The sequence below is a fragment of the Denitratimonas organivorans genome (assembly GCF_037478135.1).
Lineage (GTDB): Bacteria > Pseudomonadota > Gammaproteobacteria > Xanthomonadales > Xanthomonadaceae > Denitratimonas.
The window spans coordinates 1-55961 of sequence record NZ_JBBHDV010000007.1 but is presented as its reverse complement, the minus strand read 5'-3'; the positions used below and the strand labels follow the sequence as shown (position 1 = coordinate 55961).

Below are 55961 nucleotides of genomic sequence, written 5' to 3'. Positions count from 1 at the left end.
TTCATGCCCGCCAGCCTAACGCGAAGTGGCCGGTCGGGCATCGTGGAAGCGGGCTTGTTTGCAGGTTTTCCGCATCCGGCTATCCGGCGCGCGGGCAGGTGTGGTCGGCATGTTGCACGGGGCGGAGTCCGTGCCTTCCGGCGGCCGGTTCTTCCACGTCGGACATGCAAGCCCCGCCGCTGGATTCGACTTGCGCCCCGGCCTGCCTACGCCGCAGACTGCCCGCCCTGATGTCTGGAAACACCCTTTCGCGTTGAACATGACCGTGCCCCGCTTTCGCCCCGCCCGCCCCTTCGCCGACAGCGTGCTGCCGCTGCGATCCGGACGTGATGCGAGCGGCGGCATCGCGCCACGCAAAGCCCACCCTTCAGAACGCGACGCCACCGCGCGTAGCGGGGCCGGTTGAGCCATGCTCAGTGTCCCGGTCAGCTGGCGCACGCGCGATGGCAGCGGCACGCTCGATGGCGTGCTGGTGCTCGACGGCGCCAGCCTGCGCCTGCAATACCAGACGCTGGACTGGCATCAGGGCGCGCAACACCCCAACGCACGTGAACTGCGGCTGAGCCCGGAAGCGATCGTCCACGCCGAATTCCGCAAGGGGTTCCTGTGGATCGCGCCCAGCATCGAACTCCAGGCCTCGGATTTCGCCGCACTCGCCACGCTGGATGCCGACCAGTCCGGCCACCTCAGCCTGCGCATCCGCGGCAGCCACCGCCGCGCCGCAAAATCCCTCGTCGCCGAACTGCACTCGGCCCAGGCCGAAGCGCGCTACCGCCGCTGGACCCGCGACATGGACCGCATGGCATCCGCCGCCGGGACCAAAGAAGAAGGCGAACAGGGGCGATAACACGCTTGTTCTGACACCTCCACCCGGCTTGCTGCGTGGGTGTACAGGACGAATTACGTGGTGTTACCAGGAAACCAGTCTGTGCCGTGAGGTGGCTCTGGTTTTCAGTTATTGATCATCTTTGACTTTGATTGAAATCGAAAAGTCCCGGTTGATTTTGGCCTGCGCCCGCTGGAATTCTGAGGAATCAATAACGCGTTTCGATAGCGGAGTTGAGCTGCATATGAAAATCCCTGTCTCCCGATCTCGACCATAAGGTTGAAATCGTGGGAAGCACTTTTTCATTATCTTGTCAATTGTATTCCAGGTATCATCGGTGAGCTCTACAGCGCAGTAACTGCACGGCGCTCCGAGCGGAGAAGTGAAGTAGGGAGGCTCCACCGAGATACGGTCTGTCATGCCCAAGCTCAGCGTAAACGGGTGGGGAATCTCTTCGTCGTCCAACACTACTGAGAAGGAACCGGAGACCGCTGTCCAATCTATGTCGAATGACCTCAGTGTGACCACTTCCGGGGTTGGAAATGAAAGGACGTTTTCTTCAACCCAACGTTCCACCTCTTCCCCGTGATTCATTCGACGCTTCTCCAACTGGTTGATGAAGCGGAATCGTTACACGTAAGCGGACGGGCTACAAGGCACGGGGAGACAAAGCCGGTGAAGGGCTATGTTCGAGGCTTCGCCCGATGCGTGGCAGTGGCCGTCCACGGATCGTCGGGCCACGGGTGCTTCGGATAGCGGCCTTTCATTTCCTTTTTGACTTCGGGGTAGGTGCGTTCCCAGAAGCCTTTGAGGTCTTGCGTGACCTGCAGCGGGCGGCCGCCGGGGGAGAGCAGGTGCAGGGTGAGCGGCACACGGCCGGCGGCGATGCTGGGGGTGTCGGCCAACCCGAACAGCTCCTGGAGTTTCACCGCCAGTACCGGGGCTTCGCCGTGGCGGTAGTGGATCGGGCGTTCCAGACCTGACGGTACGAGTATCCGGGTCGGCGCGAGGCTGTCGATTTTTTGGCGGGCGGGCCAGTCGGTGTTGGATTTGAGCGCGTCGGCGAGTTCGGTTTCGCTGAGGGCGTCGAGGCGGCGTTTGCCGCGCAGCGCGGGTTTCAGCCAGTCATCCAGATTTTCGATCAGGGTTTCGTCGGACAGATCGGGCAGCGACTCGGTTTCATTCTCCGGCAGCCAGTCGCGCAGGCAGCGGACGCGCTCGCGCCATTGTTTGAGGGCGTCCGTCCACGGCAGGACGTCAAGGCCAAGGTGGCGTACGGCATCGACCAGCGCGTCGGCAAACTGCGCCGGGTCAGGTTGGGCGATGGGGCGCACGTCGAGGGTGATGCGGTCGAAGCGGCGTTCGCGCTGGGCCGCGATGCGGTGGGCGTTGGTGTCCCAGAACACGCGGTCTTCGGTTACGAAGCGTTGAGGGAAAGCGTGTTCCAGCGCGGTTTCATCGACCGGCGCGGCGCGCTGGATGCGGGCGTCGCGCTCGGCGTCGCGTAGTTCGGCGATGACGATCCACGCTTCGCCATAGAGCGCGCTGTCCGGCGCGAGTGTGGCGCTGCGGCCGTTGGCGAGCTGGTAACGGTGCGGATCGGACGGGTGCTGGTGCGCGATGCGGTCGGGGAAGGCGTGAATCAGCAGTTCGCCGAGGTGGTGGGCGCTGGCGGTGTCGTCGTGGTGCCCGTTCTCGCGGGTAGGCGCAGGTCGGACCAAGCCGCGAAGCGGTGGATCCGACGCCCGGATGTCGGATCCGCGCCCAGGGCGCTTGATCCGACCTGCGTTGATGTTCGGCGAGTCCGGGTTGAGGGTTGAAAGGCGGCGTTGCCATTGTCTGGCGGTCTGGTCGATGGCGGCCAGGGCGCTGCGGGAGGCATCCGGCGGGGTGCGGCCGTTGCGGAAGGCGGCCAGTGCCTGCCAGCGGGCGGCGATGTCGTCGCGGCGCGGGCCTTTGAGCGGGTCGCGGGCTTCGAGCAGGGCGGCGAGGTCGCAGGCCAGTGCGCTGCGTTCGAGTGTGTCAGCAGCCAGCAGCATCGCGGCCAGGCGCGGATGGGTGCCGAGTCTGAGCAGGCGTTTTCCGAATGGGGTGAGGCGGCCGTTTTCCAGCGCACCTAGACGCGTCAGCAGATCACGCCCGGCGGCGAGTGCGCCTTGTGGTGGGGAATCGAAAAAGCGCAGTTCGTCACTGCCCCAGGTGGCCAGTTCCAGCGCCAGGCCGGTGAGTTCGGTCAGGGTGATTTCCGCGCGGCGCGACGGTTCCAGACGCTGCGATTGCGGCCATAGGCGATAGCACCAGCCTTCGGCAACGCGGCCGGCGCGGCCAGCACGCTGATCGGCGGAGGATTGCGGGATCGTCACCACATCCAGACGCGGGAAGCCGGAGTTGGGATCAAAACGCGGTTCGCGCGCCAGGCCCGAATCGATCACCACGCGCACGCCGGGCAGGGTGACCGAGGATTCGGCCACGTTGGTCGCCAGCACGATGCGGCGACGGCCATCGTGCGAGGGTTGCAGCACAGCGCTCTGCGCTTCGATGGACAGTTCGCCATGCAGCGCGAGCACCTCCGCATTCAGACCGGCCGATTCCAGCGCACGCGAGGCGTCGCCGATTTCGCGTTGGCCGGGCAGGAACACCAATATGTCGCCGGGATGCGCGGCGAAGGCGGCTTCCACCGTGCGCCGCACCTGTGCGGCCAGCGGTTCGTCGCGGCGTGCGGGCGGGTGCGAGATCGTGACCGGGAAGCTGCGGCCTTCGGAGGTCAGGCGCGGGGCATCGAGGAAGCGCGCGAGTTTTTCGCCATCCAGCGTGGCGCTCATCACCACGATGCGCAGGTCCTCGCGCAGCTGTGCCTGCACATCCAGCGCCAGCGCCAAGCCAAGGTCGCCGGCCAGATGGCGTTCGTGGAATTCGTCGAACAGAATCGCGCCGATGCCGTCGAGCATCGGGTCGTCCTGGATCATGCGGGTGAGGATGCCTTCGGTGACGACTTCGATGCGGGTCGAGGCGCTGGTGCGGTTCTCGAAGCGGATGCGGTAGCCGACCGTTTGCGCCACGTCTTCCCCGAGGCTCCGCGCCATGAAGCCGGCGGCGGCGCGGGCGGCGACACGGCGCGGTTCCAGCATCACGATGCGTTGTCCGGCCAGCCACGGTGCATCCAGCAAGGCCAGCGGCACGCGCGTGGTCTTGCCGGCGCCGGGCGGAGCTTCCAGCACCAGACGCGGATGCGCGGCCAGTGATTCGCGGATCGCGGGCAGCAGGGGATCGATCGGAAAGGCGGTGCTCATGCGGCGGCAAGGGTAGCCGATCAACGTGCCCGGGCCGGATGGTGGCCATGAAAAAGGAGGCCGGAGCCTCCTTTTTCCGACTGGCGCAGTGTAGTGCTCAGTCTGCCTGCAGACGGGCTTCGAGTTGGCGGATCACTGGCAGCAATGCGGTGCGGTCAAAGCGCGATGCGATCTTGGTCTTGGATGGCGCTGGCAGCGTTGCACCCTGCGCCACCAGCTGCGCGCTCAGGCCGAGGCGTGCCGGGGAATCCTGGGCGCTCTTGGCCGGCCCGCTGCCTTCCTGCACGAAGGTGCGGCTGGCACTGCGGAAGGCACGGGCTGGATAGGCGGGCTGGTGGTCCGGGTTGGTGCCGCCCATGTAGGCGGTCAGTTCGCCGGAGCCGTCATTGGTGCCCATTTTCATGACGTACAGCACGTAGTATTGGCGCCCGTACTGGTCGACACCATCCTTGACCACGGTGACATGCAGGCCGGTTGGCGCTTCGAAATAGCCGACGGCTTCGAAGTGCGTCAGTGCGTAGTCGCTGCAACCGCCGACCTGTGCATCGTCCGGGCGACAGCCCTCGTAGTACCAGATGCCATCGCTGCCACGGCTGTAGAGATCCAGCACCAGCACATCGGCCATGAAGGGGTAGTCGGCATTCGGGAAGCTCGAGATATCGGCGGTGATCTGCCATTCGCCGAGCATCTTTGTGGTGTCAACGCTGATGCTGTTCGGATCTTCGCCACTCCGCCAGAAATAGAACTCCTGGCGCTGGATCGGAATGCTGCGGCCATTGGGCCAGGTCAGCGTGGCGCGGCGGCTGTCGTCCGGGTCGAAGACGATCTTCAGCTTGCCGTAGCCCGGTTCGAGCACCGGACGTCCCGGATAGGGTTTGCCGATCGGCTGGACGTGATCGAAACCGAGCAGGTCGGCTTCGAAATAGGCGTTGCCATCGAGCCGTCCGGTGGAGGTGTACCACTTGGCGAAGCCGTTCTGGTCGCCGCCATAGATGGTCACGGCCATCATGTCGTCCTGCACCTCGATGGCATAGCCGGTGCCGGATTCGGCCGGGTTCCACCAGATGCCGGATTCCGGTTCGTAGGCGTGGACAGAGGTTGCGGCAAGGCCTGCGGCGGCAAGAAGGGTGAGAAGGATGCGTCGCATGGCGGAGCCCTCGGCGGAAGTGACCGGTTACGCTACCAGCCTGCACTTAATCGCCATTGAATCCAGCCGCGCGTTGCGTGACCGGGATCACCGCCCGGCGCCGTGTGCGGCCGATGTGGCCGAGCCGTCAGCGCCCATTGCGGCGCACCTGCTTGAGCCAGCGTAGCAGCGGTTCCCAGTCACCCTGGTGGTCGCGCACGTTGCCGGAGTTGTAGTCGTAAATGCATTTACCCAGGCTGGCCAGCAGCACATAGGCCTGGGTGTCGCGCAGTTGCGCCACCAGTTCCACCGGCCACTGGGAAAGTTGTTCGGTCACTTGTTGCGAAGCGTGCGTCCAGGGCTTGAGGCGGTTGGCGATCAGCCCGACCGGCAGTTCGCCACGCGCCACGCGCGGTACTTCGGCCAGCGGGTTCAGGAAGCGCACCGTGGCTTCCATGTCCAGCACCGAGGGCAGTACCGGCACCAGCAGCGCGTCGGCGAATTCCAGGTGTTTCTCCAGATCATCCGGCATCGCGCCGGCCGGCGCATCGATGACCACGCGCTGGGCCTTGTCCGGAATCTGCTGGCGCCATTGCCGCCGGGTGCCGTCCAGCGCCAGCACCGGCGCCGCACCGGCGGCTTCGCGCTTGCCGCACCAGATCCGCGCCGAGGCCTGCGGATCGGCATCCAGCAGCACGGTGCGTTTGCCTTTCAACGCGAAATGTCCGGCCAGCGTGGTGGAGATCGTGGTCTTGCCGACGCCTCCCTTGGCGCTGGCGACGAGGATGCGGAACATGGTGGACTCCGGCGCAGACGATGCCGAACTGTACCGCGCCGGCCGGTTGGCTGCCGCCAGCGCACATTACAATGGCCCGATGACTTCTATCTGCAATATCGCCGCCGCGCTGCCGGCCATGGCCGAGCGCCAGCCCGACACCATTGCGATCCGCTGCCCGAACGGAGTCGGCGAGGATGGCCGGGTGCGTTACGACATTGAACTTTCCTACCGCGAGCTGGAAACGCGCAGCAACGCGATCGCCGCCGCCCTGGCGCGCGCCGGCATCGTGCGCGGCACCCGCACCGCGCTGATGGTGCGGCCTTCGCCGGAACTGTTCCTGCTGATGTTCGCGCTGTTCAAGGCCGGTGCGGTGCCGGTACTGATCGATCCGGGCATCGACAAACGCGCCTTGCGCCAGTGCCTGGACGAGGCCGCGCCGGAGGCGTTCATCGGCATCCCGTTGGCGCACGCGGCACGGGTGTTGCTGGGCTGGGCGCGCAAAAGCTGCACGATCAAGGTCACTGTTGGGCGACGCTGGTTCTGGGGCGGACACACGCTCGACGGCCTGCTGGCGCAAAGCCGTGGCGATGGTTTCACGATGGCCGCCACCGCGCCCGATGACATGGCTGCGATCCTGTTCACCTCCGGCTCTACCGGAGTGCCCAAGGGCGTGGTGTACCGGCATCGGCATTTTGTGGCGCAGGTGGAAATGCTGGGTGCGGCGCTGGGTATCGAGGCTGGCGGCGTTGATCTGCCGACCTTCCCGCCGTTCGCGTTGTTCGATCCAGCGCTGGGCCTGACCAGCGTGGTCCCGGACATGGACCCGACGCGCCCGGCCAAGGCCGATCCGCGCAAGCTGATCGACGCGATCCAGCGCTTCGGTGTCACACAGATGTTCGGTTCGCCGGCGCTGCTGGATACGCTGAGCCGCTTCGGCGCGGCGCATTCGGTCAAGCTGCCGACGCTGCGGCGGGTAATGTCGGCCGGTGCGCCGGTGCCGCCGGCGGTGATCGAACGCATGGCCGCGATGCTGCCCGACGATGCCGCGATCTTCACTCCGTATGGCGCCACCGAGTGCCTGCCGGTGGCGATCATCGAAGGCCGTGAACTGCGCGACACCCGTGCCGCGACCGAAGCCGGCGCCGGCACCTGTATCGGCAAGCCGGTGCCGCCGAACGAAGTGCGCCTGATCGCGATCACCGATGAGCCGATCCCCGAATGGCGCGAGGAGTTGCAGGTGCCTCCCGGCCAAGTTGGCGAAATCGTTGTCGCCGGCCCGACCGTCACCGATGAATATTTCGCCCGCCCGCAGGCCAACGCAGTCGCCAAGATCCGCGAAACGCTGGCCGATGGCAGTTCCCGCACCCTGCACCGCATGGGCGATCTGGGCTGGCGCGATGAAGCCGGCCGGCTGTGGTTCTGCGGCCGCAAGAGCCAGCGCGTGGAAGCCGCCGACGGCCCGCTCTATACCGAGCAGGTGGAACCGGTTTTCAACACCCACCCGCAAGTACGCCGCAGCGCGCTGGTCGGCGTCGGGGAAAAGGGCGCGCAGTTGCCAGTGCTGTGCGTGGAGCTGGAACCTGGTGTGGCCGCAGGCGAGCGCGAACGGATCGAAGCCGAACTGCTCAACCTGGGCCAACGACATGCCCACACCGCGCGCATCCAACACCTGCTGTTCCACCCCGGATTCCCGGTCGACATCCGCCACAACGCCAAGATCGGGCGCGAGGCGCTGGCGCGCTGGGCGACTGAGCAGCGCGCAGCCAGATAAACCCAACCTCGACCCCGCCCATGCCCATGCCAATGTAGGAGCGCACCCGCAGGGGGCGCGAAATCCCGGTGGCAGACCTTGGCCGCGACAGGGCTTTATCTTCAAACCCCAACCATCTGATCGCGGGCAAGCCCGCTCCCACAGAAGCGTCGCTCCTGCCATCACGGTGGTGTCCGGGTCTTGGGAATCGCTCCGGGCGCCCCGATAATGCGCGGCATGAACATTCCCACCGACAACCTGCCCAGCGGCGTCAGCAGCGACAACCCCGAGCACGGCTTCCAGTTCCCCGGCGTCTTCGAGCTGTCCGCGATGGGCACCGCCGAGGCCGGGCTCGAAAAGTCGCTGCCGGTGCTGCTCGAAGCCAATGGCGTGAGCGTGCGTCATGAAACCGTGACGGTGCGTGCTTCCAGCGCCGGGCGCTATGTCTCGGTGCGCATCGCGTTCGAGGCGCACAGCCGCGAGCAGTACGTCGCCGCGCACGCCCTGCTGCGTTCGCATCCGGACGTGAAGTGGACGGTCTGATCGCCGAATCGCCTGATCCTGCGCCCGGCGGCAGCGTGCTGGTGCGCGAACTCGGGCGCCAGCCCTATGAAAAGGTCTGGCACGCGATGCAGGCCTTCACCGATGCACGCGGGCCGGACACCGACGACGAGATCTGGCTGGTCGAACACGATCCGGTGTTCACCCAGGGCCAGGCCGGCAAGGCCGAACACCTGCTGGCGCCCGGCGACATCCCGGTGGTGCCGGTGGATCGTGGCGGCCAGGTCACCTATCACGGGCCGGGCCAGATCGTGGCCTATCCGATGGTTGATCTGCGGCGTCTGGGCATCGGCGTGCGCGAGCTGGTCTGCCGCATCGAGCAGGCCATCATCGACACGCTGGACGAATTCGGCATCAGCGCCGAACGCCGGGAAGGCGCGCCCGGGGTCTATGTGGACGGCGCCAAGATCGCCGCGCTCGGGCTGCGGGTGCGGCGTGGATGCAGTTTCCACGGCCTAGCCTTCAATATCGCGATGGATCTTTCCCCGTACCAGCGCATCAATCCCTGCGGCTATCAGGGGCTGGCCATTACCCAGGTGGTAGACTTGGGCGGGCCTTCGCAGCCGGCCATCGTCGCGCCGGTACTGGTGCGCGAGCTGTGTCGTCAGCTTCGTCTCGTGCCGGTTTCCGTTTCCGCGCCTCCCTTGTAGGAGCGCACCCAAAGGGGGCGCGATGGCGCTTTCGATGCAGCCGATCCGCATCCCTTCCCCTGCGAATGCGCTCCTACAATGACCCTTCCGACCCCGCCTCCAGAGAGTCCGCACATGTCCGCCGTCCCCGCTCCCGAGAAGTCGATCCCGCTGCTGGTGGTCGGTGAAAAGCAACAGGGTGAGGACAAGATCGCCCGCAGCCCGGTGTCGTTCGATACCAATGCCCCGGCGCTGCGCAAGCCGTCCTGGATCCGGGTCCGCATTCCCAGCGGCAACGCGGTGCAGCAGCTCAAGGCCAAGCTGCGCGCCAACTCGCTGGTGACCGTCTGCGAAGAAGCCTCGTGCCCCAACATCCACGAGTGCTTCAGCCACGGTACCGCCACTTTCATGATCCTGGGCGAGGTGTGCACCCGGCGTTGTTCATTCTGCGACGTGGCGCATGGCCGCCCGGCACCGCCCGACCCGGCCGAACCGCTGCGTCTGGCGCAGACGGTCAAGGACATGGGCCTGAAATACGTCGTCGTCACCTCGGTCGACCGCGACGATCTGCGTGACGGTGGCGCGGCGCATTTCGTTGACAGCATCAAGGCGATCCGCGAATTCAGCCCCGGCACCCGGATCGAGATCCTGACCCCGGATTTCCGCGGCAAGGGCCGCATGGAGCGCGCGCTGGAAATCCTCGCGCACGCCCCGCCGGACGTGTTCAACCACAATCTGGAAACCGTCCCCAGCCGCTACCGCGACGTGCGCCCCGGCGCCGATTACGAATGGTCGCTGCGGCTGCTGAAGAACTTCAAGGCGCAGCATCCGGAGATCCCGACCAAGTCCGGCATCATGCTGGGCCTGGGCGAAACGCTGGAAGAAGTGATCCAGACCCTGCGCGACCTCCGCGCGCACGACGTGGACATGATCACCATTGGCCAATATCTCCAGCCCAGCGCCCACCACCACCCGGTGCTGCGCTACTGGACGCCGGAGGAATACGCCGAACTGGAACGCATCGGCCTGGACATCGGCTTCTCCCACGTCGCCTCCGGCGCGATGGTGCGCTCCAGCTACCACGCTGATCGGCAGGCGATGGAAGCGGGTGTGGTCAGCACGCCATAGGCTGAAGTCCGATTCGCCTTCGAGCTCCCTCTCCCCTGCTTGCGGGGGAGAGGGCTGGGGTGAGGGGGATTTCGCGACAGAGCGGGTAGCCCGGACAAGCGGCACGCATTCGGGCTCGGCCGTTCCCATGTTTTGTCAGTACCGCCCCTGCGCGCAGCTGCGTCTTGCCGGCTACCGGGCTGTCAGAGTTTGGGTGGGAGTCTGGGCTTGGTCATGTGCCAAGCCACTCCTTGTCACGCCGCGACAGGCGGCACGGACGGGCTGTTGGGGCTGTCGTCAGGGTGCTCGTTGTCGTTGGCCGGTGCATCGCGCCAGCGCCAGTCGGCCGGGGTCAGGGCCGGCATGCCGTGTGCGATGCGTGAGCGGTCGCATTGCGAGCTGGCGCGGCCGAACTCCCAGGAAGCCTCCACTTCACGGCAGACCGAGGGCCGGCGCGGGTGAATGGTGCAGCGCGAGTATTCGCCGATGCGCGCATCCAGTGCCACGCAGCGCACCGGTTCGGAGTAGGTGCCACGCATGCATAGGCGGTGCGGGTCGAGGGTTTCGGTCAGTTCATCCGGAACCCCGTCGGGGTTGACTGCGTCCGATTCCATCCAGTGGAAGGCGACGCGGAACTGGGTACAGCAGGCGCCACAGCGGAGGCAGGGATGCATCGGGGCGGGAATGCCGGGAAGGGCACGCATTTTTTTCCGTCGCGCGTCGCTGCGCAAGCGGTTTTTCATTTCCGGGCCGAAGCGGCCGTGGGCCGGGTTCAGCCTTCGCCCAGGCGCAGCGGCAAGCGCACGGTCACCTCGATGCCTTCGTCGGTGCGGCGGCTGCTCAAACCGTAGTTGGGGCCGTAAAGCTGCGCAATGCGGGCGGTGGCGTTGGTGACGCCGACGCTGTGCGGTGACTGATCATCGCAATGGCTGTGGTCGCGGATACGGATCACCAGGCTGTCATCCTCGGCGCGCACCGTGACGCGCGCGGCCACCAGCGTCATGGCTGGATCGTCACCGTGGCGCAGCGCGTTTTCGACCAGCGGTTGCAGCAGGAAGCGCGGCACCCGCGCGCGCGCCAGTTCGGGCGGCGAATCGACCTGCACGAACAGGCGTTCGGCATAGCGCAGCCGCATGATTTCCAGATACAGCTCCAGCAGCCGCAGCTCGTCGGCCAGCGTGGTTTCGGGGGTCTGTTCGCTGGTGAAGGAGTGCCGCAGCAGCGCGGTCATGCGCGCGATCATTTCCTCGGCCGCCTTGGGGTTGGCGTAGACCAGCTGGGCGATCGACTTGAGCGTGTTGAACAGGAAATGCGGTTCGAGCTGGCGTTGCAATACCAGCAGTTGCGCCTGGCTGAGCTGGGCACGCAATTCGACCGCTTCCAGTTCGCGGTTGCGCACGCCGCGGTAGCGGTCCACGACCAGGGTCAGCGCCACCACGACGGCATAGACGATGGCCTCGGCCGGCAATGCCAACAGGTAACGGTGCAGGCTCAGGCTGTAGTCGCCGGCGCCATCCAGCCCCGGCCACGTGATCAGCAGCTGGCGCAGCAGGCCGGTGGCGGTGGTGTGGGTGAAACCGACCGCGAGCACGATCAGCCCGTGCAACGGCAGATGGCGCGGCCAGCGTGGCCCGAATGGTGGCCAGCGCCGGGTGGCGTAGACCATCACCGGCACCAGCAGCGCCGCGACATAGGTGCCGGTGGCTTCCTCCAGCAGGATGCGCAGCCATTCGATCGAACGGTCCGAGGCCAGCCGGTCCAGATAGCGGTCCAGGAACAACAGCAACGCCACCGCCGTGGCCATCGCCAGCAGTCCGCCCCAGAGCTGGGTCGGAGTGAAGCGGCGCGACTTCATCGTTGGCGTTGGGCTGGACGACACGCGGAACACCAGGACAGGAGCGCAGGCATTGTAGAGGTCCGCGCCGTGCTTGCCAGTGCGGACGGTCCGGTCACGGCGTGGCCGGGGTCTTTTCGCCGGCTTCGATCAAGATGCGCAGACGGTTTTCCGGCGGCGCGGTGGGGCAGACCACATGCCCGTTGAGCGCGCAGGGCGGGTTGTAGGCGCGGTTGAAGTCCAGCACCACGCGGCCATTCTGCGGCGCGTCGGCATACAGGAAGCGGCCACCGCCGTAGGTGCTGCGGCCGGAACTGCGGTCGGCGAAGACGAAGAACAGCCGGCCCTCACCGGCATCCATCGGCCACAGCACCTGGCGCTGGCCGTCGTGTTCGAACACGGCCTGGCCGGACACCGTGCCGGATTCGGGCGTGCCCAGCACGGTCAGGTATTCCAGCGTGCGCGGCGGATCGAACGGCTCCCATTCGGCTTCGATCCGCCAGTTCCGGTCGACCGGAAAATGCGGGATGCCATCGAACTGCGCGCGCAGCGGCGAATCCAGATCGCGCAGGCGCCAGCCGACCAGATCGCCGGTGCGCACCACGTAGAACCAGGCGCTGTCGAAATCGATGCGGGTCGGGCCGCCTTCGTCCAGCTGGGTTTTCAGCGCCACGTCGTCGAAGGTGGCACCGTCGATGCGTCCGGCGCCATCGGGCGCGGAACGGAAGTGCGTCTTGCCGTTGCTGTCCAGTCGCAGCGTACCCAGCCAGGCCGGGCCCTTGGGCAGCACGATGTCGCTGTCCGGCGCCGAGCCGACGCGGCTTTCACCTTCGTGCACCAGCCCGGAACCGATGAAGCCCAGATAGCCGTCTGGCCGCTTCAACGCTTCGTAGCGCGCGCTGCGCCAGGCTTCGGTCGCGGCCAGATGGTCGTCATCCACGGACGTGGCCTCCCCGGCCGGCAGTGGCAACGCAATCAGCAGCAACAGCAGGGACAGCACGGAACGCAGGATCATCGGTGTGGCCGGCAGGGAAAGTGGCCAGCTTACCTGCTGACGGCGAACGACATCAGCGCGCGCCGATGGATTCCGGCGCGCGCGCAGGCTTCATTCCACCGTCACGCTCTTGGCCAGATTGCGCGGTTTGTCGACATCGGTGCCGCGGGCCAGCGCGACGTGGTAGGCCAGCAGCTGTACCGGAATGGTGTGCACGATCGGGCTCAGCACGCCGACATGGCGCGCGGTGCGGATCACGTGTACGCCTTCGGATTCGCTGAAATTGCTGTCGGCATCGGTGAACACGAACAGCTCGCCACCGCGCGCGCGCACCTCCTGCATGTTCGACTTCACCTTCTCCAGCAGGCTGTCGTTGGGCGCGATCACCACCACCGGCATGTCCTCGTCCACCAGCGCCAGCGGGCCGTGCTTGAGCTCGCCGGCGGGGTAGGCCTCGGCGTGGATGTAGGAGATTTCCTTGAGCTTGAGCGCGCCTTCCAGCGCGATCGGGTAGTGCACGCCGCGGCCGAGGAACAGTGCGTGCTGTTTCGGCGTGAAGTGCGCGGCCCAGCCGATGATCTGCGGCTCCAGGTTGAGCGCGTGCTGCACGCTGCCGGGCAGGTGGCGCAGTGCTTCGATGTACTCGGCTTCCTGGGCTTCCGGCAGGCGGCCGTTGAGCTTGGCCAGCGTCGCGGCCAGTGCAAACAGGCCGACCAGCTGGGTGGTGAAGGCCTTGGTCGAGGCCACGCCGATTTCGGCCCCGGCGCGGGTGTAGAACACCAGTTTGCTGGCGCGCGGGATGGCGCTTTCCGGCACGTTGCAGATTGACAGCGTGTGTTCGTGCCCGAGCGATCTGGCGTATTTGAGCGCCTCCATCGTGTCCAGCGTTTCGCCGGACTGGGAGATCGTCACCACCAGATGCTTCGGGTTCGCGACGGCGGTGCGGTAGCGGTATTCGCTGGCGATTTCGACGCTGCACGGCAGGCCGCTGATCGCCTCGATCCAGTAGCGCGCCACCGAGCCGGCGTAATAGCTGGTGCCGCAGGCCAGGATCTGCACGCCTTCGACCTGGCCCAGCACGGCGGCGGCATCCTTGCCGAACAAGGTCGGCTCGAAGCTGCCGGCGTCGATGATCGCTTCCATCGTGTCGCCCAGCGCGCGCGGCTGCTCGTGGATTTCCTTCTGCATGAAATGGCGGTACGGGCCCAGTTCCAGCGAGGCCAGCGAGACGTCGGAGAGGTGTTGCTCGCGCTGCACCGGCGCGTCATCGCCATCGAACATGGTGACGCCGGCGCGGGTGATTTCGGCGGTGTCGCCTTCTTCCAGGAAGATCACCCGGCGCGTGGCCTGCAGGATCGCCGAGACGTCCGAAGCGACGAAGTTCTCGCCTTCGCCCAGGCCGATCAGCAGCGGGCAACCCATGCGCGCCACCACCATCCGCTCCGGCTCGCGGCAGCTGACCACGGCCAGCGCGTAGGCGCCGTGCAGCTCCTTGACCGCACGTTGCAGCGCACCGAGCAGGCCACGCGCCGGGCCTGATCCGGGCGTGTCGTCGTCTTTCAGGTAGTGGTGGATCAGGTGCGCGATGACCTCGGTATCGGTCTGCGATTCGAATTGGTAGCCCAGCCCGATCAGGCGTTCGCGCTGCTGTTCGTGGTTCTCGATGATGCCGTTGTGCACCAGCGCCACACCGTGGCTGACGTGCGGGTGGGCATTGGATTCGGTGACGCCGCCGTGCGTGGCCCAGCGCGTGTGGCCGATGCCCAGCGTGGCGGAGAAACCCTCGGCGCCGGCCGCGCCTTCCATTTCGGCCACGCGCCCGGTGCGGCGTACGCGGCGGATGTTGGCCACGTCCACGATCGCGATGCCGGCCGAATCGTAGCCACGATATTCAAGCCGCTTCAGACCTTCGATGAGAACCGGAACCACATCGCGATCGGCGATCGCGCCAACGATGCCACACATGTAGATGCTCGCACTTGGGGAAGGGCGGCAAGTATCGCATGCGACCGTCCGGCGGCTGGGGCGAACGTCCGGCCGGACGTGGCGGACAGCGGGCGCAGCTGAGGCGAATCCATGGCAATCAATAGTTTGCGTCGGGTTTCAGGCTGGCACGCTCCATGCATCCTTCAAACGGAACAATGCCACCGGACACGGCCGTACCCATGATTCCCGACACTTCCGCCCAGGACCAGCGCCTGACTCCCGACCGCCGCGTGCCGCGGCAATGGCTGCTTGCTGGTGCTGGACTTGTGCTGCTGGTGCTGGCCCTGGTCTGGATCGCGGCACGCTGGTCCGGGGCGAGCCAGTCCTTCGATGCCTCGCGTCTGCGCATCGCGCAGGTGACGCGCGGTGATCTGGTGCGCGATATCGCCGCCGATGGCCGCGTCATCACCGCCAACAGCCCGACGCTGTACGCGATTGCCGGCGGCACCGTGAGCCTGAAGGTGGTGGCCGGCGATGCGGTGACGCGTGGGCAGGAACTGGCCAGCATCGACAGCCCGGAACTGCGCAGCCGGCTGGTGCAGGAAGCCGCCACCCTGGCCAGCCTGCAAGGCGAATCGCGGCGCGCCGGACTGGATGCACAGCTGGCCCGCTTCGAGGCGCAGAAACTGCTGGATCAGGCCCGCATCGAACACACCGCAGCGCAGCGCGAACTGGAGCGCAGCGAGCGCGCCTTCGAACGCGGCGCGGTGCCGCGCAACGATCTGGACCGCTCGCGCGACAACCTGCGCAAGGCCGAAGTGGGGCTGGAAGCGGCACGCCAGAGCCAGACGCTGCAAAGCCAGGGCGCGAACATCGATGCGCAGAACAAGCTCCTGATGGCCGAGCGCCAGCAGGCCGTGGTCGATGAACTGCAACGTCAAGTCGATGCACTGACGCTGCGTGCCCCGTTCGATGGCCAGGTTGGCCAGGTGCAGATGGCCCAAGGCAGCAATGTCGCGGTCAACGCGCCGGTGCTGACGGTGGTGGATCTGTCCGAATTCGAAGTGGAAATCCGCGTGCCGGAAAGTTTCGCGCGTGATCTGGCGATCGGCGTGCCGGCGCAGATCCGCAGCAGCGGCAGCGACTACGCGGCACAGGTGGCGGCAGTCTCGCCGGAAGTGGTCAACGGCGAAGTCACCGCGCGGCTGCGTTTCGGCGATGGCCAGCAACCGCCCGGCCTGCGCCAGAACCAGCGCCTGTCCGCACGCATCGTGCTGGACCGGCGCGACGACGTGCTGATGGTCGAACGTGGCCCGTTCCTGGAACAAGGCGGCGGCCGTTTCGCCTGGGTGGTGCATGACGGCGTCGCCGAACGCCGCCCGATCCAGGCCGGCGCCAGCAGCCTCAACGCGGTCGAAATCGTCTCCGGCCTGGCCGTCGGAGAGCAGGTCATCGTGTCCGGCGCCGACGGTTTCGGCGATGCGCAGCGCGTGAGAGTACGAGGGATTCGGGATTAGGGATTGGAGATTCGCAAGAGCGAAAAAGCCAAACCCACCCGTCGTCCCGCTTTACCAGTCCCCAATCCCTAATTTCCAATCCCGAGGTTTTTTATGCTGGACATGCGTCAGGTCACCAAGGTCTACCGCACCGAACTGGTCGAAACCCATGCGCTGCGCTCGCTCGATCTGCGCGTGGCCGAAGGCGAGTTCGTCGCCGTCACCGGCCCGTCCGGCTCGGGCAAGACCACCTTCCTCAACATCGCCGGCCTTCTGGAGACCTTCACGCGAGGCGAGTACGTGCTGGATGGCGTCGATGTCAAAGGGCTGAACGACAACGCCCGCTCGCGTCTGCGCAACGAGAAGATCGGCTTCATCTTCCAGAGCTTCAATCTGATCCCCGACCTCAACCTGTTCGACAACTGCGACGTGCCGCTGCGCTACCGCCGCATGCCGGCCGCCGAACGTCGCCAGCGCATCGAGGCCGCTTTGACCCGCGTGGGCCTGGGTTCGCGCATGAAGCACTACCCGGCCGAACTGTCCGGCGGCCAGCAGCAGCGTGCCGCGATCGCGCGCGCGCTGGCCGGTTCGCCGCGCCTGCTGCTGGCCGACGAACCCACCGGCAACCTGGATTCGCAGATGGCGCGCAGCGTCATGGAGCTGCTGGAAGAGATCAACGCGCAGGGCACCACCATCGTCATGGTCACGCACGATCCGGAACTGGCGGCGCGGGCGCAGCGCAATGTGCACATCGTGGACGGCATCGCGACCGATCTTTCCACCGGGCCGGCGCTCGGGCGCGTTCCGCGTCCGGGCCACGGTGCCGCGGCGGCCGGTGTCTGAGGGCCGCGCCATGTTCGGTTATTACCTCAACCTCGCCCTGCGCAGCTTCCGCCGCAACAAGGCGCTCACCGCATTGATGGTGCTGGCGATCGCGCTGGGCATTGGCGCATGCATGACCACGCTCACCGTGTTCCGCGTGCTTTCCGGCGATCCCATTCCGGAAAAGAGCGATCGGCTGTTCTACGTACAGCTCGACCCACAGCCCCTGCGCGGCATGCTGCCCGGCGAGGAGCCGGAGGATCAGGTCACCCGCCTGGATGCCGAAACCCTGCTGCGCGAAAAGCGCGGCCTGCACCAGGCCATGATGACCGGCGGCTCGGTGACAGTGACGCCCGAACGCGGCGACATTGCGCCGTTCTACACCGACGCACGCTATACCAGCGCCGATTTCTTCCCGATGTTCGCCACCCCGTTTCTGCATGGCACCGGCTGGCGCGCCGAGGACGACGACGCCAATGCGCGCGTGGCGGTGATCTCCAGGGAGCTCAACGAGCGGGTATTCGGCGGCCAGGACAGCGTCGGCAAGACCCTGGCGATCGGCGATACGCCATTGCGCATCGTCGGTGTGCTCGGCAACTGGCAACCCACGCCCAAGTTCTACGACATGAACCAGAGCCGCTTCGGCACGGTGGAGGACGTGTTCGTCCCGTTCTCCACCTCGCGCGACCTGAAACTGGGTCGCAGCGGCAAAATGAACTGCTGGGGAGATACGGGCGGTGACGAGACCGGGCTCAATGCACCGTGCGTGTGGATGCAGTACTGGGTGGAACTGGAACACTCGGGGCAGGCGGCCGATTACAAGGCGTATCTGGACAACTACTCCGCCCAGCAGAAAGCCGCCGGCCGTTTCGAGCGCGAGCCTAACACGCGCCTGCGCAACGTCATGGCATGGCTGGACTACAACCGCATCGTGCCCAACGACGTGGTAATGCAGCTGTGGCTGGGTTTCGGTTTCCTGCTGGTGTGCCTGCTCAACACCGTGGGCCTGCTGTTGGCCAAGTTCCTGCGCCGCAGCGGGGAAATCGGCGTGCGACGCGCGCTGGGCGCCTCGCGGCTGGAAGTTTTCAAGCAATGCCTGGTCGAGGCCGGCACGGTGGGCCTGGCCGGCGGCACGATCGGGCTGGGGCTGGCCTTGCTGGGGCTGTGGGCGGTGCGGCAGCAGCCGACCAGCTACGCCCGGCTCGCCCACCTGGACGGCACGATGCTGTTGACCACCTTTCTCATTGCCGTTGTCGCCAGCCTGCTTGCCGGCCTGCTGCCCGCATGGCGCGCGATGCAGGTGACGCCGGCCATCCAGCTCAAGTCCCAATAATCGCCTGAGGCCCGAACCATGGAAATTCGCCCCATTCTTTCCACCCTGCGGCGCCACAAGACGGCAGCGGCCTTGATCGTTCTCCAGATCGCCCTGACCTGCGCCATCATCTGCAATGCGCTGTTCATGGTCGGCCAGCGCATTGCGGAGATGCGCGAAGTCAGCGGCATCGCCGTCGACGAACTGCTGCGCATCCAGATCATTCCCATCGGCGAGGAAGCCAATGCGCAGGCGCAAACCCGCTCCGACCTGGCGCTGCTGCGCAACCTGCCCGGCGTCGTCGCCGCCACCACCAGCAACCAGGTACCGTTCGTCAATTCGTCCTGGAACAGCAGCGTCAACCTGCAACCGGAGCAGGAACGGCCAACGCTCAACGCGACCAACTACATGGGCGAGGAGCAATTCATGGACACCTTCGGCCTGAAGCTGGTGGCCGGGCGCAACTTCGAGGCCGGCGAATACCTCACGCTGGAGGAGCTGAACGCGCCGGATCGCACTACCGGCTATCCCAGCGTCATCGTCACCCGGACGATGGCCGAACGCCTGTTCCCCGGCGAGGACGCGGTGGGCAAGTCGATCTACCTCGGCAGCAGCACGCCCACGCGCATCGTCGGCGTGATCGAGCACCTGGTGCGCCCGAGCCGGCAGGGCGGCCCATCGGCGCGCGAGTACACGATGATCCTGCCGATCCGCGCCACCTACGATCTTGGCGCCCAGTACATCGTGCGCACCTCGCCCGAGCGGCGGCAGGAGGTGCTCGCGGCGGCGATCGCGGCGCTGCGCGGCAACGGCCCGGTGCGCATCGTCATCGATGAAAACACCAAGCCCTTCTCCGAACTGCGCAGCGAGTTCTACCAGCAACAGCGCGGCATGGCCTGGCTGCTGGGCATCGTCTGCGCCGCCCTGCTGCTGGTGACGGCGCTGGGCATCGTAGGTCTGGCCAGTTTCTGGGTGCAGCAGCGCACCAAGCAGATCGGCGTGCGGCGCGCCCTGGGTGCAACCCGCGGCCAGATCCTGCGCTACTTCCAGGTGGAGAACTTCATCCTTGCCGGCATCGGCATCGTGCTCGGCATGCTGGCGGCGTTCGGCATCAACCAGTGGCTGATGAGCCAGTACGAGATGTTCCGGCTCCCACTCGTCTACCTGCCCATCGGCGCCGTGGCGCTGTGGCTGCTCGGCCAGATCGCCGTGTTCGGGCCGGCCCGGCGTGCCGCTGCCGTGCCGCCGGCCATCGCCACGCGCACCGCGTGATGCGTGTCAGCGAGCGATGCCGCGTTGCGTGAGCCAGTACACCGCAAAACTCGCCAGCCAGTGGCTGCCGGCGTAATGGGCGTCGCTGACGCCCGCTGCGCCGGCCTCGCCATGCGCCTTCGCGGCGACGTGCAGCGCGGCACGGCGAGCATCGCTTTCCGGCAGGCCGGCGGCGATGCCTTCCAGCATCCAGGCACGGCTGAGGTTGAGGCCGTCGATGTGGGCGAGCTTGCCGTCGGCGCGATCGCTGACTTCGCCCACGGGCAACCACTCCGGTTGGCCGATGCTGGGCAGGAAGGCCGAAAGCCATTCGGCAAAGCGTTCCGGCGGCAGCAACCGGCGCATGAAATCGGCTTCGGCCAGGCAGGGCGAAAGGAAATCGTGGCCGGAGGGTTCGTAGGCCAGCGGGCAGTCGCGATCGGCGCTGTAGAAGCGCTGCCCGGCATCGGCCAGCAGGGCACGCAGCGTGCTGTTTTCGACTTGCACGGCGTAGTCGTGGATCAGGCCGAAGGCGAAGGCGGTCTGGTAGTGCTCGCCGCCACGGATGGGGTAGCGCAGTTTCGGCAGCCAGTCGGACAGGCGATGCACGGTGACTTCCTCCAGCGGCCGCAGCCACTGCCGCCAGTGGCGTGCATCGGCGTCGTCCCATTGCTCCAGTTCGGCCACCAGTTGCAGCAGCCAGGCGTGGCCGTAGGGGCGCTCGAATCCGGCCCGCTCCGGGTGCGCCATATAGGCTGCTTCCTGCAGCAGCCGGCTCTGCGTCAGGTTGCGCGCCAGTGCGGCTTTCGCGTCGGCCGCAAAGCCGGCCTCCGGATGCAGTCGCGCCAGCCGCACCAGCAGCCAGTGGCCATGCACCGAGGAGTGCCAGTCGAAGCAGCCGTAGAACGCCGGGGTCAGCCGGCTGGGCCGGTCCACGTCCTGCGCATCGGCCATCACGTGGTGCACGATGTTGGGGAATTCCTTTTCCACGCAGGCCAGCGCCAGCGCCGCGAAACGCCCGGCCCGGGCTTCGTCCAGCGGCTGGGCGTCGGCCGGTGCCAGCCAGACAAGGCCGAGAAGAAGTACGGCGAGGATGCGGTGTCGGCAGGGCATGGGCAGGTTCCGGTGACGGGTTCGCGGCGATGGTACCGCGACGCCGGAACAGCCGGCGCGCGCGCCTGCCGCAGCACAGGTACGCTTGCCGGCCGGGTTGCTTCACCGATGGTTTCCTGAAGGTTTTCCGCATGTCCACCGTTCTTGTCATCGATGACAACCACGCAGTGATCACCGCGCTGGAGACGTTGTTCTCGCTGCACGACATCCGCACGCTCGGTGCCGATTCGCCCGAGGCCGGGCTGGAAGTGCTGGAAAGCGGCGGCATCGATCTGGTGATTTCGGACATGAACTTCCGCGCCGATACCACGTCCGGCGAAGAAGGCGTGGCGCTGTTCCGGCAGATCCGCGCATGCAATCCGGACATGCCGGTGATCCTTTTGACCGCGTGGACGCATCTGGAAGCGGCAGTGGAACTGGTCAAGGCCGGTGCCGCCGATTATCTGGGCAAGCCCTGGGACGACCAGAAGCTGCTGACCTGCGTCAACAACCTGCTGGAACTGGCGCAGACCCGCCAGGCATTGACCGAACACCGCGCCGGTGAGCGCAACCGGCACGCCGCACTGGCCACACAGCACGATCTGCGCGGTCTGGTCTGGGCCGATCCGGCCAGCGAGGCGCTGCTGCGGCTGGCCTTGCAGGTGGCGCGCTCGGATCTGCCGGTGCTGATCACCGGCGCCAATGGCAGCGGCAAGGAAAAGTATGCCGAGATCGTGCATTTCAATTCGCCGGTGCGGGGCGGGCCGTTCATCGCGGTCAACTGCGGCGCGCTGCCGCAGGATCTGATCGAGGCTGAACTGTTCGGTGCCGAGCCCGGTGCGTTCACCGGCGCCGGCAACAAGCCGCGTGCCGGCAAGTTCGAGGCGGCCGATGGTGGCACTCTGTTCCTGGATGAAATCGGTACGATGCCGCTGGCCGGTCAGGTCAAGCTGCTGCGGGTGCTGGAGACCGGCCGTTTCCAGCGCCTGGGCAGCAACAGCGAGCGTCAGGTGACGGTGCGCGTGGTCAGCGCCACCAATGCCGATCTTGCCGCGATGATCGCCGAAGGCCGCTTCCGCGAGGATCTCTACTACCGCCTCAACGGCATCGAATTGCAGCTGCCGCCGCTGGCGCAGCGCCCGCGCGACATCCTGCCGCTGGCACGGCATTTCCTGCCTGAAGGCGCGCGCTTTTCCGACAGTGCGCAGCAGGCCCTGCTGGCCCACCCCTGGCCGGGCAATGTGCGTGAACTGCGCAATGCGGTGCAGCGCGCCGCACTGCTCTCCGGTAAACACATCGAGGCGGCGGCGCTGGGCCTGCCGCCAGCGGCCAGCACTACACCGGTGAATGCGGGGAACGAACCGGACCGGGCCGCGATCGAGGCGGCGATGCAGCGCGCCGGTGGCGTGCTGGCGCAGGCCGCCGCCGAACTGGGCCTGTCGCGTCAGGCGCTGTACCGGCGCCTCGAACGCTTCGGCATCGGGCGCGAATAGGCCGGGCCGGACACGATGCGCTCCCTTCGCGCGCTGCCGTTGGCGGTCTGGATGCTGGCGCTGATGCTGCTGGGCATCGTGCTGGCGGCGGCGGGCGTGGTGCTGTTCTCGCACTGGTTGCCGCCGTGGCTTGCCGCGCTGTTGTCTGTGGCGGTGACGGGTGTAGTGATGGCGTTGTTGGTCTGGCGCGCGCTGGTGCCGCTGCGGGCGCTGTTCCGTGCGCTGGCCGGCACCGTGGCCGGCTATCGCGATGGTGATTTCAGCTTCGGCATCCGCTGGGATGGCCATGCCGATGTGCGCGAACTGGTCGATGCCCACAACGCCCTCGGCCAGGCCCTGCGCGAGCAGCGCGTGAACCTGGTGCAGCGCGAACTGCTGCTGGACACGGTGGTGCAGAACACGCCGGTGGCGATGCTGCTGCTGGATCCGTTGCAGCACGTGGTGCTGGGCAATCTCGCCGCGCGCCGCCTGTTCGGCGAAGGCCGCAAACTGGAGGGCCGCCACTTCGACAAGCTGCTGACGCAGCTGCCGGACACCATGCGCGATGCATTGGCACGTGGCGGCGACAGCATGTTCAGCGCTGGTGAAGAGCAGGACATCTTCCAGCTGACCCGGCGGGTATTCCGCCTCAACGGCCGCCCGCACGAACTGCTGCTGTTGCGCCAGGTCACGGCCGAACTGCGTCGTCAGGAAGTGCGTACCTGGAAGAAGGTGATCCGCGTCATCAGCCACGAGCTGAACAACTCGCTGGCACCGATCGCCTCGCTGGCGCATTCGGGCCGGGAGCTGCTGAAGCGCGGCAAGCTGGAAAAACTGCCGCTGGCGCTGGACACCATCGAGGAGCGTGCGCGCCATCTGGAGCGTTTCCTGCGCGATTACGCCCATTTCGCCAAGCTGCCGGCGCCGCGCATCGAGGAAGTGGATTTGCGCAGCTTCATCGAGCGCCTCGGTACGCAGGTGGAATTCGTGCTGCACGGGCCGCTGCCACAGAGGCGGGTGCTGTTCGATCCGGCCCAGATCGAACAGGCCTTGCTGAACCTGCTCAAGAACGCGCACGAAGCTGGCGGCGATCCGGCCCAGGTCCGGCTCGGCTGGCAGCTTCATGCCCGGGGATGGCGGATCGAAGTGAGTGACCGGGGCGCCGGCATGAATCCGGCCGCGCTGGAACATGCACTGCTGCCGTTCTATTCGACCAAGCGCAGCGGCACCGGTCTGGGTCTGGCGCTGGCACGCGAAATCGCGGAAGCCCATGGCGGCCATCTGGGTCTGGCCAACCGTGAGGACGGCGGTTTGCGGGTTTGGCTGGTGCTGGCGGCCGATGCGCCCGCGATGAGCTGATCGCATTGACGGCATGGTTCGCTACGATGGAAGTGTGCTGCACCGCAACATGGTTGCCCCCCGATTCTCACAGCTGTTATGATTCACAGGCTTAGCAGGACGTTCCTCCGCAGCAGCATGCGGGCGCCGTCCCGAATCCGGAAGTCAATCGTGCTCAATTCCGTGGCCCATGGCCGACAGCAGGCCCGCAAGGTTCTGATCGTCCAGCTGGCCGCAGTGGTTGCGTCCGCGCTTCTGCTCTGGTTCGTCAGCCCGGCGCATGCGCTGGCGGCGGCCCTCGGAGGTGGAGCGCTGGTGCTGGGTTCGGGCGTGGCGGCATGGCTTGCCCTGTCGGGACAGGCGCCGGCAGCAGCCGGGCTGGCGCTGGGGCGGTTGCTTGCGGGCATGGTGTTCAAGTGGCTGGTGCTGATTCTTGCGCTGGCACTGGGCGCCGCAGTGTTGAAGCTGCCGCCCATCGGCCTTGCCGCCGGTGTTGCAGCAGCGCTGGTGGCACAGGTCGTGGCATTGCTGCGGCATTGATATCCAACAACTTTCCGGGGTTCAGGACACATGGCGGGCGAGGCGGAACTCACTCCGACAACGTACATCCAGCATCACCTTCAGAATTTGGTGATGCCGGTGGGCGAAGGTACTTTCTGGACGCTGCATCTGGACACCCTGATCACTTCGGTGCTGATGGGCCTGCTGATCGTGTTCGCGTTCTGGATGGCCACACGCAAGGCCACCGCCGGGGTGCCGGGCAAATGGCAGGCCTTCGTCGAGATCCTGCTCGAGTTCGTCGATCGCCAGGCGCGTGACACCTACCACGGGACCAGCAAGCTGGTGACGCCGATCGCGATCACGCTGTTCTTCTGGATCCTGCTGATGAACATGATGAAGTTCATCCCGGCCGATTTCATCGCCAAGCCGCTGGAGCTGCTTGGTGTGCCGTACTGGAAGCCGGTGCCGACCGCCGACGTCAACGCCACACTGGGCATGTCGATCAGTGTGTTCTTCCTGATGCTGTTTTTCGCGCTGCGCTCCAAGGGCCTGTTCGGCTTCGGCAAGGAGTTCCTGACCGCGCCGTTCGGCAAGTGGATGATGCCGTTCAACCTGATCCTCAACATCGTCGAGTGGATCTCCAAGCCGATCTCGCTGGCGATGCGTCTGTTCGGCAACATGTTCGGTGGCGAAATCGTGTTCCTGCTGATCTGGGTGCTCGGCGGTGCCGGGCTGCTGGGTCTGCTGGGTGGTGCCGTGTTCGGCCTGGGCTGGATGATCTTCCACATCCTGGTCGTGCCGCTGCAGGCCTTCATCTTCATGATGCTGTCGATCGTGTACCTCAGCCTGTCCGAAGACAGTCACTGATCCTTTCCGTTTCACCTTTGTCTTTCAACCCTAGATATCCGTTCCGGAGAAAACCATGGAAACTTTGTCCGCCCTCGCTTCCGTCCAGGCCTCGACCGTTCTGGCCATCGGCATCATGATCGGCCTGGCCGCGCTTGGCGCAGGTCTGGGTCTGGCCATCATGGCCGGCAAGTTCCTCGAATCCGCCGCCCGCCAGCCTGAGCTGATCCCGGTGCTGCAGGTCCGCATGTTCATCACCGCCGGCCTGATCGACGCCGCGTTCATCATCAGTGTCGCCGTCGGCCTGCTGTTCGCCTTCGCCAGCCCGTTCCTGGTCGGCGGACTGGCACCGTAAGGTTCCGGAACGAACCCGACGGGCCTGTCGCCCGCCCACGAGGCAGCGGCAGGTTGATTGGGAAGCCTGAAGGCGTTCGCGCCGAAGGCTTCCCGAGCACAGGCAGAGCGCAACCATGAATCTCAATCTGACCCTGATCGCCCAGGCACTGGCTTTCGCCACGCTGATCTGGCTGATCGCCACCCTGATCTGGCCGCCCTTGCTCAAGGCGATCGAAGAGCGCCAGAAGAAGATCGCCGAAGGCCTGGCCGCCGCCGACAAGAGCCAGGAAAGCCTGGCCAAGGCCGAGGAGCAGGTCGCCGAGCTGCTGCGCGAGGCCCGCACCAAGGCCAACCAGATCATCGATCAGGCCAATGTCCGCGCCAACCAGCTGGTCGAGCAGGCCAAGCAGGAAGCCGTGGCCGAAGCCGAACAGCAGAAGGCGTTGGCCCAGGCCGAAATCGAATCAGCCACCTTCCGTGCCAAGGAAGAACTGCGTCGACAAGTGGCCGATCTGGCCGTGGCCGGCGCCGAGAAGCTGATCAACCGCCAGATCGACAGCACTGCCCAGAAGGCGCTGCTGGACGAGTTGGCCGGCCAGCTTTGATCCGGAGCCTGCGATGAGCACCGCCCTCACCCTTGCACGCCCCTACGCCCGTGCTGCGGTTTCGCTGGCCAGGGAACAGGGCCGCCTGAGCATCTGGTCCGACGCGCTGGGCTTTGCCGCGATGATTGCCGCCGATGAATCGGTGGCCTCGCTGCTGAACAGCCCATCGATGAGTGCCGATGCGGCGATCACGCTGCTTTCGCCCGAAGGTGAAGTGGATGCCGATTTCCTGCAGTTTTTGCGCGTGCTGTCGGCCAATGGCCGCCTGCCGCTGCTGCCGGAAATCGCCACGCTGTTCGAACAGGCCCGGGCCGAAGCGGAAAAGATCGTCAACGTCCGCGTCACCTCGGCCAGCGCGATGGATGCCGCCCAGGTCGAAACGATCAGCACCGCGCTGCGGCGCCGCTTCGGCAGCGAGATCGCATTGACCCAAGCGGTGGATCCGGACCTGATCGGTGGCGCCATCATCGACGCCGGCGACGTGGTGATCGACGGCTCGGTGCGCGGCAAACTGGACCGCCTGCGCACCACGCTCGCCCAATGACGCTTTCCTCTTGAACCTCCTCCGGCGCAGGCGCCGGATATCAGGGACACACCCATGCAAACCCAGCTCAACCCGTCTGAAATCAGTGAACTGATCAAGCACCGCATCGAGAAGGCCCAGCTTTCTGCGGAAGCGCGCAACGAAGGCACCGTGACCTCGGTCGCCGACGGCATCGTGCGCATCTACGGCCTGGCCGATGCGATGCAGGGCGAGATGATCGAACTGCCCGCCGCCGCCAATGGTTCGGCCACCTACGCGCTGGCACTGAACCTGGAGCGCGACTCGGTCGGCGCCGTGGTGCTGGGCGATTACGAACACCTGCGCGAAGGCGATGTGGCCAAGACCACCGGCCGCATCCTGGAAGTGCCGGTCGGCCCGGAACTGCTGGGCCGCGTGGTCAATGCCCTGGGCGAGCCGATTGACGGCAAGGGTCCGATCGCCGCTTCGCTGAGCGCACCCGTGGAGCGCGTCGCCCCCGGCGTGATCTGGCGCAAGTCGGTCGACCAGCCGGTGCAGACCGGTTACAAGTCGGTCGACTCGATGATCCCGATCGGTCGCGGCCAGCGCGAGCTGGTCATTGGCGACCGCCAGACCGGCAAAACCGCGCTGGCCATCGACGCGGTGATCAACCAGAAGAACACCGGCATCAAGTGCGTCTACGTCGCGATTGGGCAGAAGGCCTCGACCGTGGCCAACATCGTGCGCAAGCTGGAAGAAAACGGCGCCCTGGCGCACACCATCGTGGTCGCCGCCACCGCGTCCGAATCGGCTGCGATGCAGTACATCAGCGCCTACTCGGGCTGCACCATGGGCGAGTACTTCATGGACCGCGGCCAGGACGCGCTGATCGTCTACGACGACCTGTCCAAGCAAGCCGTCGCCTACCGTCAGATCTCGCTGTTGCTGCGCCGCCCGCCGGGCCGCGAAGCCTATCCGGGCGACGTGTTCTACCTGCACTCCCGCCTGCTGGAGCGCGCCGCGCGCGTGTCCGAGGAGTATGTGGAGAAGTTCACCAACGGCGAAGTGAAGGGCAAGACCGGCTCGCTGACCGCACTGCCGATCATCGAAACCCAGGCTGGCGACGTCTCCGCGTTCGTGCCGACCAACGTGATCTCGATCACCGACGGCCAGATCTTCCTGGAAACCGACCTGTTCAACGCCGGCATCCGCCCGGCCGTGAACGCCGGCATCTCGGTGTCGCGCGTGGGTGGTGCGGCCCAGACCAAGATCATCAAGAAGCTGTCGGGCGGCATCCGCATCGCGCTGGCCCAGTACCGTGAGCTGGCCGCGTTCGCGCAGTTCGCTTCCGACCTGGACGAGGCCACCCGCAAGCAGCTGGAGCGCGGTCAGCGCGTCACCGAGCTGATGAAGCAGAAGCAGTACGCGCCGATGTCGATCGCGCAGCAGGCGCTGTCGATCTACGCCGTCAACGAGGGTTACCTCGATGACGTGCCGGTCGCCAAGATCCTGGCGTTCGAAGCCGGCCTGCACGCGCATTTCGCGAACACTGCCGGCGAACTGATCGACCAGATCAACACCAGCGGCAACTGGAACGACGATATCGAAGCCGCTTTCAAGAAGGGCATCGAGGAGTTCAAGGCTACCGGCTCTTTCTGAGTCGGTGGGATTGGAGATTAGGGATTAGGGATTCGTAAAAGCAGGGTTCGGCACACGGAAGCGCAACGCGTTTTTCCAATCCCGAATCCCCAATCCCGAATCCCGGCGAGCGGAGCGAGCAATGGCCGGCGGCAGAGAAATCAAGACCAAGATCAAGAGCGTGCAGAACACCCGCAAGGTGACGCGTGCGCTGGAAATGGTCTCGGCATCGAAAATCCGCAAGGCGCAGGAGCGGATGAAAGCATCGCGCCCATATGCGCGTGCGATGAAGCAGGTGATCGGTCACCTGGCCCTGGCCAATACCGATTACGTGCATCCTTTCTTGGCTGAGCGCAAGGACGTCAAGCGCGTCGGCTACATCGTGATCTCCTCCGATCGCGGTCTGGCCGGCGGCCTGAACAACAACCTGTTCCGCAAGATCCTGGGCGAGCTGCGTGGCTGGCACGACAAGGGTGTCGAAGCCGACATGGTCACCATCGGACAGAAGGCGTCGGTGTTCTTCCGCCGGGTCAAGGTCAACATGGTGGGCAGCGTCAGCCACCTGGGCGACGAGCCGCGCCTGGAAGCCCTGATCGGCGTGATCAAGGTGATGCTGGACGCCTATACCGAAGGCAAGCTGGATCGCGTCTACATCGTCTACAACGATTTCGTGAACACGATGGTGCAGCGCGCCGCGTTCGATCAGCTGCTGCCGCTGCCGGCCGCTGAGCAAAGCAGTGTCAAGCACGACTGGGATTACCTGTACGAGCCGGATCCGGCCACCGTGCTGGACCATGTCATCAACCGTTACATCGAATCGCTGGTCTATCACGCGGTGCTGGAGAACGTCGCTTCCGAGCACGCCGCCCGCATGGTCGCGATGAAGGCGGCCAGCGACAACGCCAACAAGCTGATCGATACGCTGAACCTGGTCTACAACAAGGCCCGCCAGGCGGCGATCACGCAGGAAATCTCGGAAATCGTCGGCGGCGCGGCGGCGGTCTGACCCGCATCCGCACCTACTCCCGCACCCGTGTGCGGACCTCCAACATACGCATTGCATATTCAGAGCTTGAGGAAACCATCATGAGTCAGGGCAAGATCGTTCAGATCATCGGCGCGGTCGTCGACGTCGAATTCCCGCGCGACAACGTGCCGAAGGTGTACGACGCGCTCAAGGTCGATGGCACCTCGATCACGCTTGAAGTCCAGCAGCAGCTGGGTGACGGCGTGGTCCGCACCATCGCGCTGGGTTCCACCGACGGCCTGAAGCGCAACCTTGTGGCCACCAACACCGGCAGCGCGATCTCGGTGCCGGTCGGTACCGGCACCCTGGGCCGCATCATGGACGTGCTTGGCAACGCGATCGACGAAGCCGGCCCGGTCAAGGCCGATGCGCATTGGGAAATCCACCGCGCCGCGCCGTCCTACGAGGATCAGTCCTCGGCCAACGAACTGCTGGAAACCGGCATCAAGGTGATTGACCTGATGTGCCCGTTCGCCAAGGGCGGCAAGGTTGGCCTGTTCGGCGGCGCCGGCGTCGGCAAGACCGTCAACATGATGGAACTGATCAACAACATCGCCAAGGCGCACTCGGGTCTGTCCGTGTTCGCCGGCGTCGGTGAGCGTACCCGCGAGGGCAACGACTTCTACCACGAGATGATCGAGTCGGGCGTGGTCAATCAGGAAAAGCCCGAGGAGTCCAAGGTCGCGATGGTCTACGGCCAGATGAACGAGCCGCCCGGCAACCGCCTGCGCGTGGCGCTGACCGGCCTGACCATGGCCGAGTACTTCCGCGACGACAAGGACGAGAAGACCGGCAAGGGCAAGGACGTGCTGCTGTTCGTCGACAACATCTACCGCTACACCCTGGCCGGTACCGAAGTGTCGGCGCTGCTGGGCCGCATGCCGTCGGCGGTGGGCTACCAGCCGACGCTGGCCGAGGAAATGGGCGTGCTGCAGGAGCGCATCACCTCGACCAAGACCGGTTCGATCACCTCGATCCAGGCCGTCTACGTGCCGGCCGACGACCTGACCGACCCCTCGCCCGCCACCACCTTCGCCCACCTTGACGCCACCGTGGTGTTGAGCCGTCAGATCGCCTCGCTGGGCATCTACCCGGCCGTGGACCCGCTGGACTCGACCAGCCGCCAGCTGGATCCGAACGTGATCGGCAGCGAGCACTACGAGACTGCGCGCAAGGTCCAGGCCACGCTGCAGAAGTACAAGGAGCTCAAGGACATCATCGCGATCCTGGGCATGGACGAGCTGTCCGAAGACGACAAGCTGGCCGTGGCCCGCGCACGCAAGATCGAGCGCTTCTTCAGCCAGCCGTTCCACGTCGCCGAGGTGTTCACCGGCTCGCCCGGCAAGTACGTCTCGCTGAAGGACACGATCCGCGGCTTCAAGGGCATCGTCGACGGCGAATACGACCACCTGCCCGAGCAGGCGTTCTACATGGTCGGCACCATCGAGGAAGCCGTCGAGAAGGCGCAGAAGATCGCGGCTTGAAGCCGGGATTCGGGAATAGGGAATAGGGATTCGTAGAAGCGGGTTATCGCGGCGATTCGGGATGATGGTGTGGGCGGGAGCAATGCGCTCTTGCCAACCCCGAGCCCCGATTTCCCAATCCCGTTCCGAGCAAAGCGAGGAACCACAGCATGACCACCTTCCGTTGCGACATCGTCAGCGCCGAGAACGAAATCTTCCAGGGTGAGGCCACGCTCGTGGTCGCCACCGGCGAGGTCGGCGAGCTCGGCATTGCCGCACGCCATGCACCGCTGATCACCCGGCTCAAGCCCGGCAAGGTCGTGGTGACGCTGCCGCAGGGCGAACAGCTGGACTTCGCGATTTCCGGCGGCATCCTTGAAGTGCAGCCGGACGTGGTCACGGTGCTGGCCGATACCGCGATCCGCGCCGACGAGATCGACGAAGCCGCTGTCCGCAAGGCCAAGGAAGAAGCCGAGCGCGTGCTGGCCGGCCGCGGCGAGGCGATGGACCTGGCCGAGGCCCAGGCCAAGCTGTCCGAAACGCTGGCCCAGCTCCAGGCGCTGGAGCGCCTGCGCAAGAACCTCAAGCACTGAGTACAGTGCCCGGCCGCAGTCCGTACCGGGCTGCGTGCCGATGCCACGATCGCATTGGATGATCGTGCGCGCCAGGCGGCAACGCCGCCAGACAACCCAACAGGCAAACCCTGCGTGAAGCCCGGGTGGATCGCCGGGCGGCAACGCCGTGTTCGATGGCGTGACGACGTTGCTCCCTGCCGCGATGGCGGGCAGACACGGCTCGTCGTACAGGTCGCTTTCGACCCGTCGTCGGCTTTGTCTGATAATCCCGTTTTGCCCGCTGTTGCCGGGTGTCAGGAAACCTGCGCATGACTCCTTCCGATCCGATCCCTTCGTCGCTGCCGCTGCATGTGGTGATCCTTGCCGCAGGTGAAGGCAAGCGGATGCGTTCGGAGCTGCCCAAGGTGCTGCAACCGCTGGCCGGTCGGCCGATGCTGGCGCATGTGCTGGAGGCGGCGTGCGCATTGCGGCCGGCGCGCATCCATGTCGTGGTCGGCCACGGCGGCGACGCGGTGCGGGCGGCGTTTGCGCAGCAAGCGGATCTGCTGTTCGTGGAACAGACGCAGCGCCTGGGCACCGGCCATGCCTTGCAACAGGCGATGCCCGCCATTCCCGATGCGGCGCGGGTGCTGGTGCTCTATGGCGATGTGCCGCTGATCCTGCCCGACACCCTGGCGCAGGTGGTGGCCGCGCCGCGTTCCCTCGCAGTGCTGGTGACCGAACCGGCCGATCCTTCCGGCTACGGCCGCATCGTGCATGACGCCCACGGCCATGTCGCGGCGATCGTCGAGCACCGTGATGCCACGCCGGAGCAACGCGCCATCGGGTGCATCAATACCGGCATCCTGGCCGCTGATGCTGCGCCGTTGCGGCGCTGGCTGGCGGCGCTGGACTGCAACAACACCCAGCGCGAGTACTACCTGACCGACGTGTTCGGCCATGCCGCAGCAGAAGATTCGGCCGCGGCCAGCGTGCCCTGCGCCGATCCGCTGGAAGTGGAAGGCGCCAACGATCCCTGGCAGTTGGCACAGCTGGAGCGTGCCTTCCAGCAGCGCGCCGCGCGTGCGCTGTGCCTGGCCGGCGCGCGCCTGGCCGACCCGGCACGGATCGACATCCGCGGCAACGTTAGCGTCGGGCGCGATGTGCAGATCGACGTCGACGTGATCCTGGAAGGCGAGGTGGAACTGGGCGATGGCGTACACATCGGTCCCTTCACCCGCATCCGCGATGCGCGGCTGGCCGCAGGCACCCGGGTGGCGGCGCATTGTGATATCGAAGGCGCGCAGGTCGGTGAAGACAGCCGCATCGGCCCGTTCGCACGCCTGCGCCCGGGCACGGAGCTTGCGCAGGGCGTGCACATCGGCAACTTCGTGGAAACCAAGCAGATCCGGATGGGCCCGGGCAGCAAGGCCAATCACCTGAGCTATCTGGGTGATGCCGTGGTCGGGGCGCGGGTCAACATCGGCGCCGGCACCATCACCTGCAACTACGACGGCGCCAACAAGTCCACCACCACCATCGGCGATGACGCCTTCATCGGCTCCAACAGTGCGCTGGTGGCGCCGGTCAGCGTCGGAGAAGGCGCCACGCTGGGAGCCGGCACCGTGCTGACGCGCCATGCGCCTGATGGCCAGTTGACCCTGTCGCGTACCCCGCAGACCAGCATCCCGGCCTGGAAACGGCCGCTGAAAAAGACCTGAGAAACCTCAAGTCCGGACGTCGCTGTGCCGCTGCCGGACCCGGTCTGCGTGATGGCGTAGACGCCTTTGCCGTGTCTGCATCTGTTGTCTGCGCACCACAGGCACGTAAGTCATTGACGGGGATTTCTGCCGCTGCGGCTTCGTGACCGGAGTCACGTTGCCCTGCCGCGCTGCACAAAGCCAATGGCCATGCGGCCTGCACGCTGCCGTGACCCCCAAATTGGGTAGGCAACCACAACATCTTGTGTTTGACCCGGGGGGATTCCCCGGATAACTTGTGTTCCCGGTCGCAGCATCAAGCGATGCCGCGACCGGGTTTCGGCGCCACCCGGGGGGAGGGAGGAGTCGGTCCGGGAGCCGCGCGATCCAGCCCAGGTCGACGCCGCCGGCCGTCTTGTCTTTCCACCATCCGGCATGGCCGAACGACCCGCGGCAGGGCAGCAGCGCATCAGAGGACGCTGGCCCGGGGGAATGCCGCATGGTGATCCTCGTTGGATGTTTTCCGGAGAACCTGAGCTCATGCCGACCACCCAGTCCCAGCCGTCCGCCGTGTCCACGGCCGCCCAGCCGCCGCGCGACAACTTCTCGCTGACCCCGCCGCATTCCAGCGGCACGATGACCGTGACCAAGCGCAACGGCCAGCGTGAGCCGGTGGATCTGAACAAGATCGTGCGCGCCATCCAGCGCTGCAGCGATGGTCTTTACGCGATCGACCCGATGCGCGTGGCCACGCGCACGATTTCCGGGCTGTACGACGGTGCCACCACGCGCGAGCTGGACGAATTGTCGATCCGCACCTCGGCGATGCTGACCACCGAGGAACCCGAATACAGCCGCCTGGCAGCGCGCCTGCTGGCTGGCTACATCGCCAAGGAAGTCGCCGGCCAGGAGATCCACGCGTTCTCCCAGTCGGTCGCGCGCGGGCACGAGGTCGGGCTGATCAACGACCGCCTGCTGAACTTCGTGCAGACCAATGCGCGCAAGCTCAATGACGCGCTGGATGTTTCGCTCGACCTGCGCTTCGACTACTTCGGCCTGCGCACGCTGTACGACCGCTACCTGCTGCGCCACCCGCACACCCGCCAGGTGATCGAAACCCCGCAGCAGTTCTTCCTGCGTATTGCCTGCGCGCTGTCCGAGGACGTCAACGAGGCGCTGGCGCTGTACCAGCGCATGGGCAATCTGGATTACCTGCCCAGCTCGCCGACGCTGTTCAACGCCGGTACCACGCACGAGCAGCTGTCTTCGTGCTTCCTGCTGGATTCGCCGCAGGATTCGCTCGAATCGATCTACCAGAAGTATGGTGATATCGCGCAGCTGTCCAAGTTCTCCGGCGGCATCGGCGTGGCCTACACCCGGGTGCGTTCGCGCGGCTCGCTGATCAAGTCCACCAATGGCCATTCCAACGGCATCGTGCCGTGGCTCAAGACCCTGGACTCCTCGGTCGCGGCGGTCAACCAGGGCGGCAAGCGCAAGGGCGCGGCCTGTGTATATCTGGAAACCTGGCACGCGGACATCGAGGACTTCCTCGAACTGCGTGACAACGCCGGCGACGATGCACGCCGCACCCACAACCTCAATATCGCCAACTGGGTTCCCGACCTTTTCATGCGCCGGGTCGAAGCCGACGCCGAATGGTCGCTGTTCGATCCGCGCGTGGTGCCGCAGTTCACTGATCTGTACGGTGAAGCGTTCGAGCGCGCCTACGAGCAGGCTGAAGCGCAGGGCAAGGCGGTGCGCAAGGTATCGGCGCGCAAGCTCTACGCGCGCATGATGCGCACCCTGGCCGAGACCGGCAACGGCTGGATGACCTTCAAGGACAAGTGCAACCGCTCCAGCAACCAGACCGCCAAGGCCGGCAACGTCATCCATCTTTCCAACCTGTGCACCGAGATCCTGGAAGTGACCTCGGCCGAGGAAACCGCGGTCTGCAACCTGGGTTCGATCAATCTGGCGCACCACTTCAACGAGCACGGCGAGTTCGACTACGAAAAGCTGGCCGAGACCGTGCAGCTGGCGGTGCGCCAGCTGGACCGCGTCATCGACCTGAACTTCTACCCGATCGAATCGGCGCGTCGCGGCAACCTGCGCTGGCGTCCCGTCGGGCTGGGTTGCATGGGCCTGCAGGACGTGTTCTTCAAAATGCGCCTGGCCTTCGACAGCGATGCGGCGCGCGTGATCTCGAAGAAGATCGCCGCCACGATCTACTTCCATGCGCTGGAAACCTCCTGCGAGCTGGCACGCGAACGTGGCCGCCATCCTTCGTTCAGCGATACCCGCGCCGCCAATGGCGAATTGCAGTTCGACGCCTGGGGCGTGACGCCGGATGACGCCGAACGCTGGGACGGCCTGCGCGAGCGGATCAAGGAACACGGTCTGCGCAATTCGCTGCTGATCGCGATCGCGCCGACCGCGACCATCGCCTCGATCGCCGGCTGCTACGAGTGCATCGAGCCGCAGGTGTCGAACCTGTTCAAGCGTGAAACCCTGTCCGGCGACTTCATCCAGATCAACAAGTACCTGGTGGACGAACTGAAGAAGCTCGGCATGTGGACCGCCAACATGCGCGACGAGATCAAGCTGGCCGACGGTTCGATCCAGGGCATCCAGGACATCCCGGAAACCCTGCGCCACATCTACCGCACCGCATGGGAGCTGCCGATGCGTTCGCTGATCGACATGGCGGCCGAGCGCGGCGCCTACATCGACCAGTCGGCCTCGCTCAACCTGTTCATGGAAAGCCCCAACATCGGCGTGCTGTCCTCGATGTACATGTACGCCTGGAAGCAGGGCATCAAGACCACCTACTACCTGCGCTCGCGTCCGGCCACCAAGATCGCCAAGACCACGGTCAGCAGTGCCCCGGCCAAGGCCTACAGGCCGGAAGAAGCAGTGGCCTGCTCGCTCGAGAATCCGGAATCCTGCGAGGCCTGCCAGTAACACCATCCCGCCCCTCTCCCGCCGGGAGAGGGGCAAGGGCGCGGCGACGCCCTGTTCCCTCGCCGAACCGTCATCCGGCGCCATGCGCCGCCTTCTCCGCAGCGGAGAAGCGATAGGAGATCCACCATGTCCGCACAACCTTCCCGCAACCAGATGCTGCTTGATCCCGGCTTCGAACTGACCCTGCGCCCGATGCGCTATCCGCAGTTCTACGAGATGTACCGCAACGCGATCAAGAACACCTGGACGGTCGACGAGATCAACTTCCAGATCGATATTTCCGATCTGCACGACAAGATGTCGCCGGCCGACCGCCATCTGATCCACCGCCTGGTCGCGTTCTTCGCCACCGGCGATTCGATCGTGTCCAACAATCTGGTGCTGAACCTGTACCAGCACTTGAACGCGCCCGAAGCGCGCATGTACCTGTCACGCCAGCTGTACGAGGAAGCGCTGCATGTGCAGTTCTACCTGACCCTGCTGGACAACTACCTGCCCGATCCGGACGAGCGCACCAAGGCGTTTGCCGCAGTCGAGAACATCCCCTCGATCAAGACCAAGGCCGATTTCTGCTTCAAGTGGATCGATTCGCTGCAGGATCTGAAGCGCATCGAAACCCGTGAGCAGCGCCGCCAGTTCCTGCTCAACCAGATCTGCTTTGCCGCCTGCATCGAGGGCCTGTTCTTCTTCGGCGCGTTCGCCTACGTGTTCTATTTCCGTTCACGCGGATTGCTGCCGGGCCTGGCGTCGGGCACCAACTGGGTGTTCCGCGACGAATCGGCGCACATGGAGTTCGCGTTCGAGTCGGTGCGTACCGTGCGCGAGGAAGAGCCGGATCTGTTCGACGATGAAATGAAGCAGCAGGTCTACGACATGCTGGCCGAAGCGATCGAATGCGAAGTGCAGTTCGCCGAGGACGTGCTGTCCGGCGGCGTGGCAGGCATTTCGACCCGCGACATGCGCCAGTACCTGCAGCACTGCGCCGACAACCACTTCGCCAAGCTCGGCATGGAGAAGGTCTACAACGTGCGCAACCCGCTGCCGTTCATGGAACTGCAGGACGTGCAGGAACTGACCAACTTCTTCGAGCGCCGCGTGTCGGCCTATCAGGTCGGCGTGCAGGGCGAAGTCTCGTTCGACCAGGCGTTCTGACGCCACCCGTGTCCGCCCTCCGCCCCGGCCCGCGCCCGGCAGCTTGCCGCGCGGGCCGGGACGGTTTTCCGGCCCTGCGCCCGCGTGCGCCATTACACTTGGCCGGATGAATACCCCGCACGACTCCACCCTGGGCCAGGCCACGGTCTATCCGACCGCCTACGATCCCGGCCTGCTGTTCCCGATTGCGCGCGCCCAGGGCCGGGCCGCGCTCGGCATCCACGCGGCACCGCCCTTCCATGGCGTGGATGTGTGGAATGGCTACGAACTGTCCTGGCTGGACCGCCGCGGCAAGCCGCAGGTGGCGCTGGCGCAGTTCCGCATTCCCGCCGACAGCCGCTGCCTGATCGAATCCAAGAGCTTCAAGCTGTACCTGAATTCCTTCGCCTCCACCGCGCTGGACGATGCCGCGCAGCTGCGCCAGCATCTGTTGCAGGATCTGTCGGCTGCGGCCGAAGGCGCGGTCGAGGTGGAACTGGTGCCGGCAGCGGCGTTTTCCGCCCAGCGCATCGAGGAACTGGAAGGCGATTGCATCGACGATCTGCCGCTGACGATCGAACATTACGGCCCGCCCCGGCCGGATTTCCTGCGCGCCGATGACCGCCAGCGGGTCGAGGAAGCCCTGGTTTCGCATCTGCTCAAGTCCAACTGCCCGGTCACCGGCCAGCCGGACTGGGCCAGCGTGCAGATCACCTATGCCGGGCCGCGCATCGAGCGCGAAGGATTGCTGCGCTATCTGGTCTCGTTCCGCGAGCACAGCGATTTCCACGAGCAGTGCGTGGAACGCATCTTCTGTGATCTGAGCGCCTGCTGCGCCCCGGCGCGACTGGCCGTCTACGCGCGCTACACCCGGCGCGGCGGGCTGGACATCAACCCCTGGCGCAGCAGCGAACCAGGCCTTCCGCCCAATCCGCGCTGCGCCCGCCAGTAGTCCGACGACGGCTGCGCGGGGCGGCTATAGTCGCCGGTTGTTTCCCGTTGCCACAGGTATCGTCCATGCCGTATTGCCCGATCATCGGAACCTTGGGTTATGTGCTCTCTCCAGACCGCTCGCAGGTACTGCTGGTGCACCGCAATGCGCGCGCGGACGACCAGCACCTGGGCAAGTACAACGGCCTGGGTGGCAAGCTGGAGGCCGATGAGGACGTGGTGGCCGGGATGCGGCGCGAGATTCTGGAAGAGGCCGGCATCCACTGCGAACAGATGGAACTGCGCGGCACGATCAGCTGGCCGGGTTTCGGCAAGAACGGCGAGGACTGGCTCGGCTTCATCTTCCTGATCACTGCCTACAGCGGCGAAGCATTCACGGAAAATCCGGAAGGCACGCTGCAATGGCTGCCGGTGGACCGGATCATGGAACTGCCGATGTGGGAAGGCGATCGCCAGTTCCTGCCGCTGGTGTTCGACGACGATCCGCGTGCCTTCCACGGCGTGATGCCGTACCGCGAAGGCCGCATGGTGTCCTGGAACTGGTCCCGCATCTGAGCGCGACCGCGTGATGCGTCGTTCCATGCGCAGTGCAGCGTGCACCCGGCGGCCCGATGTTCCATGCTTGCCCTCCACCTGTCACCGGTCGCCCGCCTGCCACCCATGACCACGATCCTGATCGCAGATGATCACCCCCTGTTCCGCGATGCCCTGCGCCGCGCGGTGTTGCAGGTGCTGCCGCAGGCGCAGCTGGTGGAAGCCGATGACGTGCCGGCGCTGCTGGGTCTGGCCGGCGCACATCCGAATGCCGATCTGCTGCTGCTGGATCTGAACATGCCCGGCGCACACGGCTTCAGCGCGCTGGCGCATGTGCGCGCAGTGTTCCCGATGCTGCCGGTGGTGGTGGTGTCCGCGCGCGAGGAACCGGCGCTGATGCGGCGCGCGATCGCGCATGGTGCGGCCGGTTTCATTCCCAAGTCGGCCGATCTGGCCATGCTGGGCCAGGCCTTGACCGCTGTGCTGGACGGCGACACCTGGTTGCCACCGGGCGTGGCCGCCAACGGCGCGATGCTGGATCCGGAAGAAGAGGACATGGCGCGCCGCGTGTCAGAGCTGACCCCGCAGCAGTACCGCGTGCTGACGATGGTCTGCAACGGCCTGCTGAACAAGCAGATCGCCTACGAACTGGATGTCTCCGAGGCCACGATCAAGGCCCATATGACCGCGATCCTGCGCAAGCTCGGTGCCCAGTCGCGCACCCAGGCGGTGCTGCTGGCCGGCCGTCTGACGCTGGAAGGACGCGGTACCGCGCCGCCGCCGGACGAGGACGAGGAATCAGTGGCCTGAAGGCGGGTGCAGATCGTTCTGTCTTGCATGTGGCCCGGACTGCACGGCGGGGCGATTACGCGGCACCGGACGGCCCGGTCTGCATCACGTCTTTCGTCTGCCGCGCCAGCGCCGCGATCAAGGCCCGCAGCATCGCCGGGCGCACCGGCTTGAACAGCACCGGATAACCGGCGGCACGCGCGCGGATCGCCAGTTCCTCGCTGCTGTCGGCGGTGACCAGCGCACCGGGCACGGGATCGGTGCCGGTTTCGCGCCGCAGGATGTCCAGCGCGGCCAGTCCGTCCAGTTCTTCGGCCAGATGGAAGTCGGCAAGGATCAGGTCTGGGCGCCGGCTGCGCACAGCAGCCAGCCCGGCTTCCAGCCCGGCTGCCGTGGCCACGTCCACGCCCCAGCGCTGCAGCAGCGCGACCATGCCTTCCAGGATCGCCGGATCGTTGTCCACGCACAGCACCCGCAGCCCGGCGACATCGCGCGCCGGCGCTGGGCTGGCCGGTGTTTCGGGTTGTGCCGGTGCGGCCACGATCGGCACATCGAGCTGGAACACGCTGCCCGCACCCAGGCGCGAGGCCACGCTGATCGGGTGGTCGAGCATCAGCGCGATGCGTTCGCAGATCGACAGCCCCAGACCCAGACCTTTCTCGCCCCACGGCGAAGAATGTTCCAGACGCTGGAACTCCTCGAAGATCGAATCCACCTGTTCCGGCGCGATGCCCGGGCCAGTGTCCCAGACCTGCCAGCGCGCCACCGCGCCGCGCCGCCGCAATGCCAGCAGCACTCCGCCGTGGCGGGTGTAGCGCAATGCGTTGGCCAGGAAATTCTGCAGAATGCGGCGCAGCAGGCGGCGGTCGCTGTGCAGCCAGACATCGGCCACGCGAACGCGCAGTTCCAGCCCGCGTGCCGCCGCCAGTGGCGCGAACTGTTCGTACAGCGTCTGTGCCAGTGCCGCGGCCGAGGCCGGGGCCAGTTCGGCCCGCATCGCGCCGGTGTCCAGGCGGGAGATGTCGAGCAGGCCTTCGAGTAGTTCCTCGGCGTTCTTCAGCGCGCTGTCGATGCGTTCGACCAGTTGCCGGCTGTCCGGGTCTTCGCCCGGGTTGGCGCCCAGCGCGGAACTGAACAGGCGCGCGGCGTTCAGCGGTTGCAGCAGGTCATGACTGGCGCCGGCCAGGAAGCGGGTCTTGCTGAGATTGGCGGCCTCGGCCTCCAGCTTGGCGGCGCGTTGCGCTTCCAGTGCGGCGGTCAGTTCGCGGGTGCGCTGGCGCACGCGCAGTTCGAGGGTTTCGTTGGCGTCCAGCAGGGCCTGCTCGACGCGCTTGTAATCGGTCACGTCGGCATAGGTGGTGACGTAGCCGCCGCCGGGCATCGGCCGGCCGCGCATTTCAAAGACGCTGCCGTCATCGCGCAGGCGCTCGAACACATAGGGCGAACCCTGACGCATGAAGGTCACGCGCTTTTCGACATGTTCCTCCACCTCGCCCGGGCCGCACTCGCCGCGCTCGGCATTCCAGCGGATCAGATCCGCGACCGGACGCCCGACGTAGACCATGCCGTCGGGATATTCCAGCATTTCCAGATAGCGCCGGTTCCACGCCACCAGACGCATGTCGGCATCGACCACGCTGATACCCTGCGAGATGTTTTCCAGCGCCGCCCACATCAGCTCGCGGTTGAAACGCAGCTCCTGCGACGCCTCGTCCAGCAGCGATACCACTTCGCCCAGGTCCATGCCGGTGCCGCGCAGCGCGGTGGTCAGCATGCGCCGCGCCGAGGCGGCGCCGATCGAGGCCGACAAAAGGCGTTCGGTGTGCTGCAGCAGGCCACGGTCGGCCAGATCGCCTGGGGCCAGCGGCCGGCCGTTGGCGTCGCGGTAATCGGAAAATGCGCGATCCACCGTGCGCCGCCCGACGATGCGTTCGGCGATCGTGCGCAGATCCGCGACCGAGATGCGCCCGCGCCATTCGCCGCCGGCGCTGATCGGCCGTTCCATCCACGGATCCAGAAAGGGCAGGGCGCGCAGGCGCTCGTCCACGCCGGGCCGGTAACGCAGGCTCAGGAACACGAAGAATCCGATGTTGAACAGCAGCGACCAGAAAACGCCGTGCGTCAGCTCATCCCAGCCGGCCAGCCCGAACAGCGCCTGCGGATGCAGCCAGGCCTGATCGAACAGCCCGTGCCGCACCCAGTCGCCATCCAGCCAGCCGGCCGCCGCCAGCGTCGGCAGCAGCAGGGTGTAGCCCCAGATCGTAAACCCGGCGACCAGCCCGCCAACCGCACCGCGATGGCTGGCACCGCGCCAGTACAGGCCGCCGATGATCGCCGGCGCGAACTGCGCCACCGCCGCGAACGACAGCAGCCCGATCGAGGCCAGATTCTGCTGGCCTTCGGTGGCGCGGTAATAGACGTAGGCCGCCATCGCCAGCGCGATGATCGTGGCGCGGCGGATGCCCAGCACCACCGGCGTCAGATTGCGCGATACCGCCGGATCGATCAGCCGCCAGCGCAACAGTGCCGGCATCACCAGGTCGTTGGACACCATCGTCGCCAGCGCCACCGTGGCCACGATCACCATGCCGGTGGCGGCCGAGAAACCGCCGATGAAGGCGATCAGCGCCAGCGTGTCCTGACCATGCGCCAGCGGCAGCATCAGCACATAGGTGTCCGGATCCACCTGGCTGCCGCCGAAGGTGGCGCTGCCGGCCAGCGCGATCGGGATCACCAGCACGCTGATGATCGCCAGATACAGCGGGAACAGCCAGCGTGCCCGGCCCACGTCATCGGGGTTTTCGCACTCCACCACGCCCACCTGGAACTGGCGCGGCAGGCAGAACACCGCCAGGAACGAGAGCAGCAGCTGCGCCAGAAAGCCGGCCGGCAGCCGGGTATCGGAAAATGCCGAGGTTTCGATCCGGCTGAAGAAGCCATCCGTCACCTGGCTCCAGGCGAACAGGCCCACGGCGATGAAGGCCAGCAGCTTGACCAGCGATTCCAGCGCCACCGCCAGCATCAGGCCGTGATGGTGCTCGGTGGCATCGACCTGGCGGGTGCCGAACAGGATCGAGAACACCGCCAGCAGCACCGCCAGATAGAACGCCGGCTCGCGCAATGGCGCCGACGGCCCACCGTGGCCGATGCCGCTGAGTACCTCGATGCTCATCGCCCCGGCTTTGAATTGCAGCGCGATGTACGGCACCGCCGCAATCAGCGCGATCACCGTCACCAGTTCTGCCAGACGCTGCGATTTGCCGTAGCGCGAACCGATGAAATCGGCGATCGAGGTGATGTTCTGCTCGTGCGCCACCTGCACCAGCCGCTTGAGCACACCGATGCCGAACACGAACAGCAGGATCGGGCCCAGATAGATCGGCAGGAAGCTCCAGCCCGAGGCCACTGCAATGCCGACCGCGCCGTAGAACGTCCACGAGGAACAGTAGACCGCCAGCGCCAGGCTGTAGACGATCGGGCGCAGCACGGTGCGTTCCGGATACAGCGGCCGGCGGTCACCGTAATAGGCCACCGCGAACAGCAGCGCCACATACAGCAGCGACACGCCCAGCAGGACCCATCCTGCAACCATCCACCTGCCTCCTTAGTCAGCCCGCGATGCGGATCACGCGCAACGCACTATTCGTCGTCGGCCTCGATGCTTTTCTCGTACAACCCCTTCCACATGAAGAAGTCGTTCTTTCCGCGGTTGTCCAGCAACGCCCGCACTTCGGCCTTGAGTTCCTCGTCCGGATCGAAATCGGCATAGACCCAGCCTTCGTCCAGTGCCTGCCGGACGTAGGGAACCAGCCTTTCGGCCAGCGCCAGATTGCCGGTGCAGATCAGGTAGTTGCGCATGTGCATGACCACGTCCAGATAGATGCACAGCTCCTCGGTGCGCACCGGCGCGCGCGGCTTGGGCGCGGGGCGCTTGAACTGGATCACGTTGTCCACGGCAACTCTTCCCCTTTCATCTGTGTGGCGATGACACGGCATCCGCAGTGGGCCGAGCCCGACGCGCGGCCCGGAACGGCAGTCCATTGCGCGCGGTCGACGCCGGGATGCTGGCCAAGAGTCGCCAAGTTGCGGGGCGGGCGTCAATGGTGCGCCGCCAGATACACCAGCGGCATGTGCGAACCGGCAAGATGGATTCCGGGCCGCGCGCCACCGCGTATTCAGATGCGGTAGGCGACGGACTTCATGATCTTGGACATGAAGCGCATCACGCCCGGAATCGGCGGCGGCAGCACGCGCGCGCCGGCTGCCTGCGCGTTGTCGGCGTGGCGTGCCTCGTCGTCCTTCATCGTGGCCAGGATCGCGCGGCTGCGCGCGTCCTGCGGCGGCAGGGTTTCCAGATGTTCGTCCAGATGTGCCTCGACCTGGCGTTCGGTTTCCACCACGAAGCCCAGATTCCAGCCGTCGCCCCGCAACCCGGCCAGCGCCCCCAAGCTGTAACTGGAGGCATACCAGAACGGGTTGAGCAGGCTTGGCCGCGCATCCAGTTCGCGCAGGCGTTCATGGCACCAGGCCAGGTGATCGGCTTCTTCCTGCGCGGCGTGTTCCAGATGCGCGCGCGTGGCCGCATCGCGCGCCACCGCCGCCTGCCCGACATACAGCGCCTGCGCGCAGACCTCGCCGGTATGGTTGATTCGCATCAGACCCGCCGCATGGCGACGCTGCGTCGCGTCCATGTCCGCTTCGGGCAGGTCGCCGGCCGGGTTGTCGCGCTGCGCATGGGCCACGCCGGCCACACCGGAGGCCAGGGCGTGGTCCAGCCGCATCAGGACGCGGTCCAGCGGAGTGAAGTGGCGGGTCAGCATCGGCGGATATTCCGTAACGGCGAGGCCAGGGCGCGAGCCCGCCAGTCTAGCCGGTCGCCGCCGCGTCTGACTGCGTGGCGGCCGACAGACATCTTTCTGATCGGCATGTCTTGGCAAGCGGCCACAGGCAGGCTAGAATGGCCGGCCCTGTCGGCTGGGCTGCATCCGCCGCACACAGGATTGCAGGGCCGCATGGCCTGCATCATCCCCAAGTTTCGCGATCAATGTTGATCCGGGCGAAAAGTCCGGCTATCATTCCGCGTCTTTCGCCTTGCTTTTCGCAAGCACCACAGATTTCTGGAAGCCGTCATGAAGACCTTCAGCGCCAAGTCCGAAACCGTCAAGCGCGACTGGTACGTGGTCGACGCCAGCGGTAAGACGCTGGGTCGCCTGTGTTCCGAGCTCGCCATCCGCCTGCGCGGCAAGCACAAGCCCGTCTATACCCCGCACGTGGACACCGGTGACTACCTCGTCGTGATCAACGCCGAGAAGATCCACACCACCGGCAACAAGCTGGCCGACAAGAAGTATCACCGCTTCACCGGCTACATCGGCAACCTGAAGACCGAGACCCTCGGGCAGGCGCTGGAGCGTCACCCCGAGCGCGTCATCGAGACCGGCGTCAAGGGCATGCTGCCGAAGAACCCGCTGGGCCGTGCGATGTTCCGCAAGCTCAAGGTCTATGCCGGCCCGAACCATCCGCACACCGCCCAGCAGCCGCAAGTGCTGGACATCTGAGTAGACGATCATGGCACTTCAGCAGAATTACGGCACCGGCCGTCGCAAGTCCTCCTCCGCCCGCGTGTTCCTGCGTCCGGGCTCGGGCACGATCACCGTCAACCATCGTCCGCTGGACCAGTTCTTCGGCCGCGAGACTGCACGCATGATCGTGCGCCAGCCGCTGGAATTGACCCAGATGGGCGACAAGTTCGACGTGCTGGTCACGGTTGAAGGCGGCGGCACCACCGGTCAGGCCGGCGCGATCCGTCTGGGCCTGGCCCGCGCACTGGTCGACTACGACGAGAACCTGAAGGGCGATCTGCGCCGTGCCGGTTTCATGACCCGTGACGCACGCGAAGTCGAGCGCAAGAAGGTCGGCCTGCACAAGGCGCGTCGTGCAACGCAGTTCTCCAAGCGCTAAACTGCACGCCGCAACCTGTTCTACAGCCCCGTCGCCAAGCGGTAAGGCACCTGACTCTGACTCAGGCATTCGGTGGTTCGAATCCATCCGGGGCTGCCAAATCGAAGAACCCGCCTCACGGCGGGTTTTTCTTTGCCTGCGATCCGTCCCGTTCGGCACGACGTGCATCGCATCCGGGCAACCTGCGCATTCCTGCGCTTGGGCCGGCCCCGCATATCCGGCACAATACCGGCCGCGATGAAGACCCCGCCGGGCCTATAGCTCAATGGTTAGAGCAGAGGACTCATAATCCTTTGGTTGCAGGTTCGAGTCCTGCTGGGCCCACCATTGTTCCTGATCAGCTACATCATCCGGCTGGCCTTTCCTTCTCCCGCCGGGAGTAGGGCATTGGGGTGTTCAACCTGCAAGCGGTGGCCACTGCCGCGCAGTGTGCACGACATTCAGGATTCGCACCTGCGTTTCCACGATTTCATACACGACCATGTAGCTGCTGTGGACGACCAGCTCAAAGGTGCCTGCAGTTCTCCCGGAGCGTCCCATTCTGGGGTAGTCCCGGAGCGCTGCTGTTCTTTCTGATATCAGGTCATCAAGTGACAGGGCAGCCAGAGGGTTGTTTTCCTCGATGTAGCTGTAGATGTGTTCACGATCCCTGATGGCTTCTGGCGTCCATAGCAGCTCCATCATTCAGGTGCAGGCATGCGGGCGCGGGTCGCTGCGCGGCGGGCGGCAAAGCGGGCTTCGACATCGGAAGCGGGAATCAGGTTGCCCGCCTCAGCAGACGCCCGCGACTGCTCGACCTTCTTCGCCAGCCAGGCATCGTATTGCTGTGCTTCTTCCTGCTGGGCCACGTAACTGCGCATGAAATCGCGCAGAAGCTGGGCTCCGGTGCGGTCGCGGGCTTTCGCGGCATTGGCGAATTCTGCCTTCAAACCTTCATCAACCCGGAAAGTAAAAGTGGCATCGCTCACGGGCATCTCCTCCATGTGTTACACGTATCGTGCAATGTAGCACGATGACTCCGTCCGCCAGGGTCAGGTTTTTGCCACTATCAGACGTAAGGCTGTGCCGACGCCCTCCGCGATCTTCGGCGCTGTTTGAGCAGCGCGCGGACTCCAATACCGGTTCACGGTTTTTGGGTTGCAGCGTCGAATCGCGCTGGGCCCACCATTCGCAATCACGCTTTCCGCGTGCGCTGATGCGGTTTCAACGCGGTGTCCAGGTCGTGTTGCGGGTGGGGTGAAGGTTCCGGCGAGCCGTTGGCGCTGTTGTCCAGCCAGGGCGCGGGTTCGGCGTAGAGTTCGCCCAGCAGGCGTTTGATCAGCACGATGTGCTGCGAGTGGTCGTTGACGCGGTGGCTCAGGATGATGGGCGAGGTGGCGCGTTCGTGGTCGATCAGGCGGTAGTGCAGGCCGGCGCGCAGCAGACGGGCGGCGTAGGGGATGATGCAGATGCCGGACTCGGCGGCGACCAGGCCCAGCGCGGTCTGCAATTCGCGTACTTCCTGGATCTGGCCCACGCGCACGTCGTGTTCATTCAGCAGGTTCAACACCTGGTCTGCGAAGCTGGGGCGCGGTTCCTTCGGGTAGACGATCAGCGTGGTGCCGGCCAGCTGGTCTAATGGAATCGGCGCATCGGTGGCCGCCAAGGGCGTGTCCGGAGGGATCGCGACCAGCAGGCACTCCTCGCGCAAGACGGTGCGCTCAACTGCCGGATCACTGCTGCGGATGCGTCCGAAGCCGATGTCGATGCGGCCGGTCTTGAGTGCTTCGATCTGCTGCAGCGACATCATTTCCAGCAGCTGGATGTCCAGTTCCGGTGAGTGCTGGCGTAGTTTGCGCACCAGCAGCGGCAGGCCGCCGTACAGCGTGGATGCGACGAATCCGATCGACAGCACGCTGCGCTGACCCTTGCCGGCACGGCGTGTGGCGATCTTCATTTGTTCCACGCGGCCCAGGATCTGCAACGCCTGTTCGTGGAACAGTCGGCCGGCCTCGGTCAGGCGCAGCGGGCGGCTGCGGCGTGAAATCAGCTCCACCCCGAGTTCTTCCTCCAGCAGCTGAATCTGACGGCTCAGCGGCGGTTGCGCGATGTGCAGCGCGGCGGCGGCGCGCGTGAAGTTGCGCTCGCGCGCCACGGCGACGAAGTAGCGCAGTTGGCGCAGATCCATGGCTGCCTCCATTTCAATACAAGTCGGGAATTGTGCGCTGCAATAACATCGAACTATAAGTAGTTACAGTCAAAGAATACCTTCAAGGTATCGTATGACACAAAAATAGTCTTGGACGTGCCCGTATCGGAGGCGCATAAATCGGCAGCATGAACGCCGTCCTGACATCCCCCGCTTCCTCCGCGCCGCTGATCGAGCGGATCGAAACCCTGATCGTGGATCTGCCCACGATCCGCCCGCACCGCCTGTCGGTGGCCACGATGGTCGGCCAGACCCTGATGCTGGTACGGGTGCATTGCTCTGACGGCATCGTCGGTGTCGGCGAGGGCACCACCATCGGCGGCCTGGCCTACGGCGGCGAAAGCCCGGAAGGCATGAAGCTGGCGATCGACACCTATTTCGCGCCGGTGCTGCGCGGCCAGGACGCCAGCCGGGTGCAGGCGGTCATGACGCGCCTGGGCAAGATGGTCAAGGAAAACCGTTTCGCCAAGAGCGCGGTCGAAACCGCGTTGCTGGATGCGCAGGGCCAGCGCGCCGGGTTGCCGATGTCCGAATTGCTGGGCGGGCGCCGTCGCGAGCGCCTGCCGGTGGCCTGGACCCTGGCTTCGGGCGATACCGCCAAGGACATCGCCGAAGCCGAGCGCATGCTCGATGTGCGTCGCCACAACATCTTCAAGCTCAAGATCGGCGCGCGTCCGATCCGCGAGGACATCGCCCACGTGGCCGCGATCAAGCGCGCCCTGGGTGAACGCGGCGCGGTGCGGGTCGACGTCAACATGGCGTGGAGCGAAACCGAAGCCGCCTGGGGCATGGCCGCGCTGGCCGATGCCGGTTGCGAGCTGGTTGAACAGCCGGTTGCCAGTGCCGCCGCGCTGGGCCGTCTGATGCGCCGCTTCCCGGTCGCGCTGATGGCCGATGAATCACTGCACGGCCCCGAATCGGCCTTCGAGATCGCGAAGAACGCCGGCGCTGATGTGTTCGCGGTCAAGATCGAACAGTCCGGCGGCCCGTCCAACGCGCTGCGCGTGGCCGCGATCGCCGATGCCGCCGGCATCGAGCTGTACGGCGGCACGATGCTGGAAGGCGCGGTCGGCACCATCGCTTCGGCGCACGTGTTCGCCACCTTCACCCAGCTGCAGTGGGGCACCGAACTGTTCGGCCCGCTGCTGATCACCGAGGAAATCCTGGCCCAGCCGCTGGATTACAGCGATTTCCAACTCACCGTGCCATCGGCTCCCGGCCTTGGCATCACGCTGGACGAGGACCGCGTCCAGTTCTTCCGCCGCGACGCTGCCCGCAAGAGCGTGTCGGTGGCCGCCACCCACCCGGAGAAATAGACCGATGCTCTTTCACGTACGCATGGACGTGCACCTGCCGTCCGACATGGACCCGGCCCAGGCCGAGCGCCTGAAGGCCACCGAGAAAGCCTATTCGCACGAGCTGCAACGTGCCGGCAAATGGCGCCACATCTGGCGCATCGCCGGCGAATACGCCAACTACAGCATCTTCGATGTGGCCGACAACCAGGAGCTGCACGACCTGCTGACCGGCCTGCCGTTGTTCCCCTACATGCACATCGAAGTCACCCCGCTGTGCCGCCATCCTTCCTCGATCCACGAGGACGACCGCTGACCGTTCCGCCGCATGCCGCACGCCCGCAAACCCGGAGCCCCGGCAGCCAGACAAGCACCCCAGGGAGAAATAGAAATGAGCGTAAAGGTATTTGACACCAAGGAAGTCCAGGACCTGCTGAAAGCCGCCAGCAACATCGAAGGCGAAGGCGGCAATGTGCGGGTCAAGCAGATCCTGCACCGGCTGCTGTCGGACCTATTCAAGGCGATCGATGATCTGGACATGAGCGCCGACGAGGTCTGGGCCGGCGTGAACTACGTCAACAAGCTCGGCAGCGATGGCGAATCCGCACTGCTGGCCGCAGGTCTGGGCCTGGAAAAGTACCTGGACATCCGCATGGATGCCGAGGACGAGGCGCTGGGCATCAGTGGCGGCACCCCGCGCACGATCGAAGGCCCGCTCTACGTGGCCGGTGCGCCGGTGCGCGAAAGCCTGTCGAAGATCGATCTGGATGACGACGCCAACGCCGCCCCGCTGGTGATCAAGGGCGTGGTCAGCGGCGGTGACGGCAAGCCGGTCGCCGGTGCCGTGGTCGAGTGCTGGCATGCCAACTCGCACGGCTTCTACTCGCACTTCGATCCGACCTGCGAACATACGCCGTTCAACCTGCGCGGTGCGGTCAAGACCGCTGCCGATGGCAGCTACGAATTCCGCACCCTGATGCCGAACGGCTACGGCTGCCCGCCGCAGGGCGCCACCCAGCAGCTGCTGAACGTGCTCAACCGCCACGGCAACCGTCCGGCGCACGTGCATTTCTTCATCAGCAGCGATGCTCATCGCAAGCTGACCACCCAGTTCAACATCGAAGGCGATCCGCTGACCTGGGACGACTTCGCCTACGCCACGCGCGAAGGACTGGTGCCGCCGGTGAGCGCCAAGAGCGGTGGCCAGGCGCTCGGCCTGAAGGGTGATGCCTACCAGGAAATCGTGTTCGACATCCGCCTCACCGATCTGGTGCAGGGGCGCGACAACCAGGTGGTGCAGCGCCAGCGCGCTGAAGCCGCTGCCTGAGTCCCGGCGTGGCGGTGCGGGTTGACCGTACCGCCGCGCCGCCATTCCACCTGCCGCCGGCGAGGCGGACATCTCCCCGCAGGAGGCTGCATCATGATCGACAAATCGACCTGGACCCTGCACAGCGCGGTGGCCGACATTCCTGATGGCGCCACCGTGATGATCGGAGGCTTCGGCACCGCCGGCATGCCCGACGAGCTGATCGATGCGCTGATCGAGCACGGTGCGCGCGGGCTGACCATCGTCAACAACAATGCCGGCAACGGCGATACCGGCCTGGCTGCGCTGATCGCCAACAAGCGGGTGAAAAAGGTGATCTGTTCGTTCCCGCGGCAGCTGGATTCGCATCATTTCGATGCCGCCTATCACGCCGGCGAGATCGAGCTGGAACTGGTGCCGCAAGGCAATCTGGCCGCCCGCATCCAGGCCGCCGGCCAGGGTCTGGGCGCGATCTTCACGCCCACCGGCTACGGCACCGAGCTGGCCGCCGGCAAGGAAACCCGCCAGATCAATGGTCGCGACCATGTGCTCGAATACCCAATCCACGCCGATTTCGCGCTGATCAAGGCCCATCACGGCGACCGCTGGGGCAACCTCGTTTACCGCAAGACCGCGCGCAACTTCGGCCCGCTGATGGCGATGGCGGCACGCACCACGATCGCGCAGGTGGCGCAGGTGGTGGAACTGGGCGCGCTGGATCCGGAACACATCATCACGCCGGGCATTTTCGTGCAGCGCGTCGTCGCAGCAGGAGACAAGGCATGAGCAGACTGAGCCGCGAACAGATCGCCCAGCGCGTGGCGCGCGATATTCCCGAAGGCGCCTACGTGAACCTGGGCATCGGCCTGCCGACGATGGTGGCCAACTACCTGCCGGCGGAAAAGGAAATCTTCCTGCAGAGCGAGAACGGCCTGCTCGGCATGGGCCCGGCGCCCGCTGCCGGGGAGGAGGATCCGGACCTGATCAATGCCGGCAAGCAGCCGGTCACGCTGCGCACCGGCGGCGCGTTTTTCCATCACGCCGACTCGTTCGCGATGATGCGTGGCGGGCATCTGGATATCTGCGTGCTGGGCGCCTTCCAGGTCTCGGTGCATGGCGATCTGGCGAACTGGAGCACCGGCGCACCGGGTGCGATTCCCGCTGTCGGTGGCGCGATGGATCTGGCAATCGGCGCCAAGCAGGTGTTCGTGATGATGGATCTGCTGACCAAGCAGGGTGAAAGCAAGCTCGTGGCCGAATGCAGTTATCCGCTGACCGGCCTGCATTGCGTCTCGCGTCTTTACACCGACCACGGCGTGATCGCGCTCGGCCCCGAGGGCGCGCGCGTGATCGAGCTGGTGGATGGTGTTTCCCTCGATGATCTGCGCCGCCTCACCGGCCTGGCGCTGGACATGGCCTGAAGGAGCACGACATGACCCACGCCTACATCTGCGATGCGGTACGGACCCCGATTGGCCGCTATGGCGGCTCACTGGCGCAGATCCGCGCCGACGATCTGGGCGCGCTGCCGATCCGTGCGCTGCTGGCGCGCAATCCCGGGCTGGACCCGCAGGCGATCGAAGAAGTGTTCTACGGCTGCGCCAACCAGGCCGGCGAGGACAACCGCAACGTGGCACGCATGAGCCTGCTGCTGGCCGGCCTGCCGGTATCGGTGCCGGGTGTCACGCTGAACCGGCTCTGCGCTTCCGGGCTGGAAGCGGTCGGGCAGGCGGCGCGCGCGATCCGTGGCGGGGAAATGGCGCTGGCCATCGCCGGCGGGGTCGAATCGATGAGCCGCGCGCCGTTCGTGATCGGCAAGGCGGAATCCGCGTTCGGCCGCAACCAGCAGCTGGAAGACACCACGATGGGCTGGCGCTTCGTCAACCCGCAACTGGACGCGCGCTACGGCACCGAAAGCATGCCGCAGACCGGCGAGAACGTCGCCCGTGAGCACGGCATTTCGCGTGAAGACCAGGACGCCTTCGCGCTGCGCAGCCAGCAGCGCACCGCTGCCGCGCAGGCGGCCGGATTCTTCGCCGGGGAAATCGTGCCGGTCACCGTGCCCGGTGCGCGCCGTGGCGAAACCGTCGAGTTCGAAAACGACGAACATCCGCGCGCCAGCACCAGTGCCGAGGCGCTGGCCAAGCTGCGCCCGCTGTTCACCGACGGCAGCGTCACCGCCGGCAATGCGTCGGGCATCAACGATGGCGCCGCAGCACTGCTGATCGCCGGCGAGGATGCGGTGAAACGCTTCAACCTGACCCCGCGCGCCCGCATCCTGGGCATGGCGGCGGCCGGGGTGGAACCGCGCGTGATGGGCATCGGCCCGGTGCCGGCCACGCAAAAGCTGATGGCGCGGCTGGGATTGAAGATCGGGGATTTCGATGCGATCGAACTCAACGAGGCCTTCGCCAGCCAGTCGCTGGCGGTGCTGCGCGGCCTCGGCCTGCCCGATGACGCACCTCAGGTGAATGCCAACGGCGGCGCCATCGCGCTCGGCCATCCGCTGGGCATGAGCGGCGCGCGCCTGGCGCTGACGCTGACCCGCCAGCTGGAAGCCTCCGGCGGCCGCCTCGGTCTTGCCACGCTGTGCATCGGCGTGGGCATGGGGCTGGCGCTGGCCATCGAGCGGGTCTGAACCATGACCATGCTTGAACTCCCGACTCACTCGCTGCACTACCGCATCGACGGCGAAAATGGCCCGTGGCTGCTGCTGTGCAATTCGCTCGGCACCGATCTGTCGATGTGGGATGCACAGGCGCAGGCGCTGTCGACGCAGTTCCGCGTGCTGCGCTACGACCGCCGCGGACACGGCCGCTCCGGCACGCCGCCGCCGCCCTATTCGCTGGCCGATCTGGGCGGCGATGTGCTGGCCCTGATGGATGCGCTGAAGATCGAGCGCGCGCACTTCTGCGGCCTGTCGATCGGTGGTCTGGTCGGACAGTGGCTCGGCATCCACGCCGGCGCACGTTTCGACAAGCTGGTGATCTGCGCCAGCGCCGCGAAGATCGGCAGCGCCGAAGGCTGGCAGGCGCGCATCGCGCAGGTCGAACGCGACGGCCTGGCCGCGCTGGTGCCGGCCACCGCTGATCGCTGGTTCACGCCGGACTTCATCGCGCGCGAACCGGATGCAGTGCAGGCCGTGCTGGCGCGTTTTGCCGAGGTATCGCCGGAAGGCTACAACGGCTGCTGCGCCGCACTTGCCGCTGCCGATCTGCGCGCCGATCTGGCACGCATCGCCAATCCGCTGCTGGCCATTTCCGGTGATGACGACCCGGTCTGCACCCCGGCCGATCTGCAGGCCATCGCCGATGCCGTCACCGAAGGCCACCACGTTGCGCTGCCGGGCCGGCATATCGTCAACATCGAATCGGCCGAAGCTTTCAATGTGAAGCTGCTGGATTTCCTGCGCTGAGCGCACCGCTGCAGGCCGGCGCTGCGACAGGCTTGGTGCGCATTCCGCATGCCATTGCACGGCATCGCGCAAGCTGCCGGTTCGAGGCGTTCGGCAGTATCCTGATGCGCGATGAAAACCCCCATTTCCCTTCTGATCGCACTGCTGTTCGCGTGCGTGCCGCTGGCCGCCGCCGCCTCTGACAGCATCGACGATGCCGGCATGATCCAGCGCCTGGCCGCCTGTGCCGCCTGCCATGGCGAACGCGGCGAAGGCGCGCCCGGCGCCGAGTACTACCCGCACCTGGCGGCCAAGCCGGCCGGTTACCTGTTCGCGCAGATGCAGGGTTTCCGCGACGGCCGCCGGCATTACCCGCAGATGGTCTATCTGATGCGCAACTGGGATGACGCCTGGCTGGCGCGCATCGCCGTGTTCTATGCCGAACAGGAACTGGTGCCGCCCACCCATGCCGCCAGCGCGCCGTTGCAGGGCCAGGCGCTGGCACGCGCCCGGCAGCTGGTACATGACGGTGATCCGGCCAGTGGCCAGCCGGCTTGCGCTGCCTGCCACGGCCCGACCCTGGCCGGCATGGAACCCGGCATCCCGGCGCTGGCCGGACTGCCCACCGATTACCTGATCGCGCAGCTGGGCGGCTGGCTCACCGGCGCGCGCCACTCGCTGGCGCCGGATTGCATGGCCGAGGTGGTCGGGCATCTGCGCGATGGCGACATCCGCCTGGTATCGACCTATCTCTCGGGCCTGCCGGTGGCGGCCGAAGACCGCCCGGCACCTGCGGAAAGCTGGCCACTGCCGCTGGCCTGCGGTGGCACCGGACACTTCGATCCGCAGACGGGAGTAACACCATGAGCGTCGCACCACGTCGTGGCTGGTGGGTGCTGATCCTGGGCTTTCCGCTGCTTGCCTTGTTGCTGGCGGTCGGCGGTGTGCTGATCGGCGCGCAGGGTGGTTTCGAGGCGCTGCGCGTGCCCAAGGGTGTGGAAAGCCAGCCGCTTGCAACCGATGCCGCCACCGTGGCGCGCGGGGAATACCTGGCCACGCTCGGCAACTGCGTCACCTGCCACAGCACCCGCAGCAGCGAACCGCTGGCCGGCGGCCGCGCCTTCCCGACGGAATTCGGCGTGCTGTATTCGAGCAACATCACGCCGGATATGGAAACCGGCATCGGGCGCTGGACCACGGCCCAGTTCCGCCACGCGATGAAGCACGGCGTGGGGCCGAACGGCCTGCTGTATCCGGCGTTCCCGTTCCAGAACTTCCAGCATCTGGAAATCGCCGATGTCGACGCAATCTTCGCCTGGCTCAAACAGCAGCCGGCAGTGGCCAGCACGCCGCCGCCCAACACCCTGACCTCACCGGCCTCGTGGCGTAGCGCCCTGCTGGCCTGGCGCATGCTGTTCCACCGCCCGCAACCGCTGCGCGAGGTGCCGGGGCAGGGCGAGGCCTGGAATCGCGGGCGCTATCTGGTAGAAGGCCTGGGCCACTGCGATATGTGTCACGGCGAACGTGCCGCCTACGGCTCGCTCTCGCGTGAAACGCATCTGTCCGGCAGCCGGATTCCGGGGCAGGGCTGGTATGCGCCGGCACTCAACAGCCAGGCGCTGGCGCGCTGGGACATCGACTCCCTGGCGACCTATCTGCGCACCGGTACCGCCAGCCATGGCGGGGCCTACGGCCCGATGGCCGAAGTGATCTATTCCAGCCTGCAACATCTCAGCTCCGGTGATGCGGAGGCGATCGCGACCTACATCACCAGCCTGCCGCCACCGCGTATCGTGCCCTCGCAGCGCGATGCCCTGCGCCTGGGCCCGGTCGTGCGTGCGCGTTCGCTCGCCGGCGGCCCGGTTACCGCGCTGTACCAGCGCCACTGCGCCGATTGCCACGGTGATGACGGCCGTGGCCGCGACGGCATCTATCCGCCGCTGGCCGGCAACCCGAGCGTGATGGCCGCCGATCCGGTCAACCTGATCCGCGTCACGCTGTTCGGTGCCGCCGCACCGGTGACCGCCGGCAACCCCGCCCCGCACACGATGCCGCCCCTCATCGATCAGCTCGGCGAAGATGACCTCGTCGCCCTGCTCAACCATGTGCGCGGCAGCTGGGGCAACGACGCCAGCGCGATCACACATTCGCAGCTGCGCGCGGTGCGTTCACTGCCGCTGGATTGAACGCATGAAAAAACCTCCGGCCGATCCGTGTCCGTGCAACCCGCAGCATGCCTATGCGCAATGCTGCGGGCCGCTGCACAGCGGCGCTGCGAGCGCGACCGATGCCGCGCAGCTGATGCGTTCGCGCTACAGCGCCTACGCCCGCCGCTTGCCGGATTACCTGCTCGCCACCTGGCATCCCGACACCCGCCCGGCCACGCTGGATCTGGAAGACGACCCCGCGGCCCGCCTGCGCTGGCTCGGCCTGGATGTGCACGAACACCATATCGACAGCCCCGACCATGCCCGCGTGCGCTTCACCGCCCGCTTCCGCCACGGCGGCCAACCTGCGCAACGCCTGCGTGAACTCAGCCGCTTCGCGCGTGTGGATGGGCGCTGGTATTACCTGGATGGCGATATCACCGAATAAACCCGGCGGATTCAACCGCGAAGTGCAACGCGTGAGTGGTGAAAGAATACCTCGAAAGGGGTGAGGAAGCGGTGGCGTTT

Annotated in this window: 54 protein-coding genes and 2 tRNA genes (1 of these 56 running past the window's edge); 40 read left to right on the top strand and 16 right to left on the bottom strand. The window is 66.1% G+C overall.

Going from position 1 to position 55961, the window contains the following annotated elements; genetic code table 11:
* Window positions 1-5, bottom strand: partial view of a hypothetical protein gene (locus tag WDB66_RS09005; RefSeq protein WP_339398220.1) — the 5' portion only. It extends 586 nt beyond the left edge of the window; 5 of the gene's 591 nt are visible here — the first part of the coding sequence; its start codon is at window positions 3-5; its stop codon lies beyond the left edge, outside the window.
* A gap of 404 nt (window positions 6-409) precedes the next feature.
* Between WDB66_RS09005 and WDB66_RS09000 the strand changes: the two genes are divergently transcribed.
* Window positions 410-847 carry a hypothetical protein gene (locus WDB66_RS09000; RefSeq protein ID WP_339398219.1) on the top strand — a complete coding sequence of 146 codons (438 nt, stop codon included), beginning with the start codon at window positions 410-412 and terminating at the stop codon, window positions 845-847.
* A gap of 108 nt (window positions 848-955) precedes the next feature.
* Here WDB66_RS09000 and WDB66_RS08995 read toward each other — a convergent pair whose 3' ends face one another.
* The 4 genes from WDB66_RS08995 to WDB66_RS08980 form a co-directional block, all read right to left on the bottom strand.
* Window positions 956-1420, bottom strand: a complete 465-nt coding sequence (locus WDB66_RS08995) for a hypothetical protein (RefSeq protein ID WP_339398218.1) — start codon at window positions 1418-1420, stop codon at window positions 956-958.
* 89 nt (window positions 1421-1509) lie between these two features.
* On the bottom strand, window positions 1510-4116 hold the full coding sequence (gene hrpB / locus WDB66_RS08990) for an ATP-dependent helicase HrpB (protein WP_339398217.1): 2607 nt from the start codon (window positions 4114-4116) through the stop codon (window positions 1510-1512).
* 97 nt (window positions 4117-4213) lie between these two features.
* Window positions 4214-5263, bottom strand: a complete 1050-nt coding sequence (locus WDB66_RS08985) for a hypothetical protein (RefSeq protein WP_339398216.1) — start codon at window positions 5261-5263, stop codon at window positions 4214-4216.
* Between the two features lie 127 nt (window positions 5264-5390).
* Window positions 5391-6038 carry a nucleotide-binding protein gene (locus WDB66_RS08980; protein ID WP_339398215.1) on the bottom strand — a complete coding sequence of 216 codons (648 nt, stop codon included), beginning with the start codon at window positions 6036-6038 and terminating at the stop codon, window positions 5391-5393.
* Between the two features lie 79 nt (window positions 6039-6117).
* On the opposite strand from WDB66_RS08980, the gene oleC reads away from it, so the two are divergent.
* From oleC to lipA, 4 genes are all read left to right on the top strand, one after another.
* Entirely contained in the window at window positions 6118-7791 is a 1674-nt protein-coding gene (gene oleC, locus WDB66_RS08975; RefSeq protein WP_339398331.1) for an olefin beta-lactone synthetase, read from the top strand.
* Window positions 7792-8007: 216 nt separating this feature from the next.
* Window positions 8008-8313, top strand: a complete 306-nt coding sequence (locus tag WDB66_RS08970) for a DUF493 family protein (RefSeq protein ID WP_339398214.1) — start codon at window positions 8008-8010, stop codon at window positions 8311-8313.
* Window positions 8301-8981, top strand: a complete 681-nt coding sequence (gene lipB / locus WDB66_RS08965; protein ID WP_489670844.1) for a lipoyl(octanoyl) transferase LipB — start codon at window positions 8301-8303, stop codon at window positions 8979-8981. The genes WDB66_RS08970 and lipB overlap by 13 nt, the downstream gene beginning before the upstream one ends.
* Before the next feature lie 114 nt (window positions 8982-9095).
* A complete protein-coding gene (gene lipA / locus WDB66_RS08960; protein ID WP_339398213.1) occupies window positions 9096-10088 on the top strand; it encodes a lipoyl synthase in 993 nt (330 codons plus the stop codon).
* A gap of 233 nt (window positions 10089-10321) precedes the next feature.
* Here lipA and WDB66_RS08955 read toward each other — a convergent pair whose 3' ends face one another.
* The 4 genes from WDB66_RS08955 to glmS form a co-directional block, all read right to left on the bottom strand.
* Entirely contained in the window at window positions 10322-10741 is a 420-nt protein-coding gene (locus tag WDB66_RS08955; protein ID WP_339398329.1) for a YkgJ family cysteine cluster protein, read from the bottom strand.
* A gap of 98 nt (window positions 10742-10839) precedes the next feature.
* The gene (locus WDB66_RS08950) at window positions 10840-11946 is read right to left on the bottom strand and encodes a sensor histidine kinase (protein WP_339398212.1); all 1107 of its coding nucleotides are present in this window, start codon (window positions 11944-11946) and stop codon (window positions 10840-10842) included.
* Window positions 11947-12016: 70 nt separating this feature from the next.
* Window positions 12017-12916, bottom strand: coding sequence for a DUF1684 domain-containing protein (locus WDB66_RS08945; RefSeq protein ID WP_339398211.1), 900 nt, complete (start codon window positions 12914-12916; stop codon window positions 12017-12019).
* 90 nt (window positions 12917-13006) lie between these two features.
* A complete protein-coding gene (glmS, locus tag WDB66_RS08940; RefSeq protein ID WP_339398210.1) occupies window positions 13007-14860 on the bottom strand; it encodes a glutamine--fructose-6-phosphate transaminase (isomerizing) in 1854 nt (617 codons plus the stop codon).
* Window positions 14861-15060: 200 nt separating this feature from the next.
* Between glmS and WDB66_RS08935 the strand changes: the two genes are divergently transcribed.
* From WDB66_RS08935 to WDB66_RS08920, 4 genes are all read left to right on the top strand, one after another.
* Complete coding sequence (locus tag WDB66_RS08935; protein ID WP_339398209.1) at window positions 15061-16338, top strand: efflux RND transporter periplasmic adaptor subunit; 1278 nt, start codon at window positions 15061-15063, stop codon at window positions 16336-16338.
* 93 nt (window positions 16339-16431) lie between these two features.
* Window positions 16432-17160 (top strand): ABC transporter ATP-binding protein, encoded by a 729-nt coding sequence (locus tag WDB66_RS08930; protein WP_339398208.1) that lies wholly within the window; start codon window positions 16432-16434, stop codon window positions 17158-17160.
* Window positions 17161-17170: 10 nt separating this feature from the next.
* A complete protein-coding gene (locus WDB66_RS08925) occupies window positions 17171-18472 on the top strand; it encodes an ABC transporter permease (protein ID WP_339398328.1) in 1302 nt (433 codons plus the stop codon).
* An 18-nt stretch (window positions 18473-18490) separates the two neighbouring features.
* On the top strand, window positions 18491-19723 hold the full coding sequence (locus WDB66_RS08920) for an ABC transporter permease (RefSeq protein WP_339398207.1): 1233 nt from the start codon (window positions 18491-18493) through the stop codon (window positions 19721-19723).
* Window positions 19724-19729: 6 nt separating this feature from the next.
* Here the strand turns inward: WDB66_RS08920 and WDB66_RS08915 are convergent, their stop codons facing one another.
* Complete coding sequence (locus WDB66_RS08915; protein WP_339398206.1) at window positions 19730-20815, bottom strand: DUF2891 domain-containing protein; 1086 nt, start codon at window positions 20813-20815, stop codon at window positions 19730-19732.
* 131 nt (window positions 20816-20946) lie between these two features.
* On the opposite strand from WDB66_RS08915, the gene WDB66_RS08910 reads away from it, so the two are divergent.
* The 17 genes from WDB66_RS08910 (at window position 20947) to WDB66_RS08830 (ending at window position 39163) form a co-directional block, all read left to right on the top strand.
* Window positions 20947-22287: a sigma-54-dependent transcriptional regulator gene (locus WDB66_RS08910; protein WP_339398205.1), complete on the top strand. Its 1341-nt coding sequence runs from the start codon at window positions 20947-20949 to the stop codon at window positions 22285-22287.
* 15 nt (window positions 22288-22302) lie between these two features.
* On the top strand, window positions 22303-23625 hold the full coding sequence (locus WDB66_RS08905; protein WP_339398204.1) for a sensor histidine kinase: 1323 nt from the start codon (window positions 22303-22305) through the stop codon (window positions 23623-23625).
* A gap of 150 nt (window positions 23626-23775) precedes the next feature.
* Entirely contained in the window at window positions 23776-24144 is a 369-nt protein-coding gene (locus WDB66_RS08900) for a hypothetical protein (protein WP_339398203.1), read from the top strand.
* A 30-nt stretch (window positions 24145-24174) separates the two neighbouring features.
* A complete protein-coding gene (atpB, locus tag WDB66_RS08895; protein WP_339398202.1) occupies window positions 24175-24972 on the top strand; it encodes a F0F1 ATP synthase subunit A in 798 nt (265 codons plus the stop codon).
* A 55-nt stretch (window positions 24973-25027) separates the two neighbouring features.
* The gene (gene atpE / locus WDB66_RS08890) at window positions 25028-25306 is read left to right on the top strand and encodes a F0F1 ATP synthase subunit C (RefSeq protein WP_339398201.1); all 279 of its coding nucleotides are present in this window, start codon (window positions 25028-25030) and stop codon (window positions 25304-25306) included.
* A gap of 115 nt (window positions 25307-25421) precedes the next feature.
* Window positions 25422-25892 (top strand): F0F1 ATP synthase subunit B, encoded by a 471-nt coding sequence (locus WDB66_RS08885; protein WP_339398200.1) that lies wholly within the window; start codon window positions 25422-25424, stop codon window positions 25890-25892.
* Window positions 25893-25905: 13 nt separating this feature from the next.
* A complete protein-coding gene (locus WDB66_RS08880) occupies window positions 25906-26436 on the top strand; it encodes a F0F1 ATP synthase subunit delta (protein WP_339398199.1) in 531 nt (176 codons plus the stop codon).
* A 54-nt stretch (window positions 26437-26490) separates the two neighbouring features.
* Complete coding sequence (atpA, locus tag WDB66_RS08875) at window positions 26491-28053, top strand: F0F1 ATP synthase subunit alpha (RefSeq protein WP_339398198.1); 1563 nt, start codon at window positions 26491-26493, stop codon at window positions 28051-28053.
* Between the two features lie 121 nt (window positions 28054-28174).
* Window positions 28175-29038, top strand: coding sequence for a F0F1 ATP synthase subunit gamma (gene atpG / locus WDB66_RS08870; RefSeq protein ID WP_339398197.1), 864 nt, complete (start codon window positions 28175-28177; stop codon window positions 29036-29038).
* An 80-nt stretch (window positions 29039-29118) separates the two neighbouring features.
* Window positions 29119-30543, top strand: coding sequence for a F0F1 ATP synthase subunit beta (atpD, locus tag WDB66_RS08865; protein ID WP_339398196.1), 1425 nt, complete (start codon window positions 29119-29121; stop codon window positions 30541-30543).
* A 149-nt stretch (window positions 30544-30692) separates the two neighbouring features.
* Complete coding sequence (locus tag WDB66_RS08860) at window positions 30693-31115, top strand: F0F1 ATP synthase subunit epsilon (RefSeq protein WP_339398195.1); 423 nt, start codon at window positions 30693-30695, stop codon at window positions 31113-31115.
* 290 nt (window positions 31116-31405) lie between these two features.
* The gene (gene glmU / locus WDB66_RS08855; protein ID WP_339398194.1) at window positions 31406-32797 is read left to right on the top strand and encodes a bifunctional UDP-N-acetylglucosamine diphosphorylase/glucosamine-1-phosphate N-acetyltransferase GlmU; all 1392 of its coding nucleotides are present in this window, start codon (window positions 31406-31408) and stop codon (window positions 32795-32797) included.
* 615 nt (window positions 32798-33412) lie between these two features.
* Window positions 33413-35737: a ribonucleoside-diphosphate reductase subunit alpha gene (locus WDB66_RS08850; RefSeq protein WP_339398327.1), complete on the top strand. Its 2325-nt coding sequence runs from the start codon at window positions 33413-33415 to the stop codon at window positions 35735-35737.
* 126 nt (window positions 35738-35863) lie between these two features.
* Window positions 35864-36889, top strand: coding sequence for a ribonucleotide-diphosphate reductase subunit beta (locus WDB66_RS08845; RefSeq protein WP_339398193.1), 1026 nt, complete (start codon window positions 35864-35866; stop codon window positions 36887-36889).
* 106 nt (window positions 36890-36995) lie between these two features.
* Window positions 36996-37820 (top strand): NADPH-dependent 7-cyano-7-deazaguanine reductase QueF, encoded by an 825-nt coding sequence (queF, locus tag WDB66_RS08840; RefSeq protein WP_339398192.1) that lies wholly within the window; start codon window positions 36996-36998, stop codon window positions 37818-37820.
* Window positions 37821-37885: 65 nt separating this feature from the next.
* A complete protein-coding gene (locus WDB66_RS08835) occupies window positions 37886-38374 on the top strand; it encodes an NUDIX hydrolase (protein ID WP_339398191.1) in 489 nt (162 codons plus the stop codon).
* A gap of 105 nt (window positions 38375-38479) precedes the next feature.
* On the top strand, window positions 38480-39163 hold the full coding sequence (locus tag WDB66_RS08830) for a response regulator (protein WP_339398326.1): 684 nt from the start codon (window positions 38480-38482) through the stop codon (window positions 39161-39163).
* Between the two features lie 55 nt (window positions 39164-39218).
* Here WDB66_RS08830 and WDB66_RS08825 read toward each other — a convergent pair whose 3' ends face one another.
* The 3 genes from WDB66_RS08825 to coq7 form a co-directional block, all read right to left on the bottom strand.
* Window positions 39219-42734 carry a PAS domain-containing hybrid sensor histidine kinase/response regulator gene (locus WDB66_RS08825; RefSeq protein WP_339398189.1) on the bottom strand — a complete coding sequence of 1172 codons (3516 nt, stop codon included), beginning with the start codon at window positions 42732-42734 and terminating at the stop codon, window positions 39219-39221.
* A gap of 47 nt (window positions 42735-42781) precedes the next feature.
* Window positions 42782-43096 carry a hypothetical protein gene (locus WDB66_RS08820; protein WP_339398188.1) on the bottom strand — a complete coding sequence of 105 codons (315 nt, stop codon included), beginning with the start codon at window positions 43094-43096 and terminating at the stop codon, window positions 42782-42784.
* 221 nt (window positions 43097-43317) lie between these two features.
* A complete protein-coding gene (coq7, locus tag WDB66_RS08815) occupies window positions 43318-43962 on the bottom strand; it encodes a 2-polyprenyl-3-methyl-6-methoxy-1,4-benzoquinone monooxygenase (RefSeq protein WP_339398187.1) in 645 nt (214 codons plus the stop codon).
* Window positions 43963-44271: 309 nt separating this feature from the next.
* Here coq7 and rplM point away from each other — a divergent pair, with 309 nt between their 5' ends.
* From rplM to WDB66_RS08795, 4 genes are all read left to right on the top strand, one after another.
* On the top strand, window positions 44272-44700 hold the full coding sequence (gene rplM / locus WDB66_RS08810; RefSeq protein ID WP_339398186.1) for a 50S ribosomal protein L13: 429 nt from the start codon (window positions 44272-44274) through the stop codon (window positions 44698-44700).
* A gap of 10 nt (window positions 44701-44710) precedes the next feature.
* Entirely contained in the window at window positions 44711-45103 is a 393-nt protein-coding gene (gene rpsI / locus WDB66_RS08805) for a 30S ribosomal protein S9 (protein ID WP_339398185.1), read from the top strand.
* A 24-nt stretch (window positions 45104-45127) separates the two neighbouring features.
* Window positions 45128-45202 (top strand) — tRNA-Gln (locus WDB66_RS08800).
* Window positions 45203-45354: 152 nt separating this feature from the next.
* A tRNA-Ile gene (locus WDB66_RS08795) sits at window positions 45355-45430 on the top strand.
* 69 nt (window positions 45431-45499) lie between these two features.
* Here the strand turns inward: WDB66_RS08795 and WDB66_RS08790 are convergent.
* The 3 genes from WDB66_RS08790 to WDB66_RS08780 all read right to left on the bottom strand — a co-directional run bounded on the left by WDB66_RS08790 (window position 45500) and on the right by WDB66_RS08780 (window position 47270).
* Window positions 45500-45784: a type II toxin-antitoxin system RelE/ParE family toxin gene (locus WDB66_RS08790; protein WP_339398184.1), complete on the bottom strand. Its 285-nt coding sequence runs from the start codon at window positions 45782-45784 to the stop codon at window positions 45500-45502.
* A complete protein-coding gene (locus tag WDB66_RS08785) occupies window positions 45784-46071 on the bottom strand; it encodes a CopG family ribbon-helix-helix protein (RefSeq protein WP_339398183.1) in 288 nt (95 codons plus the stop codon). The genes WDB66_RS08790 and WDB66_RS08785 overlap by 1 nt, the downstream gene beginning before the upstream one ends.
* A gap of 206 nt (window positions 46072-46277) precedes the next feature.
* Window positions 46278-47270, bottom strand: coding sequence for a LysR family transcriptional regulator (locus WDB66_RS08780; RefSeq protein ID WP_339398182.1), 993 nt, complete (start codon window positions 47268-47270; stop codon window positions 46278-46280).
* Window positions 47271-47419: 149 nt separating this feature from the next.
* Here WDB66_RS08780 and WDB66_RS08775 point away from each other — a divergent pair, with 149 nt between their 5' ends.
* The 10 genes from WDB66_RS08775 (at window position 47420) to WDB66_RS08730 (ending at window position 55881) form a co-directional block, all read left to right on the top strand.
* Window positions 47420-48607 carry a muconate/chloromuconate family cycloisomerase gene (locus WDB66_RS08775; RefSeq protein ID WP_339398181.1) on the top strand — a complete coding sequence of 396 codons (1188 nt, stop codon included), beginning with the start codon at window positions 47420-47422 and terminating at the stop codon, window positions 48605-48607.
* Window positions 48608-48611: 4 nt separating this feature from the next.
* The gene (gene catC / locus WDB66_RS08770; protein ID WP_339398180.1) at window positions 48612-48902 is read left to right on the top strand and encodes a muconolactone Delta-isomerase; all 291 of its coding nucleotides are present in this window, start codon (window positions 48612-48614) and stop codon (window positions 48900-48902) included.
* A gap of 75 nt (window positions 48903-48977) precedes the next feature.
* The gene (catA, locus tag WDB66_RS08765; protein WP_339398179.1) at window positions 48978-49913 is read left to right on the top strand and encodes a catechol 1,2-dioxygenase; all 936 of its coding nucleotides are present in this window, start codon (window positions 48978-48980) and stop codon (window positions 49911-49913) included.
* A gap of 93 nt (window positions 49914-50006) precedes the next feature.
* Window positions 50007-50678 carry a 3-oxoacid CoA-transferase subunit A gene (locus WDB66_RS08760; protein ID WP_339398178.1) on the top strand — a complete coding sequence of 224 codons (672 nt, stop codon included), beginning with the start codon at window positions 50007-50009 and terminating at the stop codon, window positions 50676-50678.
* Window positions 50675-51313 (top strand): 3-oxoacid CoA-transferase subunit B, encoded by a 639-nt coding sequence (locus tag WDB66_RS08755; RefSeq protein WP_339398177.1) that lies wholly within the window; start codon window positions 50675-50677, stop codon window positions 51311-51313. The genes WDB66_RS08760 and WDB66_RS08755 overlap by 4 nt, the downstream gene beginning before the upstream one ends.
* A gap of 11 nt (window positions 51314-51324) precedes the next feature.
* A complete protein-coding gene (gene pcaF / locus WDB66_RS08750; RefSeq protein ID WP_339398176.1) occupies window positions 51325-52530 on the top strand; it encodes a 3-oxoadipyl-CoA thiolase in 1206 nt (401 codons plus the stop codon).
* A gap of 3 nt (window positions 52531-52533) precedes the next feature.
* Window positions 52534-53307 (top strand): 3-oxoadipate enol-lactonase, encoded by a 774-nt coding sequence (gene pcaD, locus WDB66_RS08745; RefSeq protein ID WP_339398175.1) that lies wholly within the window; start codon window positions 52534-52536, stop codon window positions 53305-53307.
* A gap of 111 nt (window positions 53308-53418) precedes the next feature.
* Window positions 53419-54153, top strand: a complete 735-nt coding sequence (locus tag WDB66_RS08740; protein WP_339398174.1) for a c-type cytochrome — start codon at window positions 53419-53421, stop codon at window positions 54151-54153.
* Window positions 54150-55472: a c-type cytochrome gene (locus WDB66_RS08735; protein WP_339398173.1), complete on the top strand. Its 1323-nt coding sequence runs from the start codon at window positions 54150-54152 to the stop codon at window positions 55470-55472. The genes WDB66_RS08740 and WDB66_RS08735 overlap by 4 nt, the downstream gene beginning before the upstream one ends.
* 4 nt (window positions 55473-55476) lie before the next feature.
* On the top strand, window positions 55477-55881 hold the full coding sequence (locus WDB66_RS08730; RefSeq protein ID WP_339398172.1) for a YchJ family protein: 405 nt from the start codon (window positions 55477-55479) through the stop codon (window positions 55879-55881).
* Window positions 55882-55961: the final 80 nt, after the last annotated feature.

What these genes read in the sequence shown, in the direction of transcription:
- WDB66_RS08930 (WP_339398208.1), top strand. Translation starts at nt 16,432, where the DNA reads ATGCTGGACATGCGTCAGGTCACCAAGGTCTACCGCACCGAACTGGTC.
- WDB66_RS08740 (WP_339398174.1), top strand. Translation starts at nt 53,419, where the DNA reads ATGAAAACCCCCATTTCCCTTCTGATCGCACTGCTGTTCGCGTGCGTG.
- WDB66_RS08850 (WP_339398327.1), top strand. Translation starts at nt 33,413, where the DNA reads ATGACCGTGACCAAGCGCAACGGCCAGCGTGAGCCGGTGGATCTGAAC.
- hrpB (WP_339398217.1), bottom strand. Translation starts at nt 4,116, where the DNA reads ATGAGCACCGCCTTTCCGATCGATCCCCTGCTGCCCGCGATCCGCGAA.
- WDB66_RS08970 (WP_339398214.1), top strand. Translation starts at nt 8,008, where the DNA reads ATGAACATTCCCACCGACAACCTGCCCAGCGGCGTCAGCAGCGACAAC.
- atpE (WP_339398201.1), top strand. Translation starts at nt 25,028, where the DNA reads ATGGAAACTTTGTCCGCCCTCGCTTCCGTCCAGGCCTCGACCGTTCTG.
- WDB66_RS08775 (WP_339398181.1), top strand. Translation starts at nt 47,420, where the DNA reads ATGAACGCCGTCCTGACATCCCCCGCTTCCTCCGCGCCGCTGATCGAG.
- WDB66_RS08860 (WP_339398195.1), top strand. Translation starts at nt 30,693, where the DNA reads ATGACCACCTTCCGTTGCGACATCGTCAGCGCCGAGAACGAAATCTTC.
- atpG (WP_339398197.1), top strand. Translation starts at nt 28,175, where the DNA reads ATGGCCGGCGGCAGAGAAATCAAGACCAAGATCAAGAGCGTGCAGAAC.
- catC (WP_339398180.1), top strand. Translation starts at nt 48,612, where the DNA reads ATGCTCTTTCACGTACGCATGGACGTGCACCTGCCGTCCGACATGGAC.
- rpsI (WP_339398185.1), top strand. Translation starts at nt 44,711, where the DNA reads ATGGCACTTCAGCAGAATTACGGCACCGGCCGTCGCAAGTCCTCCTCC.
- WDB66_RS08730 (WP_339398172.1), top strand. Translation starts at nt 55,477, where the DNA reads ATGAAAAAACCTCCGGCCGATCCGTGTCCGTGCAACCCGCAGCATGCC.
- queF (WP_339398192.1), top strand. Translation starts at nt 36,996, where the DNA reads ATGAATACCCCGCACGACTCCACCCTGGGCCAGGCCACGGTCTATCCG.
- atpB (WP_339398202.1), top strand. Translation starts at nt 24,175, where the DNA reads ATGGCGGGCGAGGCGGAACTCACTCCGACAACGTACATCCAGCATCAC.
- WDB66_RS08995 (WP_339398218.1), bottom strand. Translation starts at nt 1,420, where the DNA reads ATGAATCACGGGGAAGAGGTGGAACGTTGGGTTGAAGAAAACGTCCTT.
- glmU (WP_339398194.1), top strand. Translation starts at nt 31,406, where the DNA reads ATGACTCCTTCCGATCCGATCCCTTCGTCGCTGCCGCTGCATGTGGTG.
- lipA (WP_339398213.1), top strand. Translation starts at nt 9,096, where the DNA reads ATGTCCGCCGTCCCCGCTCCCGAGAAGTCGATCCCGCTGCTGGTGGTC.
- WDB66_RS08980 (WP_339398215.1), bottom strand. Translation starts at nt 6,038, where the DNA reads ATGTTCCGCATCCTCGTCGCCAGCGCCAAGGGAGGCGTCGGCAAGACC.
- rplM (WP_339398186.1), top strand. Translation starts at nt 44,272, where the DNA reads ATGAAGACCTTCAGCGCCAAGTCCGAAACCGTCAAGCGCGACTGGTAC.
- WDB66_RS08880 (WP_339398199.1), top strand. Translation starts at nt 25,906, where the DNA reads ATGAGCACCGCCCTCACCCTTGCACGCCCCTACGCCCGTGCTGCGGTT.
- oleC (WP_339398331.1), top strand. Translation starts at nt 6,118, where the DNA reads ATGACTTCTATCTGCAATATCGCCGCCGCGCTGCCGGCCATGGCCGAG.
- WDB66_RS08905 (WP_339398204.1), top strand. Translation starts at nt 22,303, where the DNA reads ATGCGCTCCCTTCGCGCGCTGCCGTTGGCGGTCTGGATGCTGGCGCTG.
- WDB66_RS08915 (WP_339398206.1), bottom strand. Translation starts at nt 20,815, where the DNA reads ATGCCCTGCCGACACCGCATCCTCGCCGTACTTCTTCTCGGCCTTGTC.
- WDB66_RS08735 (WP_339398173.1), top strand. Translation starts at nt 54,150, where the DNA reads ATGAGCGTCGCACCACGTCGTGGCTGGTGGGTGCTGATCCTGGGCTTT.
- WDB66_RS08925 (WP_339398328.1), top strand. Translation starts at nt 17,171, where the DNA reads ATGTTCGGTTATTACCTCAACCTCGCCCTGCGCAGCTTCCGCCGCAAC.
- WDB66_RS08945 (WP_339398211.1), bottom strand. Translation starts at nt 12,916, where the DNA reads ATGATCCTGCGTTCCGTGCTGTCCCTGCTGTTGCTGCTGATTGCGTTG.
- WDB66_RS08910 (WP_339398205.1), top strand. Translation starts at nt 20,947, where the DNA reads ATGTCCACCGTTCTTGTCATCGATGACAACCACGCAGTGATCACCGCG.
- coq7 (WP_339398187.1), bottom strand. Translation starts at nt 43,962, where the DNA reads ATGCTGACCCGCCACTTCACTCCGCTGGACCGCGTCCTGATGCGGCTG.
- atpA (WP_339398198.1), top strand. Translation starts at nt 26,491, where the DNA reads ATGCAAACCCAGCTCAACCCGTCTGAAATCAGTGAACTGATCAAGCAC.
- WDB66_RS08885 (WP_339398200.1), top strand. Translation starts at nt 25,422, where the DNA reads ATGAATCTCAATCTGACCCTGATCGCCCAGGCACTGGCTTTCGCCACG.
- WDB66_RS08845 (WP_339398193.1), top strand. Translation starts at nt 35,864, where the DNA reads ATGTCCGCACAACCTTCCCGCAACCAGATGCTGCTTGATCCCGGCTTC.
- WDB66_RS08780 (WP_339398182.1), bottom strand. Translation starts at nt 47,270, where the DNA reads ATGGATCTGCGCCAACTGCGCTACTTCGTCGCCGTGGCGCGCGAGCGC.
- catA (WP_339398179.1), top strand. Translation starts at nt 48,978, where the DNA reads ATGAGCGTAAAGGTATTTGACACCAAGGAAGTCCAGGACCTGCTGAAA.
- WDB66_RS08755 (WP_339398177.1), top strand. Translation starts at nt 50,675, where the DNA reads ATGAGCAGACTGAGCCGCGAACAGATCGCCCAGCGCGTGGCGCGCGAT.
- WDB66_RS08955 (WP_339398329.1), bottom strand. Translation starts at nt 10,741, where the DNA reads ATGCATCCCTGCCTCCGCTGTGGCGCCTGCTGTACCCAGTTCCGCGTC.
- WDB66_RS08985 (WP_339398216.1), bottom strand. Translation starts at nt 5,263, where the DNA reads ATGCGACGCATCCTTCTCACCCTTCTTGCCGCCGCAGGCCTTGCCGCA.
- WDB66_RS08760 (WP_339398178.1), top strand. Translation starts at nt 50,007, where the DNA reads ATGATCGACAAATCGACCTGGACCCTGCACAGCGCGGTGGCCGACATT.
- WDB66_RS08790 (WP_339398184.1), bottom strand. Translation starts at nt 45,784, where the DNA reads ATGGAGCTGCTATGGACGCCAGAAGCCATCAGGGATCGTGAACACATC.
- atpD (WP_339398196.1), top strand. Translation starts at nt 29,119, where the DNA reads ATGAGTCAGGGCAAGATCGTTCAGATCATCGGCGCGGTCGTCGACGTC.
- WDB66_RS09000 (WP_339398219.1), top strand. Translation starts at nt 410, where the DNA reads ATGCTCAGTGTCCCGGTCAGCTGGCGCACGCGCGATGGCAGCGGCACG.
- WDB66_RS08825 (WP_339398189.1), bottom strand. Translation starts at nt 42,734, where the DNA reads ATGGTTGCAGGATGGGTCCTGCTGGGCGTGTCGCTGCTGTATGTGGCG.
- glmS (WP_339398210.1), bottom strand. Translation starts at nt 14,860, where the DNA reads ATGTGTGGCATCGTTGGCGCGATCGCCGATCGCGATGTGGTTCCGGTT.
- WDB66_RS08920 (WP_339398207.1), top strand. Translation starts at nt 18,491, where the DNA reads ATGGAAATTCGCCCCATTCTTTCCACCCTGCGGCGCCACAAGACGGCA.
- WDB66_RS08835 (WP_339398191.1), top strand. Translation starts at nt 37,886, where the DNA reads ATGCCGTATTGCCCGATCATCGGAACCTTGGGTTATGTGCTCTCTCCA.
- pcaF (WP_339398176.1), top strand. Translation starts at nt 51,325, where the DNA reads ATGACCCACGCCTACATCTGCGATGCGGTACGGACCCCGATTGGCCGC.
- WDB66_RS08935 (WP_339398209.1), top strand. Translation starts at nt 15,061, where the DNA reads ATGATTCCCGACACTTCCGCCCAGGACCAGCGCCTGACTCCCGACCGC.
- WDB66_RS08830 (WP_339398326.1), top strand. Translation starts at nt 38,480, where the DNA reads ATGACCACGATCCTGATCGCAGATGATCACCCCCTGTTCCGCGATGCC.
- pcaD (WP_339398175.1), top strand. Translation starts at nt 52,534, where the DNA reads ATGACCATGCTTGAACTCCCGACTCACTCGCTGCACTACCGCATCGAC.